Raw genomic sequence first — 48,531 nt, forward strand, 5'->3', positions numbered from 1 at the left:
ACCACGACGGCGGGTCGGCCGGGGGACGGTTTCCGGGGGCGCGGGGAACGGCGCGAGAAGCCACGACGGCGGGTCGGCCGGGGGACGGCTTTCGGGGGCGCGGGGAACGGCGCGAGAAGCCACGACGGCGGGTCGGCCGGGGGACGGCTTTCGGGGGCGCGGGGAACGGCGCGACAGGCGACGACGGCGGGTCGGGCGAGCGGTGGCTCAGGACGACGTGACCGCAGCGGCTAGCTGACCCGCTCCCCGGAGCGAGGCCGTCCCACGGCCGCCGGCCCGGCCCCCGCGTCCGCCTCCTCCAGGAAGTGCTCCGCGCTGGCCACCGCCTCACGGGCGGGCAGCGCGCGGAAGACCCAGGAGCGGTAGGACCAGAAGCGGAACAGGGTCGCGACACCGATGCCGAGGAACTTGAAGACGTTGCTCTGCAACGGGCTGTCCCAGCCGAACCCGTACGTCGCCGCGTACAGCACACCGTTCTCGATGACGAGCCCGACCACGCTGAACAGCAGGAACAGGGTCAGTTCCTTCGTCCGGCCGCTCTTGTCGCGGTCGCGGTAGGTGAAGTACCGGAACCCGACGTAGTTGAAGGCGATGGCGACGACCGTGGCTATGACGCTCGCGCGCACCACCTGGAGGTCGGTCGTGTGCCGGACCAGGTTGAACACCCCGAGGTTGACCAGCAGCCCGGCCCCGCCGACCGCGCCGAACTTGGCGGCCTCACGGAAGAGCCGGCGCAGGCCGGAGGAACCACGTCCCATGGAGTGAAAGCCCCCGTCGGTCGGTTTCGTCAACCCAGCCATGCTAACCACCCCTGAGATGGATTGCCTGTGATGCACTCGGACGAGGGCATGACGAAGGCGTTCGGGAGGGGAAAACGGCCCCGTCGGCGTGGCCGATACCCTAGGGGTGTGACGTTCCCGGTAGTCGGCATGGTCGGCGGGGGTCAGCTCGCTCGTATGACACACGAGGCGGGCATCCCGCTAGGCATCAGGTTCAAGCTCCTCAGTGACACCCCCCAGGACTCGGCGGCGCAGGTCGTGAGCGAGGTCGTCGTCGGCGACTATCGCGATCTCGACACGCTGCGCGAGTTCGCGCGGGGCTGCGACGTGATCACCTTCGATCACGAACACGTACCCACCGAGCACCTCAGGGCCCTGGAGGCGGACGGCATCCCCGTGCGCCCCGGCCCCGACGCCCTCGTGCACGCCCAGGACAAGGGCGTGATGCGGGAGCGGCTCGGCGCGATCGGCGTCCCGTGCCCACGGAACCGCATCGTGCGCGACCCCGCCGACGTGGCGGCCTTCGCGGCGGAGGGGGACGGCTTCCCGGTCGTCCTCAAGACCGTCCGCGGCGGCTACGACGGCAAGGGCGTGTGGGTGGTCGACTCGGTGGAGGAGGCCGCGGACCCGTTCCGCGCGGGCGTGCCCGTCCTCGCGGAGGAGAAGGTGGACTACGTCCGCGAGCTCGCCGCCAACGTCGTCCGCTCCCCGCACGGCCAGGCCGTCGCCTACCCGGTGGTGGAGTCCCAGCAGGTGGACGGCGTCTGCGACACGGTGATCGCGCCCGCCCCCGACCTGGACGAGACGCTCGCCCTGAAGGCCGAGCAGATGGCCCTGTCCATCGCCAAGGAACTGGACGTCGTCGGCCACCTCGCCGTCGAGCTGTTCCAGACCCGCGACGGCCGCATCCTCGTCAACGAACTGGCCATGCGCCCGCACAACAGCGGCCACTGGACCCAGGACGGCGCCATCACCTCCCAGTTCGCCAACCACGTCCGCGCCGTCCTCGACCTCCCCCTCGGCGACCCGCGCCCGCGCGCGCCGTGGACCGTGATGGTCAACGTCCTCGGCGGCGACTTCCCCGACATGTACTCCGCGTACCTGCACTGCATGGCCCGCGACCCCCAGCTCAAGATCCACATGTACGGCAAGGACGTGAAGCCCGGCCGCAAGGTCGGCCACGTCAACACCTACGGCGACGACCTGGACGACGTCCTGGACCGCGCCCGGCACGCCGCCGGCTACCTGAGAGGCACGATCACCGAATGAGCCCCGTTGTAGGCATCGTCATGGGGTCGGACAGCGACTGGCCCGTCATGGAGGCCGCCGCGCAGGCGCTGGACGAGTTCGAGATCGAGTACGAGGTCGACGTCGTCTCCGCGCACCGCATGCCGCGCGAGATGGTCGCGTACGGCGAGGAGGCGGCCGGCCGCGGCCTGAAGGCGATCATCGCGGGCGCCGGGGGAGCGGCCCACCTGCCGGGCATGCTCGCCTCCGTCACCCCGCTGCCCGTCATCGGCGTCCCGGTGCCGCTGAAGTACCTCGACGGCATGGACTCCCTGCTGTCGATCGTGCAGATGCCGGCCGGCGTGCCCGTCGCGACCGTCTCGGTCGCCGGCGCCCGCAACGCGGGGCTGCTCGCGGCCCGGATCCTCGCCACCCACGACGAGGAGCTCCTCGGCCGGATGAAGGACTTCCAGCAGGAGCTGAACGACCAGGCCACCGAGAAGGGCAAGCGGCTGCGCGCGAAGGTCGAGGGCGCCGCGCACGGCGGCTTCGGGTTCGGCAAGTGACGGCCGCGAGCCCGCTGGAGCGGGCCCGGGAGCTCCTCGCCGAGTTCCCGGTCGTCGACGGCCACAACGACCTGCCCTGGGCGCTGCGCGAACAGGTCCGCTACGACCTCGACGCCCGCGACATCGCCACCGACCAGAGCGCCCACCTGCACACCGACCTCGCCCGGCTGCGCGCGGGCGGCGTCGGCGCCCAGTACTGGTCGGTGTACGTCCGCTCCGACCTGCCGGGCGCGGTGACCGCGACCCTGGAGCAGATCGACTGCGTACGGCGGCTGATCGAGAGGCACCCGGCCGACCTGCGGGCCGCGCTGACGGCGGCGGACCTCGAAACGGCGCGCGCGCAGGGCCGTATCGCCTCGCTGATGGGGGCCGAGGGCGGCCACTCCATCGACAACTCGCTCGCCACGCTCCGCGCGCTGTACGCGCTCGGCGTGCGCTACATGACCCTCACGCACAACGACAACAACGACTGGGCGGACTCGGCGACCGACGAGCCCCGCGTGGGCGGACTGTCGGCGTTCGGGCGGGAGGTCGTGCGGGAGATGAACCGCGAGGGCATGCTCGTCGACCTCTCCCATGTGGCGGCGACGACGATGCGGGCCGCGCTGGACACCACCGCGGCCCCGGTGATCTTCTCCCACTCCTCCGCACGGGCCGTCTGCGACCACCCGCGCAACATCCCGGACGACGTCCTGGAGCGGCTGCCCGCCAACGGCGGCGTCGCCATGGTGACGTTCGTGCCGAAGTTCGTGCTCCAGGCGGCCGTGGACTGGACGGCCGCGGCCGACGACAACATGCGCGCGCACGGCTTCCACCACCTGGACACCACCGAGGACGCGATGGCCGTGCACCGCGCGTTCGAGGAGCGCATCCCGCGTCCGGTCGCGACCGTCTCCACGGTCGCCGACCACCTGGACCACATGCGGGAGGTCGCGGGCGTCGACCACATCGGCATCGGCGGCGACTACGACGGCACCGCCTTCACCCCGGACGGCCTCGGCGACGTCTCCGGCTACCCCCGCCTCATCGCGGAGCTGCTGGACCGCGGCTGGTCGACGTCCGACCTCGCCAAGCTGACCTGGCAGAACTCGGTACGCGTCCTGGGCGCGGCCGAGGACGTGGCCCGGGACCTGAAGGCGACGCGCGGCGCGTCCCACGCGACGATCGGGTCGCTGGACGGCTGAGCGCGCGGCACGCCGGGCACGACGGGGGCGGTCCGCCCCCGTCGTCCGCGGCCGGCGTACCCCCGAACGCCCCACCCACCAGGAAGCCCCCCGCCCCGCGTGCGACGGTGACGGTACTGCCGATCACGACGTACGGAGCCCCGCCATGGCAGACCTCCAGGACGAACTGCACGCGACGACCGAGGTCGGCGAGCTCGACGACCTGTCCGACCCCTTCACCCCGCGCCCCGCGCCCCGCGCACCTCTCTCCGATCCGGACACCGAGCCGCTGGAGCGGGCGCACGTCATCCTCGCCGCGCACCCCGTCGCCGACGGCTACAGCGGGCTGCCCTGGGCGCTGCGCCATCTGTCGTGGTACGACCTGGAACTGGGGGAGAGCTCCGTCGACACGGACGTGCCCCGGATGCGCGAGGGCCATGTCGGCGCCCTGTTCTGGTCGCTGCACCTGCCCGAGAGCATCGGCGGCGACCGGGCCGTCGGCGCCACCATGGAGCAGCTCGACCTGGTCAAGACCGTCGTCGCCGCCCACCCCGAGGGCCTCCGGCTCGCCGAGACCGCCGGGGAGACCACCGACGCCCAGCACTGCGGCCGGATCGCCGTCCTGCTCGGCCCGGCCGGGGCCGCCGCGCTCGGCGACTCGCTCGGCATCCTGCGCTCGCTGCACTCCCTGGGCCTGCGGCTGCTCACCCTGTCCGGGGTGCGCTGGGCCAGCGAGGCGGGACTGACCCGGTTCGGCGAGGAGGTGCTGCGCGAGATGAACCGGCTCGGCGTCCTCGCCGACCTGTCCGGCGCCTCCGACGACACCGTCCGCCGCGCCCTCGCCGTCTCCAAGGCCCCGGTCGTGTGCACCCGCTCCGCCGCCCGCGCGCTGCGCCCCCACCCCGCCAACCTGCCCGACGACCTGCTGGCCGAGCTGGGCGCCGCCAAGGGCCTGTGCATGGTCCCGCTCACCGCCGAGCAGACCGGGCCGTCCGTGCGGGACGTCGCCGACCATCTCGACCGGGTCCGCGAGATCGCCGGCCCCGAGTCCGTCGCCCTCTCCGGCACCTACGACGCCGGCACCGCCCACCCGCAGGACCTCGCCGACGCCTCCTGCTACCCGCACCTCATCGCCGAGCTCCTGCGCCGCGACTGGAGCGAGCCCGACATCGCGCTGCTCACCTGGGGCAACGTCCAGCGTGTCCTGCGCGGCGCGGACTTCACTGCGCGGGCGGCACGGGAGCGGCGCGAGGCGTCCACGGCGAGGATCTCAGACCTCGACGGCTGACGCCCCCGACGGGATCCGGCAGAGGCAGAACGGATGCCCTGCCGGATCGGCGTACACCCGGAAGTCCTCCTCGACCGGGTCCTCCTCCCGGCGCAGCAGCCGCGCCCCCAGCGCCAGCACCAGCCGTTCCGCCGCGTCGACGTCCGCCCAGGTGGGACCGGCGTCGAGGTCCAGATGGAACTGCTGGGCGTCGCCCTCGACGCGCGGCCAGGCCGGGGGCCGGTACCCGGGCTCCCGGTTGAAGGCCAGCCGCGGCACTCCCGGCGCCTCCAGGACCACCCAGTCCTCGTCCTCGGCGCGCGGGGTGCCGCCCACGACCGCCGCGTAGAAGCCGGCGAGCGCGAGCGGGTCGGGGCAGTCGATCACGACGGAACGGAAACGGGCCACGGCCACGGCGGTTCCTCCCGGTCCCGGATCAGCAGGCGCACAGGCAGAAGGGGTGACCGGCCGGGTCCGCGTACACCCGCCAGGTGCGTGCGCGGTCGTCCGCGTCCAGCGCCTTCGCGCCGAGCGCCAGCACCTCGCGCTCGGCGGCGTCCATGTCCTCGACGGTCAGGTCCAGATGGAACTGCTGCCCGTTGTGCGCCGACGGCCACTCCGGCGGCACGTACCCCTCGGCCGCCTGGAAGGCGAGCGTGCGCCCGTCCGGCAGCTCCAGCTCGACCCACAGGTCGCCGTCCTGCTCCTGCACGACGGGCGCGCCACCGAGCACACCGGCGTAGAAACCGGCCAGCGCACGGGGATCGGGACAGTCCAGGACGACGGCGCCCAGCTTGGCGACAGCCATGACTTCCTCCTCGGAGATCCGGGATCACTGCGTTACCTCTACCTGCCATCAACAGGTAACGGTTACTGCATGCTCCCGTATAGCGGGTAACGTCGCAAGCATGAATGCGAGATCGGTCGCGCCCGGAGGCCTCGCCCTGATCGAGTCCCTGGTCAACACGCGTGCCCTCGACTCGGACGCCGACGCGCTGGACACCGAGGAGGGCCGGGAGCGGTTCGGGCTGACCCCGGACGACGTCCCGGAGGCCCGCGCGCTGCGCGAGTCGCTGCGCGCGACCCTGCTGGCCCACGCGGGCCACCCGCCGCACGCCCCGGTCACCCCGCTCGACGCGCTCCTGGCGGCGGCGCCCCTGCGGGTCACGGTCGCGGCCGACGGCTCGGCCGCCCTCGCCGCCGCCACCGCGGCGCCCTCGCTGCTCGCCCGCGTCGCCGTCGCCGTCGCCGAGGCACTGGTCGAGGGCACCTGGCAGCGCCTGAAGGCCTGCCAGGCCCCCGACTGCCACTGGGCGTACTACGACCGCAGCCCCGCCGGACGCGGGCGCTGGTGCTCGATGCAGATCTGCGGGGCCCGCGCGAAGATGCGCCGGTACCGCGCGAAGGGCCCGTGAGCCACAGGCCGGTGGTGCAGAATGCAACCAGCACTGGTTCGGCCGACTGAGCCTCGGCCGAACCAGTGCGCCCTCCTTTTTTGTTCGTTCGCCTCCGGGCGCTCTGTGCCGGCGCCGAGAGGGCGATCGTGCTCAGCCCTGCGGGCCTCCGCGCGTTCGCCCTCTCGGCGTCGGCGCGCCCTTCGGCCCTCTCACGCGGTGGGGCGGCCCATCGCCCGGTACGTCCAGCCCGCCTTGCGCCACAGCTCCGGGTCCAGGGCGTTGCGGCCGTCCAGCAGGAGCCGCGTCGTGGCCGCCTCGCCCAGCGCCGCCGGGTCCAGCTCGCGGAACTCCCGCCACTCCGTCAGATGCAGGACGGCGTCGGCGCCCCGCACCGCCTCGATCGCGCTGTCGGCGTAGCCGAGGGTCGGGAAGACCTGGCGGGCGTTGTCCATGCCCTTGGGGTCGTAGACGGTCACCTGGCCGCCCTGGAGGTGTATCTGCCCGGCCACGTTCAGCGCGGGCGAGTCACGGACGTCGTCCGAGTCCGGCTTGAAGGTGGCGCCGAGCACCGCGATCCGCTTGCCGAGGAACGGGCCGCCGCCCAGTGCCTGCCGGGTCAGCTCGACCATCTGCCCGCGCTGGCGCATGTTGATCGAGTCGATCTCCCGCAGGAACGTCAGCGCCTGGTCGGCGCCGAGCTCACCGGCGCGCGCCATGAACGCCCGGATGTCCTTGGGCAGACAGCCGCCGCCGAAGCCGATCCCGGCCCGCAGGAACTTGCGCCCGATCCGGTCGTCGTACCCGATCGCCTCCGCGAGCTTCGCGACGTCGCCGCCGGAGGCCTCGCACATCTCCGCCATCGCGTTGATGAAGGAGATCTTCGTGGCGAGGAAGGAGTTCGCGGACGTCTTCACCAGCTCGGCGGTCGGGAAGTCGGTCACCACGAACGGGGTGCCCTCGCCGACCGGCGTCGCGTACACCTCGCGCAGCAGCTCCTCGGCCCGCTCGCTGCGCACCCCGACCACGATCCGGTCCGGGTGCAGCGTGTCGTCCACGGCGAAGCCCTCGCGCAGGAACTCCGGGTTCCACGCCAGCTCCGCGTCCGCGCCGGCGGGCGCGTGCTCCGCGAGGTAGCGGGCCAGCCGGTCCGCGGAGCCCACCGGCACGGTGGACTTGCCGACGACGAGCGCGGGCCCGGTCAGATGCGGGGCGAGGGAGGCGAGCGCGGAGTCGACGTACGACATGTCGCAGGCGTACTCCCCGTGCCGCTGGGGCGTGTTCACGCAGACGAAGTGGACATCGCCGAACGCGCCGATCTCGGCCCAGTCGAGCGTGAACCGGAGCCGGCCGGTGGAACCCTCGATTCCCGCCACGTGCTTGCGCAGCAGGACGTCGAGGCCCGGCTCGTACATCGGGACCTCGCCCCGCTGGAGCATCTCGATCTTCTCGGGCACGACATCGAGCCCGAGCACCTCGAACCCGAGCTCGGCCATGGCCGCCGCGTGCGTGGCGCCGAGATAGCCGGTCCCGATCACGGTGATCCTGAGGCTCATGGGGGTCTCCAGTAGAGGTCAGCGGTGCTGCGGTGGTGCGCGGTGCCCGAGCATAGCCGGGGCGTGGGAAGGTGCCTCGACGGGCAGCTTTCCCCCTGTCGCCAAGCTCACGTATCACTCCCGTGGGCAGGCCCCTAAAATTTGAGTTACTTAACGGTAATTAGCGTCGGCAACCGCAGCGTTTTGGAGCGTGAGAGACCTTGGCCGGATCGGCTGACTTCGACCTGTACCGCCCGTCCGAGGAGCACGACATGCTCCGCGACGCCATCCGCTCGCTGGCCGAGGCGAAGATCGCGCCCCACGCCGCCGCGGTGGACGAGGACGCCCGCTTCCCGCAGGAGGCCCTCGACGCGCTCGTCGCCAGCGACCTGCACGCCGTCCACGTGCCCGAGGAGTACGGCGGCGCGGGCGCCGACGCGCTCGCCACGGTCATCGTGATCGAGGAGGTGGCGCGGGTGTGCGTCTCCTCGTCCCTGATCCCGGCCGTGAACAAGCTGGGCTCCCTGCCGGTGATCCTCTCCGGCTCCGAGGAGCTGAAGAAGAAGTACATGACCCCGCTCGCCAAGGGCGACGGCATGTTCTCCTACTGCCTGTCCGAGCCGGACGCCGGTTCCGACGCGGCCGGCATGAAGACCCGCGCGGTCCGCGACGGCGACCACTGGATCCTCAACGGCGTGAAGCGCTGGATCACCAACGCCGGCGTCTCCGACTACTACACGGTCATGGCCGTGACGGACCCCGACAAGCGCTCCAAGGGGATCTCGGCGTTCGTCGTCGAGAAGTCGGACGGCGGCGTCTCCTTCGGCGCCCCGGAGAAGAAGCTCGGCATCAAGGGCTCCCCGACCCGCGAGGTCTACCTCGACAACGTCCGCATCCCGGCCGACCGGATGATCGGCGACGAGGGCACCGGCTTCGCCACCGCGATGAAGACCCTCGACCACACCCGCATCACCATCGCCGCCCAGGCCCTCGGCGTGGCCCAGGGCGCGCTGGACTACGCCAAGGGCTACGTCCAGGAGCGCAAGCAGTTCGGCAAGCCCATCGCCGACTTCCAGGGCATCCAGTTCATGCTCGCCGACATGGCCATGAAGATCGCCGCCGCCCGCGCCCTGACGTACCAGGCCGCCGCGGCCTCCGAGCGCCTCGACGCCGACCTGACCTTCCAGGGCGCCGCCGCCAAGTGCTTCGCCTCGGACGTGGCCATGGAGGTCACCACGGACGCCGTCCAGCTCCTCGGCGGCTACGGCTACACCCGTGACTACCCGGTCGAGCGCATGATGCGCGACGCCAAGATCACGCAGATCTACGAGGGCACCAACCAGGTCCAGCGCATCGTGATGGCGCGCAACCTGCCCTGATCCGTCCCGGGGCTCAGTCCCCGATGCCCTCCGCCGCGCGCTTCTCCCGCAGCTCGCGGATCGCGCGGCGGCGGGCGAGGCGGTGGGTGCGGCGGATCTGGGCCTCCTGGCAGCGGCGCTCGTCGCGCTCGGTCTCCGGGAGGACGGGCGGCACGATCCGGGGCTTGCCGTCGGCGTCGACGGCGGCGAAGACGAGGTAGGCGGAGCCGACCTGGGTGGCGGGCGTGGACTCGTTCCAGCGTTCCGCCAGGACCCGCACCCCGACCTCCATCGAGGTCCGCCCGGTCCAGTTGACCTGGGCCTTCACATGGACGAGGTCACCGACCCTGACCGGCTCCAGGAACACCATCTCGTCCATGGACGCGGTGACGGCGGGGCCGCCGGAGTGGCGCCCGGCCACGGCGCCCGCGGCGTCGTCGACCAGCTTCATGATCACACCGCCGTGCACCGTCCCCAGAAGGTTGGTGTCGTTGTGGGTCATGATGTGGCTGAGCGTCGTCCGGGACGCCGATGTCGGCTTGCCCGCAATGCCGGACTCCGCTGCTGAGGCCTGGTCTGTCATGGCCCCTACCTTATGCCGAGGTCTGGTCTGCGGACTTTGTGTTGGGTTCGCAACAGCCGTGACCTGATTTTCCTACGACCCTTGTAAAGGACACAGCCGATCCCTGCACACTGGGCCCCATGAACGATTGGCCCCAGGGATGGTCCGACGACAATCGCGGCAACGACCGCTACGGACGCGGCAGCGCCGGCGCACAGCCGGAGCCCGCCCGCGTCATGCGTCAGGTCCGGCGACCCGCCCCGGGCGGGGGTGGCTACGGGGGCGACGGCGCGGCACCGCCGTACGGGGGCGGCGTCCCGCAGCAGTCGCAGTACGGCGGCGGCCACGGCGACGACGGGTACGACAGCGGGTACAACACCGGCCAGGTCTACGGCGGTGGCGGACCCGGGGGCGGCGGCCGTTCCGGTGAGGGGCGGCCCGCGCCCGACTGGCGGCGCCGGATCAAGTGGACGGCGATCACCGTCGTGACCGTCCTCGTGGTCACCACCGTCGGCACCTACTTCTGGGCCGACTCCAAGCTCAACCGCGAGGTCGACCTCTCGAAGGTCATCGACCGGCCGGACACGGGCGAGGGCACCAACTACCTGATCGTCGGTTCGGACAGCCGCGCGGGCATGTCCGCAGAGGAGAAGAAGAAGCTGCACACCGGGTCCGCCGAGGGCAAGCGCACGGACTCGATGATGATCCTGCACACCGGCGACAACGGCTCCACGCTGGTCTCGCTGCCGCGCGACTCGGACGTGGAGATCCCGACGTACAAGGGCTCCGAGTCCGGCAAGACGTACCAGGGCACCGGCCGGCACGTGAAGCTGAACGCCGCGTACGCCGAGGACGGCCCCGAGCTGCTCGTGCGCACGGTCGAGTTCAACACCGGCCTGCACATCGACCACTACGTCGAGATCGGCTTCGCCGGGTTCGCCAACATCGTGGACGCGGTCGGCGGCGTGGACATCACCATCCCCAAGGGCGGCATGAAGGACACCAAGTCCGGCGCCGACTTCGAGGCGGGTGAGCAGACCCTGAACGGCGAGGAGGCCCTGGCCTTCGTCCGTACCCGGTACGCCCTCGCGGGTTCCGACCTGGACCGCACGAAGAACCAGCAGAAGTTCCTCTCGGCCCTCGCGAACAAGGTGGCGACACCCTCCACGGTGCTCAACCCCTTCAAGCTCTACCCGACGATGAGCGCGGGCCTGGACACCCTCATCGTCGACAAGGACATGGGCCTGTTCGACCTGGCCGACATGTTCTGGGCGATGAAGGGCGTCAGCGGCGGCGACGGCAAGTCGATGAACATGCCGATCTCCGGCTCCACCGGCGGCAACCTCGTCTGGGACAAGGCCAAGGTCAAGACGCTCGTCGAGCAGCTGAAGAACGACGAGAAGGTCACCGTCTCCGGCAACTGAGACACCGCGCGCAGCAGTGAGGGGCACCCCGCGGGGTGCCCCTCGGCGTCTTCCCGGGGCGCTCGCTCACATCGCCGCGCCGGCCATCGCCCGGCACCTCTCCGCGCAGCGGCGACACGCCTCGGCGCAGCGCGTCATCTGGGCGTCGTCGGGCATCGACATGCACGCCTCGGCGCACAGGTCGCAGGCCCGCGCGCACAGCGCGCACATCTCGGCGGCCATGGGGGAGCGGCGCATCATCATGTCCGCGCACATACGGGTCATCTCGGAGCAGTCGATGAGCGTTCGCATGATCTGCATCTGGGCCTGACCGCCGCCCATCTGCATACAGGAGCTCATGGTCTCCTCGCACACGGTGTGGCAGGCCATGCAGGCCTCGACGCAGTCCTGCGTCGCCTTGCTCATCGCGGCCGTTCCGGACTGGGTGGTCATGGCTCCTCCTGGGGGACGCGGAGCCCGGGGCAGGCCCCGTGTCCTACCGTCCTACGCCTGCCGGGCCCGGCCCGCCATCGGACGGACCCGCGGAATCCGCTTCCACCGGTTCCCGCGCGGCCCGGCGCTCAGGAGCAGCCCACCTCGTCGCCCGTGACCACCCCGGACTCGCCCTGGTACGGGTCGTCGGCCCGCACCTTGCGCACCCGCTCGAAGTCCGCCCCGACGATCACCTTCAGCACGGCTCCCTGCCCCTTCACCGCGCGCAGTTCGGCGCCCGGCAGCGCGGCGGCCAGGGACCGGGCGGAGCGGTCCCAGCGGGGGTCGTAGGCGACGACCGTGCGCTTCACGGTGCGGTCCGCCACGTTCACCGGCTGGTGGGTGGTGCGGAAGCCGGTCGCCGCGAGCTGCCGGTCGGCCTTCCTGCCCAGGCCCGCGGTCGGGGTGCCGTTCTCGACCTGGACCCGGATCTGCTGGGGGGCCACGGCGACCCGTACGGCCTTGCTGCGGGGCTTGTGCGCGGCCAGGGGGCGGTCGTCGCGCAGCGCCTTGAAGAGCCGCTCGGAGCGGACCGGGTCCCACTTAAGGGTCGAGCCGACGCCCTTGACGGCGAAGCCCATGGTCCCGATCGGGACGGTCGTGAACTCCGACGAGGAGGGTGAGAAGTCGCGCATCGCCCGGCCCAGGTCCAGCAGTTCGTCCGTGCCGAAGCCCTTGTCCGCGCGGACCGAGCCCAGCACCGCCCGGGTCACGTCCCGGAACTTCATCGGGTTGAGCAGGATGCCGGACGACGTCGCCCGGTCGATCAGCGCCGCCATGAAACGCTGCTGCCGCTTCATCCGGCCCAGGTCCGCCGCGCCGTCGATGTGCCGGGAGCGGACGTACTGGAGGGCCTCGCCGCCCTGGAGGGTGTGCGTGCCCGCCGGGAGGTCCAGGCCGGTGTAGGAGTCCTTGAGCGGCTCCGCCGTGCAGATCCTCACCCCGCCGAGCACGTCCACCGTCTTCATGAAGCTGGTGAAGTCGACCTCCAGATAGTGGTCGATCTTCACGTGGGTCATGCTCTCGACCGTGCGGACGGTGAGGTTGGGGCCGCCCTCCGCGTACGCCGCGTTGATCTTGATGGCGTGGCCATGGTGCTTCTCGCCCGTGGTCTGGTCGGTGTGCGGGGGCGTCATGGCGTACGAGTCGCGCGGCAGGCTCACCACGCTCGCGCGCTCCCGGTCCTCCGAGATGTGCACCATCATGATCGTGTCGGTGCAGTGGCAGGGGGCGCCGCCGAGCCGGTACTTCTGCTTGTCGGCCTTGGAGATCCTGTCGCGGCCGTCGGTGCCGACGAGCAGCACGTTCATGCCGTGGCCGGCCCGCGGGCGGTTCTTCATGTCCTTGAAGGGGTCCACGCGCGCGATGTCCGCGTCGAGGCTGGTGACCACGGCGTGCCCGATCCCGGCCGAGGCCAGGACGACCACGGACAGCGTCGTCACCGCCCGCACGGCCCAGCGCGGACGCCTCGGCCGCCGGACGGGCCGGGCGGCGGGAGCCGGTCTGCGCCGGGCGGGCTGAGGCCGGCGGGGCGGCGTGGGCATGGGGGACACCTCCGCGAGGGCAGCCGAACGAGGGATCATGAGCACCGTAGGTCCATACGATCTGCGACCCCGGGCACCGCCCCGGGCGGGGCGCACCCGTGTCCCCCGTTCGCGGTAACGTGACCCCCCTATGAACGCCAATCCCGACGTGCGCCACCCCGCCGTTTCCGTGATCATGCCCGTCCTCGACGAGGAACGGCACTTGCGTGGAGCAGTAGAAGCGATCCTCGCGCAGGAGTACGCCGGCGAGATGGAGGTCGTGATCGCCCTCGGTCCGTCCCGGGACCGTACGGACGAGATCGCGGCACAGCTCGTCGCCGAAGACCCCCGGGTCGTCACCGTCCCCAACCCGACCGGGCGCACGCCCGCCGCGCTCAACGCCGCGATCAAGGCCTCCCGCCATCCGGTCGTCGTCCGCGTCGACGGCCACGGCATGCTCTCGCCCGACTACATCACCACCGCCGTGCGCCTCCTGGAGGAGACCGGCGCGCAGAACGTCGGCGGGATCATGCACGCCGAGGGCGAGAACGACTGGGAGCACGCCGTCGCCGCCGCGATGACGTCCCGGATCGGCGTCGGCAACGCCGCCTTCCACACCGGAGGCCAGGCCGGCCCCGCCGAGACCGTCTACCTCGGTGTCTTCCGGCGTGAGGCGCTGGAGCGGGCGGGCGGCTACAACGTGGAGTTCATCCGCGCCCAGGACTGGGAGCTCAACTTCCGGATCCGGGAGGCCGGCGGGCTGATCTGGTTCTCGCCGGAGCTGCGCGTTTCCTACCGGCCCCGGCCGAGCGTCAAGGCCCTCGCCAAGCAGTACAAGGACTACGGGCGTTGGCGGCACGTCGTCGCCCGCTACCACTCCGGGTCGATCAACCTGCGCTACCTCGCCCCGCCGACGGCGGTCGTCGCGATCGCGGCCGGGCTCGTCGTGGGCGCGGCCCTGACCCCGCTCGGGTTCGTGATCCCCGCCGGCTACCTCGCCGCCATCGCCCTCGGGTCGCTCCCGGCGGGCAAGGGGCTGCCGCTGAAGGCGCGGCTCCAGATCCCCGTCGCCCTCGCCACGATGCACATGTCGTGGGGGTGGGGCTTCCTGACCAGCCCCAAGTCGCTGGCCAGGAAGGTCATCGCGGCGCGCCGCCCCGCGGTCACCGCCGACGCCTGAGCGGCGCCGGCGCGAACGCTCCCGGGAACCCGGACTACCAGGTGTAGTCCGGGTTCACGTGCATGCACTTGGTGTCGTCGGCGCCGTTGATGGCGTCCGCCGTCGTCGGTGTCTCGTCCGACTCCTCCGGCGCCTCGTACGCCGTCCCCGAGCGCCAGTCGGCGCCGACGACGAGGGTCACCCCGGAGACGTCGGTGGACTTCTTCACCGAGCCGGTCGGGATGCCGAGCACCTTGGCGACCCGCAGGGCGTCGGCCTTGAGGTCGACGCTCGGGTAGCGGATCAGGGTCGTCTCCTCGGCGGTGGCCGCCGTGGTGTCCGGCGCCGCCTGCGTGAAGCCCTTGCCGGTGAGCAGCTCGGCGATGTCCGTGGCACGGCCGGAGACCGGGGCGAGGGTGTCGGTGCGGGTGCCGTTCTGCACCGCGACGCCGATCTTGTCGTCCGCCGCGGCCGTGTCGGAGGTGGTGGTCTCCTCGTCCGCCGCGGCCTTCTTCTTGTCCTTGCCGTCCAGCGCGATGTCCTCGCGGACCAGCCGGAACAGGGTGTCCGCGTCGTCGGTGGGCTCCACCCGCGCGCCGACGTACCGGCTGGGCATCGTCGTCATGGTGATGCGCTCGGTGGGGACCTTCTTGAGCTGGCCCGCGAGGTCGTAGAGCTTCTTGACGGTGTCGAGGCCGTCGTCGACCGTGAGCGCCTTCGTGGCGGCCTCGGCGAGGTCCATGAGCTTGCCGGGGTTGCTCAGTGTCGCGTTCTCGCGGAGCTGGCGGACCATGGAGTTCATGTACATGTGCTGGGCGCGGGCCCGGGCGAGGTCGCTGCCGTCCTCGAAGCCGTAGCGGGTGCGCAGCCACTGCAGGGCCTGCTTGCCCTTGATGGACGTGGTGCCCTCCTTGAGCTTCAGGCCGGAGCCGCTGCCGCTGGAGGTGCGGGAGTAGACGTTGGCGTCCACGCAGACGGGGACGCCGCCGACGGCGTCCGCCATCGACACCACACCCGAGAAGTCGATCATCATGAAGTGGTCGATGTGGATGTCGGTGAGCTTCTCCCACGTCGCCACCGTGCAGCCTGGGCCGCCGCGGCCCAGCGACTGGTTCGTCATCGTGCGGCCGGTCGTCGCCGCGTACACCGTGCCGTCGTCCGGGTCGGTGCACTTCGGGATGGTGACGAGGGTGTCGCGCGGCATGCTCACCACCGACATGTTGCTGCGGTCCGCCGAGACGTGGACCAGCATCTGCACATCGGCGAGCGGTGTGGAGTTGTAGGTCTCCTTGGCGCCGCCTAGCTTCTGGTTCTCCGCCGTGTTGCGGGCGTCCGAGCCGATCAGCAGGATGTTCAGCGGCTTCTGGCCGGCCGCGTTGGCCTCGGACTCCGAGGCGCGGTCCTTCGCGTCACCGATGTTCAGGTCGTCGTTCTTGATGTTGCTGTTGAGGTGCCGGTAGTAGAGGAAGCCCGCTCCCGCGGTGCCCACTATCACCACCGCCAGCACGATCGCCGACCAGCGCAGCGCACGCCGTGAGGCCTTGCGCCGGCCGGGCCCGGATCTGCGCCGTCCGCCCTGTTCGGCGGGCGGTGCCGTGTCCTGCGGTGTGAGGGACATCGTGTCCTCGACCGCGGGGACTTCTTTGCGCACACTCTGCGCCAACTCCCTGCCTCCCCACCCTCGCGACCGCGCCGCGCCTGACCGCCGAGCCTCCCCAGGGGCCCGGCCGTCGTGTTCCCGCCTGCCCGCCCTTCGGGCGGACGACGGGAACACGACGGCCGGGCCTACTCGGCGGACGGCCCCTGTGCCGCCCGGTCCACTGTTCGAAAGCGTACGCGAGCGCGGTTCATCATTCTGTAGCTGGTTAAGAGTTCGCTGTGGGGCGCGAGAGGCGCTCCCACAGCGGATTTTCAGCGCCCTCTCAGAAGCGGTACGGCTGGTACACGTCCATGCACTTACTGCTGTCCGCGCCGTTCAGTTCGTCCGAATTGGCCGGTAGATCACCGGCCTCGGTGTCCGCCTGCTCCGGGTAGGTGTCGCCCGAGCGCCAGTCGGCACCCACGACCACTGTGACCGCTGACACATCCGCTGACTTCTTCACTGAACTCAGCGCGATACCAAGGGACTTGGCGACCCGCTGTGCGTCGCCCTCCAGGTCGGCGCTCGGGTACCGCACCACCGTCGCATCCGCGGAGAGCCCGGCCGTGGTGTCCGCGGCAGCCCTGGTGAAACCTTTGCTCACGAGCCGGCCGGCGACCGCGCGGGCGCGGCCGGAGACCGGTCCGAGGGTGTCGGACGCGGTCGCGTTCACGACCGCGACCCCGATCCGGTCGTCGGCCGCCGCCGGGTCCTTCGAGACCTTCCCGGCGTCCGCCCGCTTCCTCGACTCCTCCGACTCCTTCGCGGTGCCCTTGTCGTCGAAGGGCACGTCCTCGCGGAGCATCCGCCACATCTTCTCGGCGCCCGCGGCCTCGGGCACCAGATGGTCCCTGTTCTGCGGGTCCTCGACGTTCGGCATCGTCGCCATGGTGATCCGGTCCGCCGGCACCGTCTTCAGCTCCTTGCCGAGGCCGTACAGCTTCTTCACGCTGCCGATCTCCTCGGAGACCTTCAGGGACTTCGTCGCCGCCTCGGCCAGGTCCATCAGACGTCCGCCGTCGGTGAAGACGTTCTGCTGCTTCAGCGAGCGGATCATCGAGTTCAGATACATGTGCTGGGCCCGCGCCCGCAGCGGGTCGCTGCCCCAGGCGTGCCGGGTGCGCAGCCACTGGAGCGCCTGCTCGCCCTTGACCTTCTTGCGCCCGGCCGTCATCTTCAGCCCGGAGCCGCCGGACAGCGAGGGCAGCGGACGGTCCCACACGTTCTGGTTCACGCACACCTCGACCCCGCCGACCGCGTCCGCCATGCGCACCACGCCCGCGAAGTCGATCGTCATCCAGTGGTCGATGTAGACGCCGGTGAGGTTCTCCCAGGTCGTCAGCGTGCAGCCCGCGCCGCCCCGGGCGAGCGTGGTGTTGATGATGCCGTTGGTCGCCGGGAACACCTCGCCGGTCTTCGGGTCGGTGCACTTCGGTATGTCCACCCGGGTGTCCCGGGGGATGCTCACCATCGCCGCGCTCCTGCGGTCCGCGGACAGGTGGATCAGCATCTGCACATCGCCCAGCGGCGGGTTGCCGCGGTTGTCCCTGCTCCCGCCGAGCTTCACGTTCTCGGCGGAGGCCCGGCTGTCCGAGCCGATCAGCAGGATGTTCAGCGGCGTCTGCCCGGCGGCGTTCGGCTCGGCGCGCCGCGCCTTGGAGTCGCCGCCGCTGCGCTCGCCCTTCTCGATGTTGCCGTTCAGGTGCTCGTAGTAGAGGTAACCGGCGCCCGCCGTGCCGAGCACCACCAGCGCCAGCCCCGTCGCCGACCAGCGCAGCACCCGGTGTCCGCGCCCCGGTCGCGGTCCGGACGGCCCCGCCGCCCGGTGCCGCCGCTCGCGCCGGCCTGCGGCATCACCGCGCACCCCCTGCTGGGTCATCTCCCCGCCCCCTGTCCCGTCCCCCGCCCCACACACACCAACAGGCCTGTCGGTACGTCCTGTTAGACGTACGACAGGCCTGTCAGGTCACACCCGTCACAGGGTCAACTCGCGCACTTCACCTCGTCCGCCGTCGACTTCTCCACGTCGATGTCGGCCGCCGAGGAGGAGTTCATCTTCACGCCGGCCCCCTTGAAGTCCTCGCCCAGCGTCAGCGTCATCGTGGGCAGCCCCTGCGCGTTGGTGACGCTCTCGCCGGGCTTCATCATCGATCCGCTCAGCCCCAGGATGTCGGCGAGCCGACGGGCCTGGTCGGCCTGGTCCGGGTCGTACTCCAGGGTCGTCTTCGCCTGTGTCTTCTCCGCGTTGCCCGCGTTCTCCGACTTGGTGACACCCGCCTTGGTCTGGAGGTAGGTGAGCTCCTCCTGGGCGCTGCCGGCCGGCGCCCCGCCGTTGAGGACCTGCACCCGCACCTCGGAGGCGTCCGACTTCGTGCCCTTCAGACGGGCGGCGACGGCGGCGGCCTCCTTCTTCTTCTGCTGCTTGACCTCGGTGAACGACACGTCGTTCTTGATCATCTGGAAGACCTGGGGAGCCGCGGACTCCTTGAGGACCACGGTGGAGGGAACCTTCTCCGCCGGGTTGTCGATCACGGGCACCGTCGTGAACGTCAGGTTCTTCACGTTCAGCTTGCCCAGCTCCAGGCCCAGGTCCTTCAGCTTGCCGATGCTGTCGAGCTGGGAGTCGACGGTCAGCGCCTCCGTGCCCGCCTCGGCCAGCTTCAGCATCTTCGTCGGGCTGGTGAGGGTGTCGTTGGACTTCAGCTTGCGCATCAGCGCGCTCAGGAACTGCTGCTGGAGCCCGATCCGGCTCAGGTCGCCGCCGAAGCCGACGGAGTGCCGGGTGCGCACGAACGCCAGCGCCTGCTCGCCCTCGATCGTGTGCTTGCCCTTGGAGAGCTTCAGATGCGAGTCGGCGTCGTCGATGTCCTTGGCCAGGCACACCTCGACCCCGCCCACCGCCGAGCTCAGCGTCTTCACGGCGTTGAAGTCGGCCACCATGAAATTGTCGGCCTGCACCCCGGTGAGCTCGGTGACCGTGCGCACCGTGCAGCTGGGCGTCCGGCCGCTCTGGCCGAGGCTGGTGTTGAAACGCACACCGGTCGAGCCCGGGATGACCTCCTCGGTGCCGTCCTCCTGCGTGGTGGGACAGTCCGGGACGTCGACGATCAGGTCGCGCGGGATGCTCAGCGCGGTGGCGTTCGTGCGGTCCTTGGAGACATGGAACAGGATCGTGGTGTCGGCGTGGCCGACGCTGCCCTTGTCGCCGTACTTGTCGTTGCCCGCGCCCGTGCGCTTGTCCGTGCCGATGACGATGATGTTGATGGCCTTGTCCTTCTGGAAGCCACCGGTGCTCGCCCCGTCGTCGGAGACGGACGTGATGTTGTCGTTGAGGTGCTTGATGTAGAGGTATCCGGCGCCCGCCGTGCCGACCAGCACGAACGCCATCACACCGCCGGTCCACAGCAGTATTTTCTTCGCCTTCGGCTTCTTCTTCACCGGCCGCCGGCCACGCCGCCCGGGCGGCGGCTCCTCCGGCGCGCCCCGCCGTCTGCGCGGCGCCGGGACGTCCCGCCCGGGAGCGTCGGCCGGAGCCGTGCGTCCGCGCGTGGCGGCGCCGCCCGCGGAGCCGGAACGGCTCGCCGCTCTCCGGGGTGATGGGACCGCTCCCGATTGCGGTGCGGAAGGAGTCAGTCGCAGTTCGTATTCGCCAGTGCTCGGATTGAGTACCCACTGGTCTGCGGGGTCGATGTTGTCCGCCCGCCCACGGCCTTGCGCGTCCACGGTTGTCCGAATCCTCCGTCGGGGCCACGCGGCGCCTTCCCCCTCAAAGGCGCTCGGGTCTCGTCACACACTCTGTGCCTGATCCTGGAAGACCTTCCGGTCGGAAGTACGGATCGGAGCACAGGATCGCTCACACTATCCGGCCGGTTCGGCGTCGAGCGACGACGGTGACACATTCCACGTCCCTACAACTGGGCAATCCGCCGCATTTCTTTGGACATCCGTGCACCGACTTGGTCGTGGCTTTACTCGCAGGTGCCCTCCGCGGCCGTGTTTCCGCGGAACGTGGGCGCCGGAGTGGCGGCCCCGTCGGCCGGTCGCGCCCCGGACGGCCCGGTCACGGCGACCGGCCGGTCGGTGCGCAGCCGCTCGAAAAGCTTCTCCGCCGCGGGCTCCACGAGCTGGTCGCGATTGGCGTTGTAGACGTACGACTCCCGGGGAACGGTCAGGAATTGCACACGTTCGGTGGGGATGTCCCGCACCCCGCGCACGAGTTCGTACAGACCGCGCAGACTCGCCAGGTCCGGGTCGGTGGTCAGGGAGGAGGTCGCCGCGTCCAGGACCGGATAGAGCTTCACCGGATTCAGCAGGACGTCATTGCTCTGCACCTTGTTGACGAGCGCCGCGAGGAATCGTTGCTGCCGGTCCATCCGGTCGGTGTCGCTGCCGTTGCCGAGCGACTTGCGGGCGCGGACGTAGCCGAGGGCCTGCTCGCCGTCGAGGGTGACCTCCCCCTTGGGCAGCCGCAGCTTGGCGGACTTGTCGTGGATGGGCTCCGCGAGACACATCCGCACCCCGTCGACGGCGTCGACCATGTCCTTGAAGCCATGGAAGTCGACGACCATGTGATGGTCGATCCGCACCCCGGTCAGCTTCTCCACGGTCCGGATCGTGCAGGCCGAACCGCCCGTCTCGAAGGCGTGGTTGAACATCGCGAACATCGGTTCGGTCCGGTCCCCGTCCGGCCGCAGACAGGCCGGCACGTCCACCATCAGGTCGCGGGGGAGCGAGACCGCCGTCGCGCTGCGCCGCCCGGCGGCCAGATGCAGCAGGATCGTGGTGTCGGACCGCTCGGTGCCCGAGTCCCGGCCGTAGCGCCCGTTGCCGCTGCCCGAGCGCGAGTCCGAGCCGATCAGCAGGATGTTCTGCGCGTCCTTGACGAGCGACGTCGGCCGTTCCTTCGCGTACCGGGCGAGTTCCGCGGCGGCGGCCTCGTCCGGCGTGATGTTCCCGTCCAGCTTCGCGTACACCACCCACCCGGCCCCCAGGGCCACCGCCGCGGCGGTGGCCAGCCCGGCCGCCCCCAGCCGCAGCCGGCGCCGTCTGCGCCGGCGTATCAGCCCGTCGCCGGAGGCCGACGACCCCGCTCCCGGACCCAGAGTGCCTGCGCTGTCGCTCACGACGGAGTCCACCCCTCACGGCGTACGGATCATGGCGTGCGAGCTGTCTCTACGACCATGGCGTGGGCCGGCGCCGGAGGGGGAGCGGTAGGGGGCCGAACGGGGGACGTCCCGCTCAGCGCGCGGTGGCGGTGACCCGCTCGCTCTCGACCCGCCTGGCCAGCGCTTCCTCGTCGAGCCGGTCGAGGTTGCGGCACAGCACCACGGACCCGCCGGTGGCCAGCGGCGCGTACAGCCCGGCGGCGAGCCCCGGCCAGGTGTCGTACGCCAGCCCCGACAGCAGCCGGGCGCCCGGTCCGGTCAGCCCGAGCCCGGCCGCCTCGGCCCGCGCCCGCTCCACCACCTCGGCGCCGCTGGACTCCCGCCCGGCCACGACGAGCGCGGGCTCCTCGGGGTCCACGGGCGCGTACGGCGCGAAGCGGTCGCCCTGTCCGGGCACCTCGACGGCGTAGTCGGCGAAGCCGTCCGGGGTCTGCGGGAACCGGCCGCCGAGCGGACGCAGGGCGAGCGCGATCCGGGCGCCGGAGCAGGCGCGGGCCGCGTCCAGGGTGTCCGGGCCGCTCACCACGAGGTCGGCCGCCTTCGGGTCGCCGGCGACGTCGGCGACCACGCCCACCGACGAGCACGCCAGCAGCCACACCGCGGTCTGCCAGTGCGCGGGCAGCAGCAGTGCGACCCGGTCGCCGGGCTCCGCGGACAGCTCGCCCTGGAGCAGATTGGCAGTCTTGGCCACCCAATTGGCGAAGGTGGCCACGGACAGTTCCACGCGTTCGCCCGTGGCGTCGTCGTAGAAGGTCACCAGGGGGCGTCCGGGGTCCGCGGCGAGCGCGGAACGCAGCAGGTCGGCGGGGGTGCGATCGGTGGCGTTCACCCGGGCAAGCGTACGCGGGCCCCCGGCCGCCCGGCGGGGTGCGGGGCCACCGGTTCGGCGGAACGCGAGCCGAGGGTCCGTCAGATCCCGGATGGACATGAATGTATGAATATGTTCAAGATCGGTGACATGCGTGGATTTATTGCTTCCTCGATCGGTGTCACGTGCGCGGCCGCACTCGCCCTTCCACTGACCCCGCCCGCCGCCGCGACCGTCGCGCGCCCGAGCGCGGAAGTGCTCGTCCCCGGCAGTACGCAGTCCCTGCCCCTCGCGCCCCTGAACCGCGCCGTCGGCGGTTCGGCCGAGCAGGGACTGTCCCGGGGCGACGTGCACCGCTTCTCGATGCTGGGCGTCGTCTGGGACGACCCGGACACCCACCTCGACGGCCGCGTCGAGGTCCGCGTCCGGGCCGCCGCCTCCGGGACCTGGTCCGGCTGGCAGGACGTCGAGACGCACTACGGCGACGACGGCGCAGACCCGGACGCCGCCGAACGCGCCGCCGGCCGGGTGCGCGGCGCGACGGCACCCCTGTGGGTGGGGGAGTCGGACGGCGTACAGGTCCGGGTCCGGTCCGAGCGCACCCGCGCCGCCGCCCCGGGCGCCGCAGCCGCCCTCCCCTCCGGGCTGCGCCTCGAACTCGTCGACCCCGGCGCGGCCGGCACCGCCACGGCCGGCGCCACCGCGGCCGGGAACGGTCCGCGGGCCGCCCGGTTCGGCGCCGAGACCCCCGAGGCCGTCGCCTCCGCCGCCGCCAACGCCGACCTCGCCCCGCTCGGCGCCCTGGAGATCCCCGAACTGGACCGGGCGCGCACCGAGCAGGAGCTGTACGCGCTGCGCGGCGCCGAACCGGCCGGACGGCAGAGCGGGAAGCCGCGGATCGGCCCGCGCCCGCGGATCGTCACCCGCCGGGGCTGGGGCGCCGACGAGAAGCTGCGCGAGAAGAAGTTCGTCTACACCCGCAAGGTCAAGGCGGCCTTCGTGCACCACACCGCCACCGGCAACGGCTACCGCTGCTCCCAGGCGCCCTCCGTCATCCGCGGTATCTACCGCTACCACGTCAAGAGCATGGGCTGGCGGGACATCGGCTACAACTTCCTCGTCGACAAGTGCGGCCGGATCTACGAAGGCCGCGCCGGGGGAGTGGCCAAGGCGGTCCTCGGCGCCCACACGCTCGGCTTCAACACCGACAGCATGGGCGTCGCCGTCATCGGCACCTTCGGCTCCAGCCGCCCGCCCACGGCCTCCGTGACCGCCGTCGCCCGGCTCACCGCCTGGAAGCTCGGCATCTACGGCGCCAACCCGCGCGGCAAGACATACCTGAAGTCCGGGGGTGGAAATCTCTACCGAAAAGGTAAGAACGTACGACTGAACGTCATCTCCGGTCACCGGGACGGCTTCTCCACCGCCTGCCCCGGCTGGCAGCTCTACCGCAAACTCGGCACCGCCCGCTCGAACGCGGCGCGCTACCAGGGACGTTGACCCACCGCCGACGGGGGCGAGGCACGAGGACGCACGGACCACCCCACCGCTGTCGAAGGCACCGCGCCACGGTCTGCATACACTGACCGGTCGAAGAACAGTTCGGCCGGTTCCGGCAGGAAGCAGAGACGACAGGTGACAGAAGCGATCCTCCTCGTCGGCGGCAAGGGCACGAGGCTGCGCCCGCTCACGGTGAACACGCCCAAGCCCATGGTCCGCGCGGCCGGGGTGCCCTTCCTCACGCACCAGCTGGCGCGGGCGAGAGCGGCGGGCGTCGACCACATAGTTCTGGCGACCAGCTACCTCGCCGAGGTCTTCGAACCGCACTTCGGCGACGGCTCGGCCCTCGGCCTGCACATCGAGTACGTCACGGAGGAGGAGCCGCTCGGCACCGGCGGAGCCATCCGCAACGTCGCCTCCCGGCTCCGCTCCGGCCCCGACGACCCGGTCCTGATCTTCAACGGCGACATCCTGACCGGCCTGGACATCAGAGCCCTGGTCGCCACCCACGAGCGCACGAACGCGGACGTCTCCCTGCACCTGACCAAGGTCACGGACCCCCGCGCCTACGGCCTGGTCCCCACGGACGACACGGGCCGGGTGCTGGCCTTCCTGGAGAAGCCCCAGAGCCCCGAGGAGATCGTCACCGACCAGATCAACGCGGGCGCGTACGTCTTCCGCCGCTCGCTGATCGACACCATCCCGGCGGGCAGACCCGTGTCCGTGGAACGCGAGACGTTCCCCGGCCTCCTGGCGGCCGGAGCCCACCTCCAGGGCATGGTCGACTCGACCTACTGGCTCGACCTCGGCACCCCCGCCGCCTTCGTCCGCGGCTCGGCCGACCTGGTCCTGGGCCGCGCCCCGTCCCCCGCGGTGCCCGGCCGCTGCGGGGACCGTCTCATCCTCCCCACGGCCAGGGTCGCCCCCGACGCCAAGCTCACCGGCGGCACGGTGGTCGGCGAGGGCGCGCGTATCTCCGAGGGCGCCCGTATCTCCGGCAGCACGATCCTCCCGGGCGCCGTCATCGAGCCCGGCGCGGTCATCACCGACTCCCTCATCGGCACCCGCGCCCGCATCGGCGAACGCTCCGTCCTCACCGGCACGGTCATCGGTGACGGCGCCTTCGTCGGCGCCCGCAACGAACTCCTCCAGGGCGCGAGAGTCTGGTGCGACGCCCGGATCCCGGCAGGAGCGGTCCGCTTCTCCTCGGACGAGTAGCCGCCGGGGGCGGCCGGCACGCGGCCCGGCCGTCTTTCAGCGGGCCCCGTTGCCCGGCCGCTTTCAGTCGGTCCGGCGCCCGAGGCCGGCCCTGCGCCGTCCCGAACCCCCACCCACCCGTTGGGGCGTGCGCAGCCCCTGGGCGTTTTCCAGCCCGTCCGGCGTGTGAGGACGAGGCCCGAGGGGCCGACGGCGGGGGTCCGGGGGCGCGGCCCCCCGGGACGGGAACGGGAAGGGGCGGCGGGGGCGGGGAAAACCCTCAGAGCCGCCCGATGTCCCCCCGGGGCATCCGCGGCGCCCGCCGGGCCGGCGTCCGCCCGCTCAGCAGGATCAACCGGGCCGCCCGATGCCGCTGCCCGGCATAGGGCTCCAGCAACGACAGCATCACCGCGTCGTCCGCGTCCCGGTCCCCGGCCAGCGCCCACCCCACGATCCCCGGCAGATGCAGATCCCCCACGGTCACCGCGTCCGCCGCCCCATGACTGCGCTGCACGGTCTCCGCCGACGTCCACGGCCCGATCCCCGGCACGGCCTCCAGCCGCGCCCGAGCCTCCCCGGCGGACATCCCCACCGCCTCCTCCATCCGCGAGGCGACCCGCACCGCACGCAGGATCGTCGACGCCCGCTTGTCGTCGACCCCGGCCCGATGCCACTCCCACGACGGGATCAGCGCCCAGGCCCGGGGCGCGGGCATCACCCACAACCGCCCGCCCGCCGCGGGCCCCGGCGCCGGCTCACCGAACTTCCGCACGAGCGACCGCCAGGCGCGGTAGGCCTCGTCCGTCGTCACCTTCTGTTCGAGGACCGAGGGGATCAAGGACTCCAGCACCAGCCCGGTCCGCGTCAGCCGCAGCCCCGGACGCCGATGCCGGGTCACCGCCAGCAGCCGGTGCCGCGGTGCGAACGCCGACGGATCGTCCGCCGCGCCGAGCAGGCCGGGCATCGCGTCGAGCAGCCACTCGGCCCCCGGCCCCCACGCCTCCCCGTGCACCTCCCCGCCGCGCACGGCGACCCGCAGTGTCCCGGGCCCCGCCGGCGTCAGACTGGCCCGCCACACCGACCCGTCGGGCATCGCCCGGAACGTCGGATCACCGGGCCCGCGCCGCAGCGGCCCGAGCACCAGCCCCAGATCCAGCTCCCCGTCCGGCACGTACGTCCGCACCCGCCCCGGCGCCGCCGCGGGCCCCGGCACGCCCCCGGGCACGGCGACCTGCCCGCCGCGCACGGTCGTACGCGTGGGCCGCGGAGAGAAGCGTCCTGACACGAGGGAGGTCCCGGGAGAGATGAGGCGGAGGCGGAAGGCCCCTCACGAGGGTGAAGGACCCTTACGAGGGTAGGGCCACGATCGCGTCGGCCCCGCCCCGTCAGCGCACCTCGATGAACATCCCCGGATCCCGTCCGCCCCGGGGCGAAGGCTCCTCCGCCGGATGCCCGACGGCCACCGCCCCCATCGGATCCCAGTCCCCGGGCAGCCCGAGCACCTCGCGCACGACGTCCCGGCAGAACATCGTCGAGGACACCCACGCCGACCCCAGCCGTTCCCCGGCGAGCGCCACGAGGAAGTTCTGCACGCCGGCACCGGTGGCGACGACGAACATCTCCCGCTCCGCCCCGTCGCGGCGCGGATCGCCGTAGTCGTGCGACCCGTCCATGACGAGACAGGGCACCACCAGGTAGGGGGCGCGGCGCAGGACGTCGCCCCGGCGCACCCGCTTGGCGATGGACTCCTCGCTCTTGCCGTCCCGCCGCAGATCCGCGATCCAGGCGTCCCGCATCGCGTCGAGCAGCTCGGTCCGTGCCCCGGGCGACTCCAGGAGCACGAACCGCCAGGGGGTCGTGTGGTGCGGCGCCGGGGCGGTCACCGCCGCGGCCACCGCCCGCCGGACGGCCCCGCCGTCGACGGGCTCGTCCGTGAACGCCCGCACCGTACGCCGCTGGGTCACCGCGAGCCGTACCGCCTCGGAGGTGCCGAGCCGGAACATGTCGTCGCGCGCGCCCCGCACCATCGCGCCCGCCCCCTGCCCGTGCTCCTCGGACACGATGTGCGCGAGCCCTCGTACGACGGCGACGGGCAGCCCGGCGGCCTTGCCCTTGACCAGGTCGCCGGCGGCGGCCAGTTCGTCCGCCGTGGCCACGACGGTCGCGCTGAGCGGGTTGCCGTGGGCGTCCGTGCCGCCGCGCAGGTCGTCGAGCACCTGCACGCCGGCCGCGCCGATGGCGACGTCGGTGAGCCCCGCGCGCCAGGGCCGCCCGAAGGTGTCGGTGACGATCACGCCGACGTCGACCCCGAGGGCGTCGCGCAGGCCCTCGCGGATCGCGCGGGCGGAGGCGTCCGGGTCCTGAGGCAGCAGCAGGACGGTCCCGGCGGGGGTGTTGGAGGCGTCCACCCCGGCGGCGGCCATGATCAGACCCTGCCGGTTCTCGACGATCCTGAGGGCGCCGCGCCGGGCGACCACCCGGACCGTCTCGGCGTCGATGGCCGTCTCCCGGTCGGCGGCCTCGACGATCCGGCCCTCCGCCTTGGAGACGATCTTCGATGTGACGAGGAGGACGTCCCCGTCGGCGAGCGCGGGTTCGGCGGCGGCGATCAGCTTGGCGAGGTCGTCGCCGGGCGCGACCTCGGGCAGGCCGGGCACGGCCCAGGCGCGGTAGCCGTCCGGGGTCACGACGCTCTCGTCTCCTCGGCCAGGGCGAGCGCCTCGCGGGCCATCCGCGCGGTCGCCTCCAGGTCCGTCATCATCAGCGGGACCGCCTTGCAGCGGATGCCGGCCGACTCGATCCGCTCCACCGACGCCGCGTCCACGGTGTCGACGAGCCAGCCGTCCAGCAGCCCCGAGCCGTAGTGCTCGGCGACCGCCGCGGCCGTCGACTCCACGCCCACGGCCGCCAGCACCTTGTCGGCCATCCCGCGCACGGGCGCGTCCCCGACGATGGGGGACAGGCCCACGACCGGCACCCCGGCCCCGGCGATCGCCTCGCGGATGCCGGGCACCGCGAGGATGGTGCCGACGGAGACGACGGGGTTGGACGGCGGGAAGAGGATCACGTCGGCCGCGGCGATCGCCTCCAGCACACCGGGCGCGGGCTTGGCCTGCTCGGCGCCGACCGGCACGATCGCCTCGGCGGGGACGGAGGCCCGCAGCCGTACCCAGTACTCCTGGAAGTGGATCGCCCGGCGCTCGCCGTCCAGGTCGACGGCGACATGGGTCTCGACCCGGTCGTCGGACATCGGGATCAGCCTCACACCCGGCTGCCAGCGGTCGCACAGCGCCTCGGTGACCGCGCTGAGCGGGAAGCCCGCGCCGAGCATCTGCGTGCGCACGATGTGGGTGGCGAAGTCACGGTCGCCGAGGCCGAACCACTCGGGGCCCACGCCGTAGGCGGCCAGCTCCTCCTTGAGGTGGAAGGTCTCCTCGGCGCGGCCCCAGCCCTGTTCCTCGTTGATGCCGCCGCCGAGCGTGTACATCACCGTGTCGAGGTCCGGGCAGACCTTCAGCCCGAAGAGGTGGATGTCGTCCCCGGTGTTGCCGATGACCGTGATGTCCGCGTCCGGCACGGCCCGCTTCAGACCGCGCAGGAAACGGGCACCGCCGATGCCGCCTGCCAGAACCACGATTCGCATGGACCCAAGTCTCGCAGGCGGGTACGACAACGCGTCAGGCGGTCACCGGCCGGGCCGCGCAGGTCTGGGCCGTGTGCATCGGCATCTCGGTCAGACCCGGGTAGTAGACGTGGAGGCTGACCGCCGGCTCCAGGGCGTCGTTGACGACCTCGTGGACGTACCCGGGGGCGAACACCCGCTGGGCCCCGGCCCGCAACGCGCGTGTGCCGCGTTCGGTGCGTTCCGTCAACTCGCCCTCCAGGACGGTCAGCACACCGGAGGAACGGCCGTGGTCGTGCGTCCCGCTGCCCTGCCCCGGCACCCACGACAGCAGCCACACCTCGTAGCCGGGCCCGGTGCGCAGCCGGTGGTACCAGCGCGACGCGGCGTCGTACTCGACCAGGTGCGCCCACTGGGAGCGGTCGGCGGCGACGGCGCGCGCGAGGCCGACGAACTCCGCGACCGTCGCGGGGTGTTCGCGCGGGGCCTGGAGCAGGTGCGGGACTTCGAGGATGTCGCCGGCGATCTGGAGGTCGCTGTCGCTGTTCATCGAGTGGGTGGTTCCTCAGTGAAAGAAGGTCAGTCAGACAGAGGGAACGGCAAAGGCCGAGTCCCGGAGGATTCGGCCTTCAGCTGGAGCGGCGGAGGTGGATCGCCGGGCTCAACAGCTGTGACAGCAACAGCTACAGCGAGCGCGGGCAGCACCGTGGGACCCGGCGGTGCGGGTCGTGGTGAGTGCCAAGTTCGCGAGCATGCCCACAAGGACACCGGTTCACACCAGAGCTGTCAACTCGACACCCGGTATGTGGGACGCGTTTCACCTCATCCGGTTCATCTCGGAGGGGAAAGGTTTGTTCAGGTGCTGATCGGGACACATGGCGCACAACCGGGCGCGCGAGGAACGGTGGCGGACTCCTGGGCGTCCTTCTTCGTACAGGTCCTGCTCGGGTCGGAAGAGCCCGCGGACCTTATCTGCTTGTCAAGGTTTATGGCGATTTGAACACTTTCCGCTAGGCCTTGGTTCCGCAGAGTGAATAAGGGGCCCAATAGCAGATCTCGGCTTGACTCGCCCGGAGCAGCACACTTGTAATTTCACTCGTGTCGTTCAGCCGGAATCGGTAACGGCTAGATCACGGGGACGCGAAAGACAGACGAGGGGCGCACATGACCGAGCTGGTGCAGCAACTGCTGGTCGACGACGCGGACGAGGAACTCGGCTGGCAGGAGCGCGCGCTGTGCGCCCAGACCGACCCCGAGTCCTTCTTCCCCGAGAAGGGCGGTTCCACCCGGGAGGCCAAGAAGGTCTGCCTGGCGTGCGAGGTCCGCTCCGAGTGCCTCGAATACGCCCTCGCCAACGACGAGCGCTTCGGCATCTGGGGCGGACTGTCCGAGCGGGAACGGCGCCGCCTGAAGAAGGCCGCGGTCTGACACCTCGGAGCCGGCGGGCACACGCGCATACGGGACGAACGGCCCGTCGCAGGTGGGTTGTCCACAGGCGGCGGGCCGTCCCGTTGCCCAGCCGATAGTGTGGGCGCTCGTCCGAGACGCCCCGTCGGCCCCAGCGGTCGCGGGCGTCCACCGCAGTCCACCGAACCGGGGCCCGTACCTCGATGTCCGTGCACAGCCACACGGCAGCCCGACAAGACCCGGCTGCCACACCAGAGTTCCCGCGCCATGTGGTGACCGCGGTCCTCGTCTCCCATGACGGAGCCCGCTGGCTGCCCGACGCGCTCGCCGGGCTGCTCGGCCAGGAGCGCCCCGTCCAGTTCGCCCTGGCCGCCGACACCGGCAGCGCGGACGCCTCCGCGCAGCTGGTCACCGACGCCCTCGGCGCCGACCAGGTGCTGCACCTCGCGCGCCGCACCGGCTTCGGCCAGGCCGTCGAGGAGGCGAACCGCAGCGCGCCGCTCCTCACCCCCGAGGAGCTGCCGTACCTGAAGCGGCCCAGCGGCTGGGACCCCGTCACCCGCACCTGGCGCGACGACGCCTACGACCTGCCGGAGCTTCCGCACGGCGAGCCGGTCCAGTGGCTGTGGCTGCTGCACGACGACTGCGCGCCCGAACCCGACGCGCTCGCCGAGCTGCTGCGGGTCGTGGAGAACGAGCTGGAACTCGGCCGCGACGACGTCGCCGTCGTCGGTCCCAAGCTCCGCGGCTGGTACGACAAGCGGCAGCTCCTGGAGGTCGGCGTCACCATCGCCCACTCCGGCCGCCGCTGGACGGGCCTGGACCGCCGCGAGCAGGACCAGGGCCAGCACGACCACGTCCGGTCCGTGCTGTCCGTGTCCACCGCCGGCATGCTGATCCGCCGCGACGTCTTCGAGGAGCTCGGCGGCTTCGACCGCCGCCTGCCCCTGATGCGCGACGACGTCGACCTGTGCTGGCGCGCCACGGCCGCCGGCCACCGCGTCCTCATCGCCCCCGAGGCGGTCGTGCGGCACGCGGAGGCGGCCTCCCGCGAGCGCCGCGCCGTCGACTGCGTGGGCCGCACCGCGGCCTCCCCGCACAAGGTCGACAAGGCCGGCGCCGTCTACACGCTGCTCACCAACAGCCGCACGGCCGTGCTGCCCTGGGTCCTGGTGCGGATCGTGCTCGGCACCCTGCTCCGCACGGTCGCCTATCTCGTCGGCAAGGCGCCGGGACAGGCCCTCGACGAGATCCGCGGTCTGCTCGGCACCCTGCTGCGGCCCGAGCGGATCATCGCCGGACGCGGCAGGCGCGGCAAGCCGGCGGTCGACAAGGAGGAGATGCGTCCGCTGTTCCCGCCTCCGGGCGCGACCGTGCGGGCCACCCTCGAACAGGCCGCGGGCAGCCTCGTGGGCCGCTCCGACCCGGAGACCGCCGCGGGCGCCGGACGGCACGGCGGCGCCGTCGAGTCCGGGCCCGGCGGTGACGACGCCGACTTCCTGGAGGTCGAGCAGTTCGCCCGCCTCAAGCGCGTCGCCCGCAAGCCGGGCCCGATGCTCTTCGTGGTGCTGCTGCTCGTCTCACTGGCCGCCTGCCGCCAGCTCCTGGGCTCCGGCGCGCTCGCGGGCGGCGCCCTGCTGCCCGCCCCGGCGGACGCGAGCGAGCTGTGGTCGCGCTACCTCGACTCCTGGCACGCGGTCGGCGCCGGCGGCACCCCGTCCGCGCCGCCGTACCTCGCGATCGTCGCGATGCTGGCCTCCGTGCTGTTCGGGTCGACCGGGCTCGCCGTCACCGTGCTGCTCGTCTGCTCGGTGCCGCTGGCCGGGTGCACCGCCTACTTCGCCTCCCGCCCGCTGGTCGAGTCGCGGCTGCTGCGCGCGTGGGGGGCCGTCGTCTACGCCTTCCTGCCCGCCGCCACCGGCGCCCTCGCCGGCGGCCGTCTGGGCACCGCCGTCCTCGCCGTCCTGCTGCCGCTGATCGCCCGCGCGGGCGTCGCGGCCGGCGGGCTGGCGCACACCTCGGACGCGCGCGGCAGCTGGCGCGCCACCTGGGCGTACGCCCTGCTGCTGACGGTGACCACCGCGTTCACGCCGATCGTGTGGCCGATCGCGCTGCTGCTCGGCCTCGCCGTGCTCGCCGTGCGCCGCTCCGACCTCGTCGGCTACGCCCCGCGCTTCGTGGCCCAGCTCGGCACGCCCCTGCTGATCCTCGCGCCCTGGTCGCTGACGCTCCTGCCGTTCGGCTTCTTCGACGAGGCCGGGCTGGAGTACGGGTCCTCGGCGGCCTCCGCGCTCGACCTGCTCGGCGCGAACCCGGGCGGCCCCGGTACGGCCGAGGGGCTGATGCTCATCGGCGTCGTCCTGGCCGCGCTGGCCGCGCTGCTGCGCTCCGAGCGGCAGTTCGCCATCCTCACCGCCTGGGTCGCCGCCCTGGTGGGCCTCGTCTTCGCGGTCCTGTCCAACGGCTCCACCTGGGCCGGCCCCGCCACCCTCGTCTACGGCATCGCGCTCCTGGTGGCCGCGCTGCTGGGCGCCGACGGGGCCCGTTCGCGGGTGGCCGAGCAGAGCTTCGGCTGGCGCCAGCCGGTGGCCGCGCTGATCGCCTTCGCCGCCGCCGCGGGCCCGCTGCTGCTGGCCGCGGGCTGGATGATCCGCGGCGCCGACGGACCCGTCGAGCGGCGCGACCCGGTGCAGGTGCCCGCGTTCGTCGCCGAGGAGAGCGGCACCCGCGACCAGGCCCGCACCCTCGTCCTGGACAGCGACTCCGCCGCCCACGTCGCCTACATGCTCGTCCGCGGCTCCGGCGCCCGCCTCGGCGACGGCGAACTGGCCGCCGCCGACAGCGGCAACAGCGCGCTGGACAAGGTCGTCGCCAACCTCGTCGCCGGTTCCGGCGCCGACCAGGCCGACCAGCTCGGCGGCTTCGCGGTGCGGTACGTCCTGGTCCACAAGGGCGCCCCGCGCGAGGTCACCCGCGTGCTGGACGCCACCCCGGGCCTGTCCCGGCTGAGCCAGCAGGACGGCAGCGCCCTGTGGCGGGTCGACCAGGAGGTCGCGCGCGCCACGATCGTCACCGGCTCCGCCACCCCGGTGCCCGTCGCCGCGGGCCCCGTCGAGATCCACACGACGGTCGGGTCCGGCGCCGAGGGCCGCGTCCTGCGTCTCGCGGACACCGCCGCCGAGGGCTGGACGGCCACCCTGGACGGCAAGCCGCTCACCGCCAAGACGGTCGACGGCTGGGCCCAGGGCTTCGAACTCCCGGCTTCCGGCGGCGAGCTGGACGTCGTCTTCGACGCCCCGGTCACCCACACCGCCTGGCTGTGGGCGCAGGGCTTCCTCGCCCTCGTCCTCGTCGTCCTGGCCCTGCCCGGCAGGCGCCGCGACATCGACGACGACCTGCCCGAGGAGGAGCGCGAGATCCCCGCCCAGGCGATGGAGGGCGAGGGCCGCCGCGCCCGCCGTCTGCGCGCCCAGGCCGAGGCCGAGGAGGCCGCGCAGGAAGGCGACCCGGAGTCCCCTTCGGAGGAGGAGACGTCCGCGCCGGTGCCGCAGCAGCAGTCCTACGGCGAGTGGGACCAGGCGAGTTACGCGGGCGCCGGCTACGACGCCTACGGCGCCGACCAGTACCAGTCCGCGCAGCAGTACCCGGCGGGCGCCGGCTACGGCCAGCAGCAGTACGCGGACCCCTACCAGGGCGGCCAGTACGACCCGTACGCGTACGGCGGGCAGCAGCAGGCCCCCGGGGACGAGCGGTACGACCAGTACGGCCGGCCCTACGACCAGGGGTACGACGCGACGTACGACCCGGCGCAGCCGCACCAGCACGGCGACGAGCGTCCTGACGGGAGCCAGCAGTGAACCGCACCACCGTGTCCCTGATCGCCTGCACGACCGCTCTCGCCGCCGTCACCGGGTTCGCCGTGCTCAACGAGCCGGCCGCCGGGTCCACCGGGGGCGGCGCCTCCACGGCGGCCGTGCTGCCCGTGGAGCGCACGAGCCTGCTCTGCCCGAGCCCGAGCACCTCCGACCTCGCCGAGACGTCGTACTCGTCCTTCACGCCGGTCACCGAGGGCACCGGCGGCGAGGGCAAGGCCGAACTCCTCGCGGCGACCCAGGAGTCCGCGGACGGCGAGAAGGCGAAGGACGACGAGGGCGACAAGGGCGACAAGAAGAAGACCGCCAAGCCGGTGCTGACCCCCGAGGAGCCCGGTACACCCGCCACCGGCGACACCTCGGGCGGCGAGTCGCCCGCGCTCGTCGGCACCGCCGAGGGCAAGTTCGCGCCCGGCTGGACCGTGCAGGAGACCACGGAGGTCGCCGCGGGCACCGGACGCGGCCTCCAGGGTGTCACCTGCACCTCCGCCGACACCGAGTTCTGGTTCCCCGGAGCGAGCACGGCGGCCGACCGCACCGACTACGTCCACCTGACGAACCCGGACGACTCGGCGGCCGTCGTCGACATCGAGCTGTACGGCAAGGACGGCGCCGTGGAGTCCACGGTCGGCGAGGGCATCACCGTCCCGCCGAACTCCAGCGAGCCGATCCTGCTGTCCACGCTCAGCAGCGACCAGCAGACCAACCTGACCGTGCACGTCAGTGTCCGCAGCGGGCGCGTCGGCGCCGCCGTGCAGGCCCTCGACGACAAGATCGGCGGCGACTGGCTGGAGGCGTCCGCGGACCCCTCGGGCAGCCTCGTCCTGCCGGGCATCCCCAAGGACGCCAAGAGCGTGCGCCTGGTCGCCTTCGCGCCCGGTGACGCGGACGCGGACCTGAAGGTGCGGCTCGCCTCGCCGTCCGGGTCCATCACCCCGGCGGGCAACGAGACGCTGCACGTCAAGGGCGGGATGACCACCGCGGTCGACCTCGGTGAGGTCACGCGCGGGGAGGCCGGTTCGCTGGTGCTGACGCCGACCGGCTCGTCCGTGCCGGTCGTCGCGGCGCTGCGGATCACCCGCGGCACCGGCGACCAGCAGGAGACCGCGTTCATCCCCGCCACCCGGGAGGTCGGCACGCGCGCGTCGGTCGTCGGCAACACCGCCAAGGGCACCACTTTGTCCCTGGTCGCGCCCGAGGGCACCGCCCAGGTCAAGGTGACCGCGTCGGCGGGCACCGGCGGCGGCAAGCCGGCCTCGAAGACGTACACGGTCAAGGCCGGCACCACGCAGAACGTCGAACTGCCCGTCCCCAGCGGCCTGAAGGGCACCTACGCGCTGACGGTCGAGCCGGTGTCCGGCGGTCCCGTCTACGCGTCCCGCACCCTCGCGGCCACGCAGGACGGCGTCCCCGGGTTCACGGTGCAGACCCTGCCCGACGACCGGGGCACGGTGTCGGTGCCCGAGGCGGACCAGGACCTGTCGGTGCTCCAGAAGTGAAGCGGGGCCGGGTCCCCGGAGGGGGTCAGTCCTCGCCGTAGCGAGGGTCGACCGTCTCCGGGGTGAGCCCCAGCAGCTCGGCGACCTGCTCGACGACCACCTCGTGCACCAGCGCGGCCCGCTCGTCGCGGCCCTTGGTGCGGATCTCCACGGGACGGCGGTAGACCACCACGCGCGCGGGCCGTCCCTCGCGCGCGGGGATCGTGCCGCCCAGAGGGACCGCCTCGTCGTTCCAGGAGGGGCCGTCCAGCCGGGGTACCTCGAGGACGAGGAAATCGATGTCGGTCAGCTGCGGCCAGCGCCGCTCCAGCCGCTCCACGGAGTCCTGCACCAGGTCCGCGAACGCCTCGGCCCGGCTGGCCGCGAGCGGCACCTGGGGCGGCGCGATCGGGCCGCGCATGCCCCGTCCGTGTCGATCACGGCGGCGGGGCCCGGGGGCTTCGGCGCGGGCGGGCGGCGGTACGGGACTTTCCATCACCGCTGAAGCGTAGTCCTCCGGCACGCGATGTCGCCGGATGACCATTCCGGCCAAGGTTGGGCTCGATTCCGTATCTCTCCAGGACCGTCGATCTCCAGGCTATTGACCTTGTTTGTACGGGATCATGACCGTACGCAAGATCGTCCGCGATCCGGGAAAGCGGTGTCCTCGCAGGTCAGAGAGGTGGGTCAGAAGGGGCGTGTGGGACGTTTCACACCACGACACGGTGGGGTGACCTGGAGAGGAGTCGTCGCGGCCCGCTCAAGAGTGCGGTACCGTCCAACGTCGTGAGCCCTGTACGTCGCTGTTCGCGAACCGCCTGCGGCCGACCCGCCGTGGCGACGCTGACGTACGTCTACGCCGACTCGACCGCGGTCCTCGGCCCGCTCGCCACCTACGCCGAACCCCACTGCTACGACCTGTGCGCCGAGCACTCCGAGCGCCTCACCGCCCCGCGCGGCTGGGAGGTCGTCCGGCTCATCGACGGTTCGGCCCCCGCGCGCCCGAGCGGCGACGACCTGGAGGCGCTGGCGAACGCGGTCCGTGAGGCGGCCCGCCCGCAGGAGCGTGCCGCCCAGGCCGGCGGCGGACGCGCCGCGGACCCGATGGAGGTCGCGCGCCGCGGCCATCTGCGGGTGCTGCGCTCGCCGGACAACTGACACCGGCTCCCGACGTCCCTCGCCCCGTGCGCATTCGGTGCACGGTTCCGTTCAGTGGCGCACACCCATTGACGGCTGCTTGTCGCGGACACGACCATTCCGGAAGCCGAAACGAGAAATCCCTTTCCGCATGACGGAAACGGAGCTCGACGGAACCGGACCGGGGAGGCGCCCGTGTACGTCCAGCAACTGGAACCCGTCGCCGACTCACTGGGCCTGTCCGCCCTCGTCGCCGCGCTGCCCCTGGTGATCGTCCTCGTCCTGCTCGGCGGTGTCCGCCTCAAAGCCCATCTCGCGGGCCTGACAGGGCTCGTGGCGGCCGTTCTGGTCGCCTGGCTCGCCTACGGCATGCCCCTGGGCCAGACGCTCTCCAGCGGCGCACAGGGAGCCGTCTTCGGGCTCTTCCCCATCCTGTGGATCGTCGTCAACGCCCTGTGGGTGTACCGGATGACCGTCCGCACCCGCCACTTCGACATCCTGCGCCGCTCCTTCGGACGGCTCTCCGACGACCCGCGCATCCAGGCCCTCGTCGTCGCCTTCTGCTTCGGCGCCCTGCTGGAGGCCCTGGCCGGCTTCGGGGCGCCCGTCGCGATCTGCTCGGTGATGCTCGTCGCGCTCGGCTTCGACCCGGTGCGCGCCGCGGTCGTCGCCCTCGTCGCCAACACCGCGCCCGTCGCCTTCGGCGCGATGGGCACCCCGGTGGTCACCCTGGCCCAGGTCACCGATCTGCCCCTGGACACCGTCGCGTCGGTGGTGGGCCGTCAGACGCCGCTGCTGGCCCTGGTGGTGCCGCTCGTCCTGGTCTTCCTCGTGGACGGGCGCCGCGGACTGCGCGAGACCTGGGTGCCCGCCCTGGTGTGCGGAATCGGCTTCGCCGTCGCCCAGTTCGTCGCCTCCAACTACGTCTCCGCCCAACTCGCGGACATCGGAGCCGCCTTGGTGGGCGCCGCCGCGCTCGTCGCCGTCCCCCGCGCGCGGGTGCCCGCCGAGGAGTCCGTGCGCGCGTCCGTGCTCACCGGCACCCGCAGCGAGGAACTCGACGAACCCGACCCGCGCGGCGAGGTCGTCCGCGCCTACGCCCCCTACGCGCTCATCGTCGTGATCTTCTCCGTCGCCCAGATCCCCGCCGTCAAGGACTGGCTGGCCCACGCCACCCAGACCTACGACTGGCCCTTCCTGAACGTCGTCAACGCCGACGGCGACCCGGTCGGCGCCAACGTGTTCACCTGGCCGATCGTCGCCACCGGCGGCACGCTCGTCCTCCTCGCGGGCATCTGCACGGCGGTCGTGCTCGGCGTGCCCGCGCGCGTGGCCGTGAAGGAATGGGCGGCCACCGTCCACGAGTTGAGGTTCGCGATCCTCACCGTGACATCCGTCCTCGCCCTCGCCTACGTCATGAACCTCTCCGGACAGGCCGCCACCATCGGCCACTTCGTCGCCGCCGCGGGCGCCGGGCTCGCCTTCCTGTCCCCGGTGCTCGGCTGGTTCGGCGTGGCCGTCTCCGGCTCGGACACCTCCGCCAACGCCCTCTTCGGCGCGCTCCAGGTGACCGCCGCGCGCGAGTCGGGGCTCTCCCCGGAGCTGCTCGCCGCCGCGAACAGCTCGGGCGGCGTCCTCGGCAAGATGATCTCCCCGCAGAACCTCACCATCGCCTGCGCCGCCGTCGGCCTCGCCGGCCGCGAGGGCGACATCCTGCGCAAGGTGCTGCCCTGGAGCCTCGGCCTGCTCCTGGTCATGTGCCTCATCGTGGTCGGCCAGAGCACACCGGTCCTGGAGTGGATGCTGCCCTGACCTGAGAGGACGGGCGCACGACCCGCTGTCGGAGGCGACGGGTACTTTGTGGTGACCGACAGGATTTCTGGGAGGGTGGCCGTGACCGCTGATCTGTCACAACTGGTGAAGGCGTACGACGTGCGCGGCGTCGTTCCGGACCAGTGGGACGAGTCGCTGGCCGAGCTGTTCGGGGCCGCCTTCGTACAGGTGACCGACGCGACCTCGATCGTCGTCGGCCACGACATGCGGCCCTCGTCCCCCGGCCTGACCCGCGCCTTCGCGCGCGGGGCCGCCGCCCAGGGCGCCGACGTCACCGAGATCGGCCTGTGCTCCACGGACCAGCTCTACTACGCCTCCGGCGCCCTGGACCTGCCCGGCGCGATGTTCACGGCCTCCCACAACCCGGCGCGCTACAACGGCATCAAGCTGTGCCGCGCGGGCGCCGCCCCCGTGGGCCAGGACACCGGTCTGACCCGCGTCCGCGAGCTCGTCGAGGGCTGGCTCGACACCGCCCCGCCCGCCCCGGCCGCCACGACCGGGACCATCACCGCGCGGGACACGCTCCAGGACTACGCGGCGCACCTGCGCTCCCTCGTCGACCTGACCGCCCTCCGCCCCCTGAAGGTCGTCGTCGACGCGGGCAACGGCATGGGCGGCCACACCGTCCCCACGGTCCTCGCGGGCCTCCCGCTGGACGTCGTCCCGATGTACTTCGAGCTCGACGGCACGTTCCCGAACCACGAGGCCAACCCCCTGGACCCGGCCAACCTCGTCGACCTCCAGGAGCGCGTCCGCGCCGAGTCCGCCGACCTCGGCATCGCCTTCGACGGCGACGCCGACCGCTGCTTCGTCGTCGACGAGAACGGCGACCCCGTCTCCCCGTCGGCCGTCACCGCGCTCGTCGCCGCCCGCGAACTGGCCAGGCACGGCGGCAAGGGCGTCGTCATCCACAACCTGATCACCTCCTGGTCCGTCCCCGAGGTCGTCAGGGAGCACGGCGGCACCCCGGTCCGCACCCGCGTCGGCCACTCCTTCATCAAGGCCGAGATGGCCGCCTCCGGCGCGATCTTCGGCGGCGAGCACTCCGCCCACTACTACTTCAAGGACTTCTGGAACGCCGACACGGGCATGCTCGCCGCTCTCCACGTCCTCGCCGCCCTCGGCGGCCAGGAGGGCCCCCTGTCCGCCCTCGTGGCCGCCTACGACCGCTACGCCGGCTCCGGCGAGATCAACTCCACCGTCGCCGACCAGGCCGGCCGGATCGCCGCGATCCGCTCCGCCTACGAGGGCCGCGACGGCATCACCCTGGACGAACTCGACGGCCTCACCGTCACCGCCGCCGACTGGTGGTTCAACGTCCGCCCCTCCAACACCGAACCCCTCCTCCGCCTGAACGCGGAGGCCCGCGACGAGCCGACGATGGAGAAGATCCGCGACGAGGCACTGGCGATCATCAGAGGCTGAGGGGCATGCGTTCCCCCAGCCCGTCGCGTCCCCGGTCCTCCGCCCTGCTTCTTTCCTCCCTCTTCCAGCCCGGCCGGCGTCCGAGGACGAGGCCCGTCCAGGGCCGATGGGGGGCCAGCGGGCGGAGCCACCCGGTCCCGCCCGACCCCGGCACCGCCCCCCTCCCGGCGGTACGCTGACCAGGCACATCCGCACCACCCCGCGCACCACCAGCCGCACCGCCCCGAAGGGAACCCCCATGCCGCTCGAAGCCGGCCTCCTGGAGATCCTCGCCTGCCCGGCCTGCCACGCGCCTCTGGAGGAGCAGGACACCGAGCTGATCTGCACAGGTCAGGACTGCGGCCTGGCCTACCCGGTCCGCGACGGCATCCCCGTCCTCCTCGTCGACGAGGCCCGCCGCCCCGCGTAACGGGGCCCTGACACCCCCGGCGTTCCGAGGAGGCTCCCGCACATGCTCGACGAGTCGCTGCTCGACACCCCCGAGGCCCTCTCGGAGGCCGACCGGCGCGGCCTGCTGCGCGGCGCCGCGGAGGCGGGCGCCCGCGTCCGCACCGCGGCCCGGCACGCCGCCGAGGCGGGGGTGAACGACCTCAAGCCCGACGGCCGCCCCCGCGCGGTCCTCATCGCGGGCCCCGGCGCCGCCGCGACCTGCGCCGCCGACCTCCTCGGCACGCTCGCCGGCGCGGGCAGCCCCGTGATCCGCCTCGCCCCCACCGGAGTCGCCCCCGCCGCGGGCGCCCTGCGCTGGGAACTCCCGGGCTGGGCCGGCTCCGTCGACCTGCTCCTGATCGCCACCCCGGACGGCACCGAACCGGGCCTCGCCCTCCTCGCCGACCAGGCCTACCGCCGCGGCTGCACGGTCGTCGCCGTGGCCCCCGCGGCCACCCCGCTCACCGACGCCGCCGGGGCCGCCCACGGCCTGTTCGTCCCGCTCGCGACCGCCTCGTACGACCAGGACGAACAGGAACTCACCGCGTCCGCGCCCGGCGTCCTGTGGGCGCTGCTCACCCCGCTCCTCGCGCTCCTGGACCGCGCCGGCCTGCTCACCGCCCCGCCGGACGCCCTGGAGAAGGTCGCCGACCGCCTCGACCACATCGCCGAACGCTGCGGTCCCGCCATCGCGACGTACAGCAACCCGGCCAAGACCCTCGCCGCCGAACTCGCCGACGCGCTCCCGGTGATCTGGACCGAGGGCACCTCCGCCGGTCCAGCGGGCCGCCGATTCGCCGCCGCGCTCGCCGAGTTGGCCGGGCGCCCCGCCCTCGTCGCCGAACTCCCCGAGGCGCTCACCGCCCACAACGCCCTGCTCGCCGGGCCGTTGGCCGCCAGCGCCGACCCCGACGACTTCTTCCGCGACCGCGTCGAGGAGGCTCCCGCACTCCACGCGCGCGTGGTGCTGCTGCGCGACCGCCCCCTCGGCGGCCTCACCGCCGCCCCCGCCGCCCGCGACCTGGCCCTCAGCCACGACACCCCGATCAGCGAACTGGAACCGGAGGCCGGCGGCGAACTGGAGACCCTCGCGGAACTGATCGCCATCACCGATTTCGCCGCCGTTTACCTGGCGCTCGCCTCGGGCGCCTGATCATGCCCGGACGCTCCGACTGTTCGCGCGGGGCACCCTGAACCGTCGTACGGAAAGAGCCCGATGGACCGCCTCGACAACACCGTCCGCCCCTACGCCTGGGGTTCCACCACCGCCATCCCGCACCTCCTGGGCGTCGAGCCGAGCGGTGAACCGCAGGCCGAGATGTGGATGGGCGCCCACCCGGGCGCGCCCTCGCGCACCGCGCGCGGGACGCTCGCCGACGTCATCGACGCCGACCCGGCCGGTGAACTGGGCGAGGCGGCCGTCGCGACGTTCGGCCCCCGCCTCCCGTTCCTCCTCAAGCTCCTCGCCGCCGGAGCCCCGCTCTCCCTCCAGGTCCACCCCGACCTCGCCCAGGCGAAGGAGGGCTACGAGGACGAGGAGCGCCGCGGGGTCCCCGTGGACGCCGGGCACCGCAACTACAAGGACGCCAACCACAAGCCCGAACTGATCTGCGCGCTCACCGAGTTCGACGGCCTGTGCGGCTTCCGGGACCCGCTCCGCACCGCCGACCTGCTGGCCGGCCTCGGCGTCGACTCCCTCAAGCCGTACGTCGATCTGCTGCACGCCCGGCCCGAGGAGGCGGCGCTGCGCGAGGTCCTGACGGCCGTACTGAGCGCGGACCGCGAGGAGATGGCCCGCACGGTCGCCGAGACGGCCGCCGCCTGCTCCCGCCTCGGCGGCGACTACGCGCCCTACGCGGACATCGCCCGCCACTACCCGGGCGACCCCGGCGTCATCGCCGCGATGCTGCTCAACCACGTCCGGCTCCAGCCCGGCGAGGCCCTGTTCCTCGGCGCGGGCATCCCGCACGCCTACCTCAGCGGCCTGGGCGTCGAGATCATGGCCAACTCCGACAACGTCCTGCGCTGCGGCCTGACCCCCAAGCACGTCGACGTCCCCGAACTCCTGCGCATCGTCCGCTTCGAGGCGGGCGACCCCGGCGTCCTGCGCCCGGAGGCCTCACCCGACGGCGAGGAGGTCTACGAGACGCCCATCGACGAGTTCCGGCTCTCCCGGTACGTCCTGCCCGAGGGCGGCGCCGCCCACGACCTCACCCGGCCCGCCCCGCAGATCCTGCTCTGCACCGCCGGTGTCGTTCGATCGGGTGAGACCGAACTGCGCCCCGGCCAGTCGGTGTTCGTCCCCGCAGGTGAGAAGGCCGAGGTGACGGGCACCGGCACGGTCTTCCGGGCGAGTGTGATCGTATGACCGCCGTTGTGGACGCCTGACGCACCGGACCTGGGCGAGGCTGCAACAATGACCCACCGGCAAAGGACGGGCAAAGCCACCAAGGGCCGTGCCCGGGGCGGCGTACGAAGGGACTTCGCGAACTCATGAGCGCGTCAGGCGGTACCAAGGCGATCGTGGCGGCACTCGCCGCCAACCTCGCGATCGCGGCAGCGAAGTTCGTCGCGTTCCTCTTCAGCGGCTCGTCGTCCATGCTCGCGGAGTCCGTCCACTCCGTCGCCGACTCCGGCAACCAGGGCCTGCTCCTCCTCGGCGGCAAGAAGGCCCAGCGCGACGCCACCCCGCAGCACCCCTTCGGGTACGGCCGCGAGCGGTACATCTACGCCTTCCTCGTCTCCATCGTCCTCTTCTCGGTCGGCGGCATGTTCGCGATCTACGAGGGCTACGAGAAGATCAAGCACCCGCACGACATCGAGCACTGGTACTGGCCGGTCGGCGTCCTCGTCTTCGCGATCATCGCCGAGGGCTTCTCCTTCCGCACGGCCATCAAGGAGTCCAACCCGCTGCGCGGCAACCTCTCCTGGAAGGAGTTCGTGCGCCGCGCCAAGGCGCCCGAACTGCCCGTAGTCCTCCTGGAGGACCTCGGCGCCCTCGTCGGCCTGGTCCTCGCCCTCGGCGGCGTCGGCCTGGCCCTGCTCACCGGCGACGGCGTCTGGGACGGCATCGGCACCCTCTGCATCGGCATCCTGCTCATCCTGATCGCGCTCGTCCTCGCCGCCGAGACCAAGTCGCTGCTCCTCGGCGAGGCCGCCGGGGTCGAAGAGGTCAAGAAGATCGAGGCCGCGCTCGTCGACGGCGACACCGTCACCCGCGTCATCCACATGCGCACGCTCCACCTCGGCCCCGAGGAACTCCTCGTCGCCGCCAAGATCGCCGTCCAGCACGACGACAGCGCCACCGAGGTCGCCGAGGCCATCAACGCCGCCGAGGCCCGTATCCGCGAGGCCGTACCGATCGCCCGCGTGATCTACATCGAGCCGGACATCTACAGCGAGACCGAGGCCGCCAAGGGCGCCGACCGGGACGCGACGCCCGGCGGACCGGCCCAGCAGCCCGAGGCCCGTCACTGACACCCCTCGCTCACACACCCGACCCGAAGGGGCCGGCCGGACTTCCCGGCCGGCCCCTTCGCCGCTGTCTGGAAACCGCCCCGCGGCCGTCCCGCACACCAGCCCCGCAGGACTCGAACCTCTCTCGAACCGTGCTGCCTCTTTCCGGGCGGACTGGGGTCGGCCGGGGGTACCGGTGTAGCTTGGGAGAGAGCCAGACGTCGCTGCTGATGGCGGTCGGGCGGTCCCACCGCGGACCGGCCGAGGGAGAGAGGGCCTCCGACGGACTGCGCTGCGCGCACGCGGGCATGCCTGTGTCCTCTGTCGGGACCCCAGTGTCCGCCGCCGCGCAGAACAGCCCTACCCACCCTCGCCCCAACCCCGAGGAGCAGCTCGCAATGACGACTGTCGACAGCCGACAGGACTTCAAGGTCGCCGACCTCTCCCTGGCCGAGTTCGGCCGCAAGGAGATCACCCTCGCCGAGCACGAGATGCCCGGCCTGATGGCGATCCGCAGGGAGTTCGCCGCCACCCAGCCGCTGGCCGGCGCCCGCATCATGGGCTCGCTGCACATGACCGTGCAGACCGCCGTCCTGATCGAGACCCTGGTCGCCCTGGGCGCCGAGGTCCGCTGGGTGTCCTGCAACATCTTCTCCACCCAGGACCACGCGGCCGCCGCCATCGCCGTCGGCCCGAACGGCACGCCCGACAACCCGCAGGGCGTCCCGGTCTTCGCCTGGAAGGGCGAGACCCTGGAGGAGTACTGGTGGTGCACGGAGCAGGCCCTGACCTGGCCGGGCAGCCCCACCGGCGGCCCGAACATGATCCTGGACGACGGCGGTGACGCCACCCTCCTCGTCCACAAGGGCGTCGAGTACGAGAAGGACGGCAAGGTCCCCTCGGTCGACACCGCCGAGAACGACGAGCACCGCGTCATCCTCGAACTCCTCCACCGCACCATCACCGACGGCTCCCAGAAGTGGACCCAGCTCGCCTCGGAGATCCGCGGCGTGACCGAGGAGACCACGACCGGCGTCCACCGTCTGTACGAGATGCAGCGTGACGGTCAGCTGCTCTTCCCGGCGATCAACGTGAACGACGCCGTGACGAAGTCGAAGTTCGACAACAAGTACGGCTGCCGCCACTCCCTCATCGACGGCATCAACCGCGCCACCGACGTCCTCATCGGCGGCAAGACCGCCGTCGTCTGCGGCTACGGCGACGTCGGCAAGGGCTGCGCGGAGTCCCTGCGCGGCCAGGGCGCCCGGGTCATCGTCACCGAGATCGACCCGATCTGCGCGCTCCAGGCGGCGATGGACGGCTACCAGGTCACCACGCTCGACGAGGTGATCGACAAGGCCGACATCTTCATCACCACGACCGGCAACAAGGACATCATCATGGCCGCCGACATGGCCAAGATGAAGCACCAGGCCATCGTCGGGAACATCGGCCACTTCGACAACGAGATCGACATGGCCGGCCTCGCGCAGATCCCCGGCATCGTCAAGGACGAGGTCAAGCCCCAGGTCCACACCTGGAAGTTCCCCGACGGCAAGGTCCTGATCGTGCTGTCCGAGGGCCGTCTGCTGAACCTCGGCAACGCCACCGGTCACCCCTCCTTCGTGATGTCCAACTCCTTCGCGGACCAGACCCTGGCCCAGATCGAGCTCTTCACCAAGCAGTCCGAGTACCCGATCGGCGTGTACACGCTGCCCAAGCACCTGGACGAGAAGGTCGCCCGCCTCCACCTGGACGCCCTGGGTGTGAAGCTGACGACGCTGCGCCCGGAGCAGGCCTCGTACATCGGCGTCGAGGTCGACGGCCCCTACAAGCCGGACCACTACCGCTACTGAGCGACGGCACGTCCACGGCACGGCCAGGCTCCCAGGACCTTCTGGCAGCCCGGCCGTCCGTCAGCCAGTCCTCGAAGGCAGGCCCCCGCACCCCCGTGCCGGGGGCCTGCCCCTTTGGCCCGACCGGCAGGATCAGCCGTCCGCCCGGCTCTCACCGCCACGCCCGTCCAGACCCAGGGCCCGTCAAGACTCAGGACCCCCATGCCCCGCGGCCGCTATTCGCTCCACGACCCGCACGACCACACCCCCCTCGCGCAAGAGCACTTCCACTGCGCCCCGGGCCCGTCCGGCTGGCGCTACGTCTCCCAGCGGACCACCCCCGAGGGCGATCACACCGGCTCGGTCGACCTCGCCCTCGATGCGCTGGGCCGCCCCATCCGCCTGGAACTCCACGCCGCCGGCTGGCAGGTGCGCGGCGCCGCCCTCGACGGAGTCACCTGGGTCCGCTCGGACCCCGCGGGCACCGAGGCCACCGAAGGCAACGTCCAGGCCCACGCCTTCACCGGCACATCCCCCGCGTTCCTCATCGCCACCGCCCGTCTCCTGCGCCTCACCCCCTCCTCCGCGGCCACCCGCGTACGACTCGTCGCCCTCACGGACCCGGTCCTCGCCCCCCGCACCCTGGACCAGTCCTGGACGTTGCTGAGAAGCGAATCACACGCCACTGACAACGGCCCCCTGACCGTGGACGAATACCAGGTCACAGCCCTGGACACGGGGGAGCGGCACACCGTGCACCTGGCCGGGGACGTGGTGCTCGCGGCGCCGGGCATCGAGCTGGAGGACCTGGAGTCGCCGCCGTCGGTGTTCGACTGAGCGAAGGACGTCAGGCCGGCGGCGCGAACCCCGTGCGGGGCTGCTCCACGGCCGGGGCCTGCGGCACCTGACCAGGTTCGGCTTCGACGGAGGCAGCGGCGTCCGAAGCCGCGGCGCCCGTGGCAGAGGGCGGGACGGGCTGCGCGGGCGCGGCCCACACGGCCGGCGCGGGCGCCGTGGGTGGTGCGGGAGAAGCGGCCACGGGAGCGGCGGCCGTGAAGGGTGCCCGGCCCGAGGACCCGTTCGCGAAGGCCCGCCGGGCCTCCCGGGCCTGCCGTTCCTGCACCACCGCCGCCAGATACGCGGCCGGAGGGACATCCGGCGGCGCAGGGGTCCCGGTCCGTGCCACCAGGTCGGCCGCGAGCCGCTCGGCCATGCCCCAGCCCACCTGGGGATCCAACTGCCCCATCCGGGCCAGGTACTGGCGCACGGCGAGCCACAACCCGTCCGGGACGGCCGACAGATCCAGCTCGGCGAAGCGACCGGCGAGCCACGGCGGAGGCGGCGGCAGATGAGCGGGATGGGAGACCGGAACCCGCTCACGCACGACCAGCGTCCCGGCGAACACGTCCCCGAGCCGCCGCCCGCGCGCGGACACGAGCGAGGCGATACAGGCGATCACCCCGAGCGTCAGCAGAATCTCGATCACCCCGATCAGCCCGCGCACCAGGGCATGCCGGAACCGGATCGGCCCGCCGTCGTCCCGCACCACCCGCAGCCCGCAGGCCAGCTTCCCGAGCGACCGTCCGTGGCTGAGCGTCTCGACCGCGATCGGCCCGCCCACCATCACCAGGACGAACGCCGCGAGCGACACCGCGAACTGCGCCGCCTCGTCCATCGAGGCCGTGGACGCCACCAGGGCGATGGTCACGAGCACGTAGGCGACCGTCGCCACCAGCAGATCCAGCAGCACGGCCAGCGCCCTGCTCGGCAGCCGCGCGGGACGCAGCTCCAGCGCCACCGCCTCGCCCGTCACCAGCTCACTCACACCCGTACTCCTTCCCCTGACCCACCCGCGGAACGGCCAGTCTGCCAAGCTGAGCACGCATCGCGCCCCAGTACGACAAGCTGACACTTACGACGAGCCCTCGAGCCGAGCGCCGACGAACAGCCGAGGAGCTGCCAGACCGATGGACCTCGACGTCTTCGTCTCCGCACACAGGGCCGAGTGGGACCGCCTCGACGCGCTGCTCCGACGCCAGCGCAAGCTCAGGGGCGCCGAGGTCGACGAACTCGTCTCGCTCTACCAGCGCACGGCCACGCACCTCTCGGTGATCCAGTCCAGCGCCCCCGACCCGCAACTGACGGGCCGGCTCAGCCAGCTCGTGGCACGCGCGCGCAGTGCGGTGACCGGCACGCGCCGAGCCTCATGGCGCGACGTGACCCGCTTCTTCACCCACGGCTTCCCGGCCGCCGTCTACCGGACGCGCCGCTGGTGGGGCCCCACCGCACTGATCTCCACGGCGGTGGCGATCGCCCTGGGCTGGTGGATCGGCACCCACCCTGACGTACAGGCCACGATCGCGGCCCCCGACGAGCTGCGTGAGCTGACCCGCCCCGGCGGCCAGTACGAGACGTACTACTCAAGCCATCCCGCGGCCTCCTTCGCCGCGCAGGTCTGGACGAACAATGCCTGGGCCGCCGCGCAGTGCCTGATCCTGGGCGTCTTCTTCGGACTCCCCGTCCTCTGGATCCTCTTCCAGAACATGCTCAACCTCGGCGTCGGCTTCGGCCTGATGTCCTCCGCGGGGCGCCTCGACACCTTCCTCGGCCTCGTCCTGCCCCACGGTCTGCTCGAACTGACGGCGGTCTTCGTCGCCGCCGGCATCGGTCTGAGACTCGGCTGGACCGTCATCGACCCCGGCCCGCGCACCCGGCGCATCGCCCTCGCCGAGGAGGGCCGTGCCGCCCTCGGTGTGGCCATCGGGCTGGCCCTGGTCCTGTTCATCTCCGGCGCCATCGAAGGCTTCGTCACCCCGTCCGGCCTGCCCACCTGGGCACGCATCACCATCGGGATCGCTGCCGAGCTGGCCTTCCTGACGTACGTCTACGTCGTGGGCGGACGTGCGGCACGCACCGGCGAGACGGGTGACCTGGAGGCGGCGGAACGCAGCGCCGCGGTACCCACCGCCGCCTGATGTGCGGAGCGCCCCGCTGAGCTGCTAGTCTCCTCTTCGCCCCAGGAAAGTCGTTGACACGGCTCGAGCGGGGAGGTAGATTCGAACAGTTGCCTAGAACTGGATCTCATCCGGTCGGCGACAGGTTAGTATCTGTCTGCTTCTCGAAACGAAAGCCTCACGGCAACGTTTCTCGGAGAAGCTCCCCGATGAAATCGGAAATAAGCAGCCGGTCAGACCGGCGCGAAACTTCTGATAAAGTCGGAACCGCCGGAAAGGGAAACGCGGAAGCGGAAACCTGGAAAGCACCGAGGAAATCGGATCGGGAAACGGTCTGATAGAGTCG

General features: G+C 72.1%; 41 protein-coding genes. 23 read left to right on the forward strand and 18 right to left on the reverse strand.

Annotated features, from left to right (window positions below; genetic code table 11):
• Positions 1-230: 230 nt before the first annotated feature.
• The gene (locus ACIPSE_RS38560) at positions 231-758 is read right to left on the reverse strand and encodes a GtrA family protein (RefSeq protein ID WP_401672444.1); all 528 of its coding nucleotides are present in this window, start codon (positions 756-758) and stop codon (positions 231-233) included.
• Positions 759-908: 150 nt separating this feature from the next.
• Here ACIPSE_RS38560 and ACIPSE_RS38565 point away from each other — a divergent pair, with 150 nt between their 5' ends.
• The 4 genes from ACIPSE_RS38565 to ACIPSE_RS38580 all read left to right on the forward strand — a co-directional run bounded on the left by ACIPSE_RS38565 (position 909) and on the right by ACIPSE_RS38580 (position 5,023).
• A complete protein-coding gene (locus ACIPSE_RS38565) occupies positions 909-2,048 on the forward strand; it encodes a 5-(carboxyamino)imidazole ribonucleotide synthase (RefSeq protein ID WP_401672447.1) in 1,140 nt (379 codons plus the stop codon).
• Positions 2,045-2,572, forward strand: coding sequence for a 5-(carboxyamino)imidazole ribonucleotide mutase (purE, locus tag ACIPSE_RS38570; RefSeq protein WP_401672449.1), 528 nt, complete (start codon positions 2,045-2,047; stop codon positions 2,570-2,572). The genes ACIPSE_RS38565 and purE overlap by 4 nt, the downstream gene beginning before the upstream one ends.
• Entirely contained in the window at positions 2,569-3,756 is a 1,188-nt protein-coding gene (locus tag ACIPSE_RS38575) for a dipeptidase (RefSeq protein WP_401672452.1), read from the forward strand. The genes purE and ACIPSE_RS38575 overlap by 4 nt, the downstream gene beginning before the upstream one ends.
• A 145-nt stretch (positions 3,757-3,901) precedes the next feature.
• A complete protein-coding gene (locus tag ACIPSE_RS38580) occupies positions 3,902-5,023 on the forward strand; it encodes a dipeptidase (RefSeq protein ID WP_401672454.1) in 1,122 nt (373 codons plus the stop codon).
• Here the strand turns inward: ACIPSE_RS38580 and ACIPSE_RS38585 are convergent.
• Positions 5,006-5,416, reverse strand: a complete 411-nt coding sequence (locus ACIPSE_RS38585) for a VOC family protein (RefSeq protein WP_401672457.1) — start codon at positions 5,414-5,416, stop codon at positions 5,006-5,008. The genes ACIPSE_RS38580 and ACIPSE_RS38585 overlap by 18 nt on opposite strands.
• 22 nt (positions 5,417-5,438) lie before the next feature.
• Positions 5,439-5,810, reverse strand: a complete 372-nt coding sequence (locus ACIPSE_RS38590; protein WP_401672459.1) for a VOC family protein — start codon at positions 5,808-5,810, stop codon at positions 5,439-5,441.
• A gap of 100 nt (positions 5,811-5,910) precedes the next feature.
• Between ACIPSE_RS38590 and ACIPSE_RS38595 the strand changes: the two genes are divergently transcribed.
• Positions 5,911-6,417: a CGNR zinc finger domain-containing protein gene (locus tag ACIPSE_RS38595; protein ID WP_401672461.1), complete on the forward strand. Its 507-nt coding sequence runs from the start codon at positions 5,911-5,913 to the stop codon at positions 6,415-6,417.
• 191 nt (positions 6,418-6,608) lie between these two features.
• Here the strand turns inward: ACIPSE_RS38595 and ACIPSE_RS38600 are convergent, their stop codons facing one another.
• On the reverse strand, positions 6,609-7,952 hold the full coding sequence (locus tag ACIPSE_RS38600) for a UDP-glucose dehydrogenase family protein (protein WP_401672463.1): 1,344 nt from the start codon (positions 7,950-7,952) through the stop codon (positions 6,609-6,611).
• A 200-nt stretch (positions 7,953-8,152) separates the two neighbouring features.
• On the opposite strand from ACIPSE_RS38600, the gene ACIPSE_RS38605 reads away from it, so the two are divergent.
• Positions 8,153-9,310 (forward strand): acyl-CoA dehydrogenase family protein, encoded by a 1,158-nt coding sequence (locus tag ACIPSE_RS38605; protein ID WP_401672465.1) that lies wholly within the window; start codon positions 8,153-8,155, stop codon positions 9,308-9,310.
• Between the two features lie 13 nt (positions 9,311-9,323).
• Here ACIPSE_RS38605 and ACIPSE_RS38610 read toward each other — a convergent pair whose 3' ends face one another.
• Complete coding sequence (locus ACIPSE_RS38610; RefSeq protein ID WP_401672467.1) at positions 9,324-9,872, reverse strand: acyl-CoA thioesterase; 549 nt, start codon at positions 9,870-9,872, stop codon at positions 9,324-9,326.
• A gap of 119 nt (positions 9,873-9,991) precedes the next feature.
• Here ACIPSE_RS38610 and ACIPSE_RS38615 point away from each other — a divergent pair, with 119 nt between their 5' ends.
• Positions 9,992-11,275: an LCP family protein gene (locus ACIPSE_RS38615; RefSeq protein ID WP_401672470.1), complete on the forward strand. Its 1,284-nt coding sequence runs from the start codon at positions 9,992-9,994 to the stop codon at positions 11,273-11,275.
• A 66-nt stretch (positions 11,276-11,341) separates the two neighbouring features.
• Here ACIPSE_RS38615 and ACIPSE_RS38620 read toward each other — a convergent pair whose 3' ends face one another.
• Complete coding sequence (locus ACIPSE_RS38620) at positions 11,342-11,707, reverse strand: four-helix bundle copper-binding protein (RefSeq protein ID WP_401672472.1); 366 nt, start codon at positions 11,705-11,707, stop codon at positions 11,342-11,344.
• Positions 11,708-11,835: 128 nt separating this feature from the next.
• Positions 11,836-13,290 carry an LCP family protein gene (locus ACIPSE_RS38625; RefSeq protein WP_401672475.1) on the reverse strand — a complete coding sequence of 485 codons (1,455 nt, stop codon included), beginning with the start codon at positions 13,288-13,290 and terminating at the stop codon, positions 11,836-11,838.
• 130 nt (positions 13,291-13,420) lie between these two features.
• Between ACIPSE_RS38625 and ACIPSE_RS38630 the strand changes: the two genes are divergently transcribed.
• On the forward strand, positions 13,421-14,449 hold the full coding sequence (locus ACIPSE_RS38630) for a glycosyltransferase family 2 protein (RefSeq protein WP_401672478.1): 1,029 nt from the start codon (positions 13,421-13,423) through the stop codon (positions 14,447-14,449).
• Positions 14,450-14,483: 34 nt separating this feature from the next.
• Here ACIPSE_RS38630 and ACIPSE_RS38635 read toward each other — a convergent pair whose 3' ends face one another.
• The 5 genes from ACIPSE_RS38635 to ACIPSE_RS38655 form a co-directional block, all read right to left on the reverse strand.
• A complete protein-coding gene (locus ACIPSE_RS38635) occupies positions 14,484-16,046 on the reverse strand; it encodes an LCP family protein (RefSeq protein ID WP_401672568.1) in 1,563 nt (520 codons plus the stop codon).
• Positions 16,047-16,350: 304 nt separating this feature from the next.
• Positions 16,351-17,946, reverse strand: coding sequence for an LCP family protein (locus ACIPSE_RS38640; RefSeq protein ID WP_401672480.1), 1,596 nt, complete (start codon positions 17,944-17,946; stop codon positions 16,351-16,353).
• Positions 17,947-18,050: 104 nt separating this feature from the next.
• On the reverse strand, positions 18,051-19,790 hold the full coding sequence (locus ACIPSE_RS38645; protein ID WP_401672482.1) for an LCP family protein: 1,740 nt from the start codon (positions 19,788-19,790) through the stop codon (positions 18,051-18,053).
• A 245-nt stretch (positions 19,791-20,035) separates the two neighbouring features.
• Complete coding sequence (locus ACIPSE_RS38650) at positions 20,036-21,190, reverse strand: LCP family protein (protein WP_401672485.1); 1,155 nt, start codon at positions 21,188-21,190, stop codon at positions 20,036-20,038.
• Positions 21,191-21,305: 115 nt separating this feature from the next.
• The gene (locus tag ACIPSE_RS38655) at positions 21,306-22,061 is read right to left on the reverse strand and encodes a TIGR03089 family protein (RefSeq protein WP_401672488.1); all 756 of its coding nucleotides are present in this window, start codon (positions 22,059-22,061) and stop codon (positions 21,306-21,308) included.
• A 111-nt stretch (positions 22,062-22,172) separates the two neighbouring features.
• On the opposite strand from ACIPSE_RS38655, the gene ACIPSE_RS38660 reads away from it, so the two are divergent.
• Both ACIPSE_RS38660 and ACIPSE_RS38665 read left to right on the forward strand, forming a co-directional pair.
• Positions 22,173-23,540 (forward strand): peptidoglycan recognition protein, encoded by a 1,368-nt coding sequence (locus tag ACIPSE_RS38660; protein ID WP_401672570.1) that lies wholly within the window; start codon positions 22,173-22,175, stop codon positions 23,538-23,540.
• Positions 23,541-23,675: 135 nt separating this feature from the next.
• The gene (locus ACIPSE_RS38665; protein WP_401672490.1) at positions 23,676-24,758 is read left to right on the forward strand and encodes a sugar phosphate nucleotidyltransferase; all 1,083 of its coding nucleotides are present in this window, start codon (positions 23,676-23,678) and stop codon (positions 24,756-24,758) included.
• 259 nt (positions 24,759-25,017) lie between these two features.
• Here ACIPSE_RS38665 and ACIPSE_RS38670 read toward each other — a convergent pair whose 3' ends face one another.
• From ACIPSE_RS38670 to ACIPSE_RS38685, 4 genes are all read right to left on the reverse strand, one after another.
• A complete protein-coding gene (locus ACIPSE_RS38670; protein ID WP_401672493.1) occupies positions 25,018-26,022 on the reverse strand; it encodes a DNA-3-methyladenine glycosylase family protein in 1,005 nt (334 codons plus the stop codon).
• Positions 26,023-26,122: 100 nt separating this feature from the next.
• Positions 26,123-27,424, reverse strand: coding sequence for a coenzyme F420-0:L-glutamate ligase (locus tag ACIPSE_RS38675; RefSeq protein WP_401672495.1), 1,302 nt, complete (start codon positions 27,422-27,424; stop codon positions 26,123-26,125).
• Complete coding sequence (gene cofD, locus ACIPSE_RS38680; RefSeq protein WP_401672497.1) at positions 27,421-28,380, reverse strand: 2-phospho-L-lactate transferase; 960 nt, start codon at positions 28,378-28,380, stop codon at positions 27,421-27,423. Before cofD ends, ACIPSE_RS38675 begins: the two co-directional genes overlap by 4 nt.
• 34 nt (positions 28,381-28,414) lie before the next feature.
• The gene (locus ACIPSE_RS38685; protein WP_401672500.1) at positions 28,415-28,909 is read right to left on the reverse strand and encodes a cysteine dioxygenase; all 495 of its coding nucleotides are present in this window, start codon (positions 28,907-28,909) and stop codon (positions 28,415-28,417) included.
• A gap of 614 nt (positions 28,910-29,523) precedes the next feature.
• Here ACIPSE_RS38685 and ACIPSE_RS38690 point away from each other — a divergent pair.
• From ACIPSE_RS38690 to ACIPSE_RS38700, 3 genes are all read left to right on the forward strand, one after another.
• Positions 29,524-29,787: a WhiB family transcriptional regulator gene (locus tag ACIPSE_RS38690; protein WP_003975777.1), complete on the forward strand. Its 264-nt coding sequence runs from the start codon at positions 29,524-29,526 to the stop codon at positions 29,785-29,787.
• 182 nt (positions 29,788-29,969) lie between these two features.
• Entirely contained in the window at positions 29,970-33,623 is a 3,654-nt protein-coding gene (locus tag ACIPSE_RS38695) for a glycosyltransferase (RefSeq protein WP_401672503.1), read from the forward strand.
• Positions 33,620-35,137, forward strand: coding sequence for a DUF5719 family protein (locus ACIPSE_RS38700; protein ID WP_401672506.1), 1,518 nt, complete (start codon positions 33,620-33,622; stop codon positions 35,135-35,137). The genes ACIPSE_RS38695 and ACIPSE_RS38700 overlap by 4 nt, the downstream gene beginning before the upstream one ends.
• A 25-nt stretch (positions 35,138-35,162) precedes the next feature.
• On the opposite strand, the gene ACIPSE_RS38705 is transcribed toward ACIPSE_RS38700, so the two are convergent.
• Positions 35,163-35,612: a metallopeptidase family protein gene (locus ACIPSE_RS38705; RefSeq protein ID WP_401672573.1), complete on the reverse strand. Its 450-nt coding sequence runs from the start codon at positions 35,610-35,612 to the stop codon at positions 35,163-35,165.
• Between the two features lie 290 nt (positions 35,613-35,902).
• Here ACIPSE_RS38705 and ACIPSE_RS38710 point away from each other — a divergent pair, with 290 nt between their 5' ends.
• The 9 genes from ACIPSE_RS38710 (at position 35,903) to ACIPSE_RS38750 (ending at position 46,068) form a co-directional block, all read left to right on the forward strand.
• Positions 35,903-36,274 carry a DUF3499 domain-containing protein gene (locus ACIPSE_RS38710; RefSeq protein WP_401672508.1) on the forward strand — a complete coding sequence of 124 codons (372 nt, stop codon included), beginning with the start codon at positions 35,903-35,905 and terminating at the stop codon, positions 36,272-36,274.
• A gap of 174 nt (positions 36,275-36,448) precedes the next feature.
• Positions 36,449-38,065, forward strand: coding sequence for an L-lactate permease (locus ACIPSE_RS38715; protein ID WP_401672511.1), 1,617 nt, complete (start codon positions 36,449-36,451; stop codon positions 38,063-38,065).
• Positions 38,066-38,146: 81 nt separating this feature from the next.
• On the forward strand, positions 38,147-39,511 hold the full coding sequence (locus ACIPSE_RS38720; RefSeq protein ID WP_401672514.1) for a phosphomannomutase/phosphoglucomutase: 1,365 nt from the start codon (positions 38,147-38,149) through the stop codon (positions 39,509-39,511).
• A gap of 238 nt (positions 39,512-39,749) precedes the next feature.
• On the forward strand, positions 39,750-39,920 hold the full coding sequence (locus ACIPSE_RS38725; RefSeq protein ID WP_078936097.1) for a Trm112 family protein: 171 nt from the start codon (positions 39,750-39,752) through the stop codon (positions 39,918-39,920).
• Positions 39,921-39,962: 42 nt separating this feature from the next.
• Positions 39,963-41,093, forward strand: a complete 1,131-nt coding sequence (locus tag ACIPSE_RS38730) for an SIS domain-containing protein (RefSeq protein WP_401672518.1) — start codon at positions 39,963-39,965, stop codon at positions 41,091-41,093.
• Positions 41,094-41,156: 63 nt separating this feature from the next.
• Entirely contained in the window at positions 41,157-42,308 is a 1,152-nt protein-coding gene (gene manA, locus ACIPSE_RS38735; RefSeq protein WP_401672521.1) for a mannose-6-phosphate isomerase, class I, read from the forward strand.
• Between the two features lie 125 nt (positions 42,309-42,433).
• On the forward strand, positions 42,434-43,417 hold the full coding sequence (locus ACIPSE_RS38740) for a cation diffusion facilitator family transporter (RefSeq protein WP_401672523.1): 984 nt from the start codon (positions 42,434-42,436) through the stop codon (positions 43,415-43,417).
• 377 nt (positions 43,418-43,794) lie between these two features.
• The gene (gene ahcY, locus ACIPSE_RS38745; RefSeq protein WP_401672525.1) at positions 43,795-45,252 is read left to right on the forward strand and encodes an adenosylhomocysteinase; all 1,458 of its coding nucleotides are present in this window, start codon (positions 43,795-43,797) and stop codon (positions 45,250-45,252) included.
• Between the two features lie 201 nt (positions 45,253-45,453).
• Entirely contained in the window at positions 45,454-46,068 is a 615-nt protein-coding gene (locus ACIPSE_RS38750) for a hypothetical protein (protein ID WP_401672527.1), read from the forward strand.
• A 10-nt stretch (positions 46,069-46,078) separates the two neighbouring features.
• Here ACIPSE_RS38750 and ACIPSE_RS38755 read toward each other — a convergent pair whose 3' ends face one another.
• Entirely contained in the window at positions 46,079-47,056 is a 978-nt protein-coding gene (locus ACIPSE_RS38755) for an RDD family protein (protein ID WP_401672530.1), read from the reverse strand.
• A 142-nt stretch (positions 47,057-47,198) separates the two neighbouring features.
• On the opposite strand from ACIPSE_RS38755, the gene ACIPSE_RS38760 reads away from it, so the two are divergent.
• On the forward strand, positions 47,199-48,206 hold the full coding sequence (locus ACIPSE_RS38760; RefSeq protein ID WP_401672532.1) for a stage II sporulation protein M: 1,008 nt from the start codon (positions 47,199-47,201) through the stop codon (positions 48,204-48,206).
• The last annotated feature ends 325 nt before the right edge of the window (positions 48,207-48,531 follow it).

It is taken from the genome of Streptomyces sp. NPDC090106 (assembly GCF_044747265.1).
Taxonomy (GTDB): domain Bacteria; phylum Actinomycetota; class Actinomycetes; order Streptomycetales; family Streptomycetaceae; genus Streptomyces.

Excerpts from the sequence above, each read along its gene's own strand:
- ACIPSE_RS38635 (WP_401672568.1), bottom strand. The coding sequence starts at position 16,046 with ATGTCCCTCACACCGCAGGACACGGCACCGCCCGCCGAACAGGGCGGA.
- ACIPSE_RS38685 (WP_401672500.1), bottom strand. The coding sequence starts at position 28,909 with ATGAACAGCGACAGCGACCTCCAGATCGCCGGCGACATCCTCGAAGTC.
- ACIPSE_RS38590 (WP_401672459.1), bottom strand. The coding sequence starts at position 5,810 with ATGGCTGTCGCCAAGCTGGGCGCCGTCGTCCTGGACTGTCCCGATCCC.
- ACIPSE_RS38750 (WP_401672527.1), top strand. The coding sequence starts at position 45,454 with ATGCCCCGCGGCCGCTATTCGCTCCACGACCCGCACGACCACACCCCC.
- purE (WP_401672449.1), top strand. The coding sequence starts at position 2,045 with ATGAGCCCCGTTGTAGGCATCGTCATGGGGTCGGACAGCGACTGGCCC.
- ACIPSE_RS38595 (WP_401672461.1), top strand. The coding sequence starts at position 5,911 with ATGAATGCGAGATCGGTCGCGCCCGGAGGCCTCGCCCTGATCGAGTCC.
- ACIPSE_RS38620 (WP_401672472.1), bottom strand. The coding sequence starts at position 11,707 with ATGACCACCCAGTCCGGAACGGCCGCGATGAGCAAGGCGACGCAGGAC.
- ACIPSE_RS38730 (WP_401672518.1), top strand. The coding sequence starts at position 39,963 with ATGCTCGACGAGTCGCTGCTCGACACCCCCGAGGCCCTCTCGGAGGCC.
- manA (WP_401672521.1), top strand. The coding sequence starts at position 41,157 with ATGGACCGCCTCGACAACACCGTCCGCCCCTACGCCTGGGGTTCCACC.
- ACIPSE_RS38560 (WP_401672444.1), bottom strand. The coding sequence starts at position 758 with ATGGGACGTGGTTCCTCCGGCCTGCGCCGGCTCTTCCGTGAGGCCGCC.
- ACIPSE_RS38630 (WP_401672478.1), top strand. The coding sequence starts at position 13,421 with ATGAACGCCAATCCCGACGTGCGCCACCCCGCCGTTTCCGTGATCATG.
- ACIPSE_RS38625 (WP_401672475.1), bottom strand. The coding sequence starts at position 13,290 with ATGCCCACGCCGCCCCGCCGGCCTCAGCCCGCCCGGCGCAGACCGGCT.
- ACIPSE_RS38615 (WP_401672470.1), top strand. The coding sequence starts at position 9,992 with ATGAACGATTGGCCCCAGGGATGGTCCGACGACAATCGCGGCAACGAC.
- ACIPSE_RS38760 (WP_401672532.1), top strand. The coding sequence starts at position 47,199 with ATGGACCTCGACGTCTTCGTCTCCGCACACAGGGCCGAGTGGGACCGC.
- ahcY (WP_401672525.1), top strand. The coding sequence starts at position 43,795 with ATGACGACTGTCGACAGCCGACAGGACTTCAAGGTCGCCGACCTCTCC.
- ACIPSE_RS38695 (WP_401672503.1), top strand. The coding sequence starts at position 29,970 with ATGTCCGTGCACAGCCACACGGCAGCCCGACAAGACCCGGCTGCCACA.
- ACIPSE_RS38600 (WP_401672463.1), bottom strand. The coding sequence starts at position 7,952 with ATGAGCCTCAGGATCACCGTGATCGGGACCGGCTATCTCGGCGCCACG.
- ACIPSE_RS38725 (WP_078936097.1), top strand. The coding sequence starts at position 39,750 with ATGCCGCTCGAAGCCGGCCTCCTGGAGATCCTCGCCTGCCCGGCCTGC.
- ACIPSE_RS38580 (WP_401672454.1), top strand. The coding sequence starts at position 3,902 with ATGGCAGACCTCCAGGACGAACTGCACGCGACGACCGAGGTCGGCGAG.
- ACIPSE_RS38705 (WP_401672573.1), bottom strand. The coding sequence starts at position 35,612 with ATGGAAAGTCCCGTACCGCCGCCCGCCCGCGCCGAAGCCCCCGGGCCC.
- ACIPSE_RS38740 (WP_401672523.1), top strand. The coding sequence starts at position 42,434 with ATGAGCGCGTCAGGCGGTACCAAGGCGATCGTGGCGGCACTCGCCGCC.
- ACIPSE_RS38660 (WP_401672570.1), top strand. The coding sequence starts at position 22,173 with ATGTTCAAGATCGGTGACATGCGTGGATTTATTGCTTCCTCGATCGGT.
- ACIPSE_RS38610 (WP_401672467.1), bottom strand. The coding sequence starts at position 9,872 with ATGACAGACCAGGCCTCAGCAGCGGAGTCCGGCATTGCGGGCAAGCCG.
- cofD (WP_401672497.1), bottom strand. The coding sequence starts at position 28,380 with ATGCGAATCGTGGTTCTGGCAGGCGGCATCGGCGGTGCCCGTTTCCTG.
- ACIPSE_RS38690 (WP_003975777.1), top strand. The coding sequence starts at position 29,524 with ATGACCGAGCTGGTGCAGCAACTGCTGGTCGACGACGCGGACGAGGAA.
- ACIPSE_RS38640 (WP_401672480.1), bottom strand. The coding sequence starts at position 17,946 with ATGACCCAGCAGGGGGTGCGCGGTGATGCCGCAGGCCGGCGCGAGCGG.